The organism is Streptomyces sp. NPDC057010 (genome assembly GCF_042673805.1).
GTDB lineage: Bacteria > Actinomycetota > Actinomycetes > Streptomycetales > Streptomycetaceae > Streptomyces.
Genome location: NZ_JBHUSC010000003.1, coordinates 44,428 through 102,098, shown reverse-complemented (window position 1 = coordinate 102,098; position 57,671 = coordinate 44,428). Strand labels below are relative to the sequence as shown.

The following is a 57,671-nucleotide window of genomic DNA, read 5'->3' as shown; positions in this document are numbered from 1 at the left end:
GCCTCGGGGGCGTACGCGGGCGTGAAGGTGGCCGGGGTCGCCCCCGGCAACCCGGCGCGCGGCCTGCCCCGGATCACCGGCAGCTACCTCCTCCTCGACGGCCCCACCCTGCGGCCGCTGGCCCTCCTGGACGGCGCGGCCCTCACCGCGCTGCGCACCCCGGCGGTCTCGGCCCTCGCCCTGCGCCACCTCGCCCCGGCGGGGCGGCCGCTGCGGCTGGTGCTCTTCGGGTCGGGCCCGCAGGCGTACGGCCACCTCGAAGCGGTGCTCTCCGTACGCGAGTTGTCCGAGGCGGTGGTGGTCGCCCGGCAGCCGGCCGGGGCCCGGAAGCTGGCCGCGTACGCCGAGACCCTCGGGGTGCCCGCCCGCACCGGGACCGCCGGGGACGTGGCCGGCGCCGACCTGGTGGTCTGCTGCACCACGGCCCGCGAACCCCTCTTCGACGGACGGCTGGTCGGGCCGGGGGCGGTGGTCGTCGCGGTCGGCTCCCACGAGCCGGACGCCCGCGAGACCGACACCGCCCTCATCCGGCGCTCCGCCGTCTACGTGGAGTCGCGTGCGGCGGCCCTGCGCGAGGCCGGGGACCTGCTGGTGCCGGAGGCGGAGGGGGCCATCGGGCCCGGCCACATCACCGGCACCCTCGCCGACCTGGTCGCCGGCCGGATGCCGGCGGGCGGGCCGCCGGGTTGTCCACAGGTCTTCAAGAGTGTGGGCATGGCCTGGGAGGATCTTGCCGTGGCGGTCGCGTTGTACGAGGCCGCCGGGGCGAACAGCGAAACGTGACATTGTACGCTGTTCCCTCCGCCCATCGGTGGGGCAAGGGGTCTCGGAGGAAAAGCAATGGGTGACCTGAAGCAGCACAGTCTCATCAAGGCCCAGGAGCGGCTCCGCGACCAGGTCGGCCACGCCCTCCGAGCGGCCCTGATAGCGGGCGAGCTGCGCCCCGGGAGCGTCTATTCCGCACCGGGCCTCGCGGCCGAACTCGGCGTCTCGGCCACGCCGGTGCGCGAGGCGATGCTCGACCTCGCCCGCGAGGGCCTGGTCGAGCCGGTCCGCAACAAGGGCTTCCGGATCACCGAGGTCAGCGAGCGCGACCTCGACCAGTACACCGAACTGCGCACGATGATCGAGGTGCCGACCATCGGCAAGATCACCAAGATCGCCACGGCCGAACAGCTGGAGGCCCTGCGCCCCATCGCGCAGGAGATCGTCACCAGCGCCCGCGAGCACAACCTGATCGGCTACCTGGAGGCGGACCGCCGCTTCCACCTCACGCTGCTCGGCCTCTCGGGCAACGACCGCCTCGTCGAGACCGTCGGCGACCTGCGCAAGCGCTCCCGGCTGTACGGGCTCACCGGCCTGGACGAGGCGGGCAAGCTCGTCTCCTCCGCCGAGGAACACCTCGAGCTGCTCGACCTGATGCTCACCGGCGACGCCGAGGCGGCCGAGGCCTGCATGGTGCGCCACCTCGGCCACGTCCGTTCCCTCTGGGCGCAGGGCCGCGACGAGCCGGTCGGCCGCACCCCGGGCGGCCTCGGCTCGGGGGTGTGACCGCGGGGGTCTCGGTGGACGGGCAGGAGACTGCGTAAGCTTCCGCAGGGGCGGGGGGGGCGGCGCGGGGCCGCCCCCGGGCCGGGTCCGGGGGGCCACAACCGGGGCGGAGAGTGTTTAGTTGGGGTTGGGGGGCCGGGGGGGCGGGCCAGCCCCGGGGGGGCCCGGGGGTGGGGGGTGGCCCCGGGGGGTAGTGGGGGGCGGGGACGTACAGTCATTACCGTCCCGCGGGGGCGGGGCCCCCTGGGGCCCCCCGCCCCTTCACTCTTCCCTTCTGCCAACACGGGGACCGAACTTGATATCGAAGCTGATGCGCCGCGGGCGCGCCGCACTCGCCGTCACCATCGCCACCGGAGCCCTGCTCGCGGTGTCCGCGCCGGCCCAGGCCGCCGCCGCGCCGCCCGTCACCGCCGCGGGCGCGGTGCTGCTGGACGGCACCACCGGGACGGAGCTCTTCGCCAAGGACGCCGACACCAAGCGCCAGATGGCGAGCACCACCAAGATCATGACCTTCATCACGGTCACGACCTCCCCCGGGATCGACCTCAACCGGACGGTCCCCATCCAGCAGGAGTACCTGGACTACGTCGTCCGCGAGGGCGCGAGCACGGCCCACCTGAAGGCGGGCGCCACGCCGACCGTCCGCCAGCTGCTGTACGGGCTGATGCTCCCGTCGGGCTGCGACGCCGCCTACGCCCTCGCCGACACCTTCGGCTCGGGCGCCACCACCCAGGCCCGTACGGCCGACTTCATCGCGAAGATGAACGCCAAGGCGAAGTCGCTGGGCATGACCAACACGGTCTACGACTCCTTCGACGGCATCTCGCCGACCGGCAACAACCTCACGACCCCGCGCGACCTCGCGAAGCTCACCAAGTACGCGATGACGGGCACCACCTTCAAGAGCGTCGTGAAGACCACCTCCTACAGCAGCGGCGGCACCTCCACCGTCGCCACCTGGACGAACAGCAACCTGCTCCTCCAGCCCAGCCCCACCGGCTACGCGTACCCCGGCGCGATCGGCGTCAAGACCGGCACCGGCACCGCGGCCGGCAAGTGCCTCGTCTTCTCCGTGACCCGAAACGGCAAGACCGTCATCGGTGTCCTGCTGAACGACGAGGAGCGCTACGCGGACTCGATGGCGCTCTCGGACTGGGCCCTGGGCTCGGCCACCGGCTCCAAGGCCGCGGTCCAGCGCAGCAACACCGACCCGATTCCGGACGTCCTGGACTGACGGTGAGGACCGCCCGCCTCCCGGGACCGGCGCTGCCGCGCCGCCCGGGACGGCGGGCGGTCCGCTGCGCGGGCCCCAACGCCTGCTGAACCAAGGGGATTTGGACACGGCTGGATAACGGCGGTGCAAACCCCTTGTCAGTACAATTTCACATTACTATGTTACCGGTCACACCCTAGAGCGCGGCCCTTCACTGGAGTGACCATGACCAAGCGCACCCAACTCGCCCTCGCCACCACCCTGGTGGCGGCACTCGCACTCGGCGCCTCGGGCTGCTCCGACACCAAGAAGGGCTCCGCCGGGGCGGGGGCCTCCAACCCCGCCGCCGCCAACGACGGCAAGACCCTCGGCGGCACCCCGGTCAAGGGCGGCACCCTCACCGTCCTGTCGAACCAGGACTTCGCCCACCTCGACCCCGCCCGCAACTGGGTGATGCCGACCATGGACTTCGGGACCCGGCTGCTCTACCGCACGCTCGTCACCTTCAAGGCCGAGCCCGGCAAGGGCGGCAGCGAGCTGGTCCCCGACCTCGCCACCGACCTGGGCACCCCCTCCAACGGCGGCCGCACCTGGACCTTCACCCTGAAGGAGGGCGTGAAGTACGAGGACGGCTCGACCGTCAAGGCCCAGGACATCAAGTACAACGTCGAGCGCTCCTTCGCCCCCGACCTCACCGGCGGCCCCGACTACGCGGCCCAGTACCTGGCCGGCACCGAGGGCTACAAGGGCCCGCTCCAGGGGCAGCACCTCGACTCGGTCAAGACCCCCGACGACCGCACGATCGTCTTCGAACTCAAGCGTCCCGTCGCCGAGTTCTCCGCGACCACCACCCTGCCCACCTTCGCCCCGGTGCCCCAGGCGCAGGAGAAGGGCACCCAGTACGACGCCCGCCCGTTCTCCTCCGGCCCGTACAAGATCGAGTCGTACGACCGCGACAAGAAGCTGGTCCTGGTCCGCAACGAGCACTGGGACGCGAAGACCGACACCGTCCGCAAGGCCTACCCCGACAGGTTCGTGGTCGTCATGGGCCTCAAGGGCGGCCAGATCGACGACCGGATCATCGCCGGGGAGGGCGCCGACGCCTCCGCCGTCGAGTACGCCGACATGCGGCCCGAGAGCGCGCCGAAGGTGCTGCCCAAGCCGGACGTCAAGGCGCGCCTGCTGGCCGAGTCCCAGGGCTGTACCGAGATGCTCTACCTCAACAACTCCCGGGCGCCCTTCAACGATCCCAAGGTCCGCGAGGCCATGCAGTACGCCGTCGACAAGGAAGCGGTCGTCACCGCGGGCGGCGGCCCCGCCCTCAATGAGGTCGCCACCGCCTACCTGCCCCCGGCCCTGTCCGGCGGCAAGCAGGCCGACACCCTGAAGATCGCCCCGGCGGGAGACCCGGCCAAGGCCAAGGAGCTCCTCAAGGCCGCCGGCAAGGAGTCCCTCAAGGTCTCCCTCGCGGTCTCCACCGGCGACAAGGCCAAGGCCGAGGCCATCCAGCAGGGCCTGTCCCGCGCCGGCATCGAGGTCGTCGTCGACACCATCGACCCGGGCGCCTACTACGACGTCATCGGGGACCTCTCCACCACCCCCGACATGACGCTCTCCGGCTGGTGCCCCGACTACCCCTCCGGTTCCACCTGGATCCCCTTCGTCTTCGACGGACGCACCATCAAGGAGAAGGGCAACCAGGGCAACAACAGCCAGTTCCGCGACGACGCGACCATGAAGCGGATCGACGAGATCAACGCCATGGCCGACGCCAAGCAGGCCAACCAGGCCTGGATCGACCTCGACGCGGAGATCATGAAGAAGTCCCCGGCGGTTCCCGTCCTGCTGGAGCGCAAGCCGCTGCTCGTCGGCCCCAACATCGCGGGCGCGTACGGCCACCCGGTGTGGACCGGCACCATCGACTACGGCACGGTCGGCCTCAAGGACCCGTCGAAGAGCCAGGGCTGAGGAATCCGGAACCCCGACCCATGACCTCCACCACCCCGGCCCCCGACGGCCGAGCCACCCCCGGCCCGACCGCGGCCCCGGCACCTGGCCCCGCCCCGGCCCCTGGCGCCGCGCGGTCCTCCGGCGCCGCCGCGGCCCCTGATGCCGCTTCGGCCCCCGGCGCGGCCGGGGCCCCGGATGCCTCGACCGCCCAGCCCGCGGCAGCGCAGGCAGCGCACGGCAGCAGCCCCTGGCAGCTCGCCCGGCGGGAGCTCGGCCGCCGCCTGGCCGTCCGGGTCAGCCTCTGCCTCGTCCTCCTCTTCGTCCTGATGGCCGTCACCGCGCCCTGGCTGGGCGCGCTCGGCGGCTGGTCCCCCGAGGAGTTCGACAAGACCGCCATCGACCCCTACCTCGGCGGCCAGCCGCTCGGCTCCCTCGGCGGGATCAGCCCCGAGCACTGGCTCGGCGTCGAACCCGTCACCGGCCGCGACCTGTTCGCCCGTGTGGTCCACGGCGCCCAGGTCTCCCTGCTCATCGCCTTCGCCGCGACCGCCATCGTGGTCCTCGCGGGCACCTCCGCCGGGATCGCCGCCGGCTACTTCGGCGGCCGCACCGACGCGGTCCTGTCCCGGCTGATGGACCTGACCATGTCCTTCCCCAGCCTCATCTTCATGATCGCCATGCTGTCCGTCGCCAAGGACGTCAACCGCATCGTCCTGATGACCGCCGTCATCGGACTCTTCGGCTGGCCCGGCGTCGCCCGCGTCGTCCGCGGCCAGACCCTCTCCCTCAAACACCGCGAGTACGTCGACGCCGCCCGCGTCGGCGGATCGAGCTCCTGGCGGATCCTGACCCGCGACATCCTCCCGGGCGTCTCCGGCCCGGTCATCGCCTACACCACCCTGCTCATCCCCGGAATGATCAGCACCGAGGCGGCGCTGAGCTACCTCGGCGTCGGCGTACGCCCGCCCACCCCCTCCTGGGGCCAGATGATCGCCGAGTCCGTCGCCTTCTACGAGACCGACCCCATGTACTTCGTCATCCCGAGCGTCTTCCTCTTCCTCGCCGTGCTCGCCTTCACCCTGCTCGGTGACGCCCTGCGCGACATCCTCGACCCGAGGGGCGGCCGTACGTGATCCTCTACCTCGCCCGCCGGCTGCTCGCCCTCGCCGGGGTGCTCCTCGCCATCGCCGCCGTCACCTTCCTCATCTTCTACGTCCTGCCCTCCGACCCGGCCGCCGCCGCCTGCGGCAAGACCTGCAGCGCCGAGCGACTGGCCGACGTACGCGCCTACCTCGGCCTCGACCAGCCCCTGTGGCGGCAGTTCGCCGACTTCCTCACCGGCATCTTCACCGGCCGCACCCTCGGCACCGGCCAGTACGCCGTCGCCTGCGACTTCCCCTGCCTGGGCTACTCGTACGAGAACTCCCTGCCCGTGTGGGACCTTCTGATGGACCGGCTCCCGGTCTCCGCCTCCCTCGCCCTCGGCGCCGCCGTGCTGTGGCTGGTCCTCGGCCTCGGCGCCGGCGTCACCGCCGCCCTGCGCAAGGACACCGCCACCGACAAGGCCCTGATGGTGGGCGCCGTCGCCGCCGCCTCCCTGCCGGTCTACTTCACCTCCGTCATGCTCATCTACGGGGTCATCCGCATCGCCGGCCTCCTGCCCTACCCCAGCTACCAGCCCTTCACCGACGACCCGCTCGCCTGGGGCGCCAACCTGCTGCTGCCCTGGACCGCGCTCGCGCTGCTCTACGCCGCCATGTACGCACGCCAGAGCCGCGGTTCGATGATCGAGGCGATGGCGGAGCCCTACATCCGCACCGCCCGCGCCAAGGGCATGCCCGAACGGACCGTCGTCGTCAAACACGGCCTGCGCTCCGGGATGACCCCGATCCTGACCATCTTCGGCATGGACCTCGGTGGACTGCTCGCCGGAGCGGTCATCACCGAGTCCATCTTCGGACTCCCCGGCATCGGGCGGCTGTTCTACGGAGCCCTGGTCAGCTCCGACCAGCCCGTGGTCCTCGGCGTGACCCTGCTCGCCGCCTTCTTCATCGTCGTCGCCAACCTCGTCGTCGACCTCCTGTACGCCGTCATCGACCCGAGGGTGAGGTACTGATGGCCGCCGCTCTGCTCGAAGTGCGCGACCTGCGCGTCACGTTCACCACCCCGCGCGGAACCGTACGGGCTGTCGACTCGCTCGGCTTCACCGTCGAGGCCGGCCGCACCCTCGGCATCGTCGGCGAGTCCGGCTCGGGCAAGTCGGTCACCTCGCTGGCCGTCATGGGCCTGCACCGGGGCGCCGAGGTCGCCGGCTCCGTACGCCTCTCCGGACGGGAACTGACCGCACTGCCCGAACGGGAACTCGCCAAGGTGCGCGGCCGCAGGATGGCCATGATCTTCCAGGACCCGCTCTCCAGCCTGCACCCCTACTACACGGTCGGCGAACAGATCGCCGAGCACTACCGGGTGCACTTCAAGGCCGGCCGGGCCGTCGCGCGCAGACGGGCGGTCGACATGCTCGGCGAGGTCGGCATCCCCGAACCGGCCCGCCGCGCGGGGGAGTACCCGCACCAGTTCTCCGGCGGCATGCGCCAGCGCGCCATGATCGCCATGGCCCTGGCCTGCGAACCCGACCTGCTCATCGCCGACGAACCCACCACCGCCCTCGACGTCACCGTGCAGGCCCAGATCCTGGAGCTGATCGCCCGTCTCCAGCAGGAGCGCGGCCTCGGCGTCGTGATGATCACCCATGACCTGGGCGTGGTCGCCCGCGTCGCCCACGAGGTACTGGTCATGTACGGCGGCCGGGCCGCCGAACAGGCCCCGGTCGACGCCCTGTTCGCCGATCCCGCCCACCCCTACACCCGGGGCCTGCTCGACTCGCTGCCCCGCCTGGACACCACCGACGACGCACCGCTGCCCTCCATCCCCGGCTCCCCGCCCTCCCTGCTCACCCCGGCCCCGGGCTGCGCCTTCGCCCCGCGCTGCCCGCGCGCCGCCGAGCCCTGCGAAGACGTACGGCCCGAGCTGCTGGCGTACGGGGAGCCGCAGGCGGAGCGGATGGTGGCCTGCCACTTCGCCGGCGCCGGTACCGCCGAGGAGGCGGCCCGATGACCACGACGAGCTCCGAACCGCTGCTGTCCGTACGGGACCTCACCATGGCCTTCCCCGGGAAACGGTCCGCGACCGGGCGCCGGGGGGCGCCCGTGCGCGCCGTGGACGGGGTCTCCTTCGACCTGGCCGCCGGGCAGACCCTCGGCCTGGTCGGGGAGTCGGGCTGCGGGAAGTCCACCACCGGCCGCATGATCGTGCGGCTGCTGGAACCCACCTCGGGCCGCGTCGCCTTCGAGGGGAAGGAGATCGGCCGGCTCTCCCAGAGCGCCATGCGGCCGCTGCGCAAGAACATCCAGATGGTCTTCCAGGACCCGCACTCCTCCCTCAACCCCCGCCAGACCGTGGCCCGGATCATCTCCGACCCGCTGCTGGTCCAGGGCTGGAGCGCCGGCGACGCCCGCCGCCGCGCCGCCGAGCTGATGGAACTGGTCGGCCTGATCCCCGAGCACATCGACCGCTACCCGCACGAGTTCTCCGGCGGCCAGGCCCAGCGCATCGGCATCGCCCGCTCGCTGTCCACCAGCCCCCGGCTGATCGTCGCCGACGAGCCCGTGTCCGCCCTCGACGTCTCCGTCCAGGCCCAGATCGTCAACCTCATGGAGCGGCTGCGCGCCGAACTGGGCCTCGCCTACGTGTTCATCGCGCACGACCTGTCCGTGGTCAAACGGGTCAGCGACCGCGTCGCCGTCATGTACCTCGGCCGGATCGTCGAGATCGGGGACAAGAAGTCCCTCTACGAGAACCCCCAGCACCCGTACACCAGGGCGCTGTTGTCCGCCGTACCGCTGCCCGACCCGGCGGCGGAGCGGCGGCGGGAGCGGATCGTGCTGCTCGGCGACCCGCCGAGCCCGGCCGCTCCACCCCCGGGCTGCACCTTCCACCCGCGCTGCCCCAAGGCGCAGGAGGTCTGCCGCACCGAGCGGCCACTGCTGCAGCTCGCCGCCTCCCGAGAGGTGGCCTGTCACTTCCCGGGTGACTGACGGGGATCACGGGAAGAAGGGAGGGCCCCGGAGCCAATGGCGTCTCCGGGGCCCTTCGGGTGGCCGCCAAGCTGCTCAGGTCGGTTCGATGTTGTCGACGGCCGTCGAGATCTCTCGGCCGGACGGGCCACGGATGTAGGCGAGTTCCACCCAGTGCTCGATACCGGTGGCAGACACGTTCTCGTTGATGACGGCCATCAGCTCGCCCTCGATTCCGGACGCCACATCGCGAACACGACGGCGCAGCAGTCGATGTGGCACATACTCGTACCGCTCAGCCATCGGACGGCTCTTCTACGCTGCCGATGAAATGCTCCCAGCCGACCAGCGCGCGGTCGAGGAGCTCAGCGCTTGGCTCGGACACCACGGTCGGGCCAGCCCAAGGGTCGTCCGGGGTGTCGATGCAGAGCACGCCGCGAGCGAGGCTGCCAATCGTGCGGTTGGCCACCGAGATCACTCCTTACCGTCGACATCAGGTGTTGGAGACACCATGGCGCGATAGAAGTCCCATTACGAGGACTTTCTTAGGACTTCTGATGTCCTGTAAGGGGGCTTCTCTGTATCCGGACAAATGAATCGTGGCCCTCAAGGGGACTTCCTGGGACAGTGGCCATCTACCCATTGCACTACGGAGGTTGGAATGACACGACCGATGGGCAACACCCGACTGCGGGCCGCTCGCATGGCTGCCGGCTATCGCTCTCAGCAGGACCTCGTGGACGCCCTTGCCGCCCGCGGCGTCACCGTTGGAATCCGGCAGGTTCGTCGCTGGGAGTCCGACAACCCTCCCCTGCCCCACCCCGACGTCCGGAAGGCTCTTGCCGAACTCCTCGGCCAGGACCTGGCACAGCTCGGATTCACGCTGCCGACCGGCGAGGCGGTTCCTGCACGTCGTGCGGCAGGAAGTGCGCTACGGCCACCGAACCGGGGACCCATCCGGACCCCGAATGCGCTCCAGCCGGCCAGCTGCTCCGCGGACTTCCTGTCCGTCACGCGTGCTCACCGGCGCTTGTACTGGACCGTTGCTCCCGGCACGCTGCATCCTGCTGTCAGTGCTCACGCAGCGCTCGGCGTAGCCCTGTTGGAAGCCACCACTGGGCGTACGCGACTGACCCTGGGCGCCGCCCTCGCGGAGTCCTGGCTTCTGGCCGGCCGGATCGAGTTCTTCGACCTCCGCGAGCCCGGTCTCGCGGGGGACACGTGGGTGCGCGCCCTTCAGGCTGCCGGGGAGGCAGACGACACACTGCTCGGGGCCGCCACCCTTGCCCATATGGCATTCATCCCCGGATGGGCCGGGAACCAGCAGGGCGCGGCCGAGCGAATGGTGGCGGCGCGAACGTACGCCCGGCGCGGCCCGGCCTCCGCCGAGTTCCTGGCATGGCTCGATGCGGTCGAGGCCGAGTGCGAGACCCGATGCGGCGACACCAGGACCGCACTGAACCTCATTGCGCACGGCGAGGATCTTCTCGACGCCGGAAGTGAGCACCCGAATCCCGAATGGATGGACTGGTTCAGCCCGGTCAGGCTCCAGGCGTTCAAGGGGAACACGCAGTTGCGCGCCGGGCATCTGCCGCAGGCCCGTGAGACTCTGCTCCACGTCCTGGAGGAGCTCCCGGCGGACGCCGACAAGCAGCGCACTGTTGTTCTCGGTGACCTGGCCGCAGTCGAGGCCGCAGCCGGCGCCCCGCATGCAGCTGCCGAGTACGCGGTGCGCGCCCTGGAACTCCTGGAAGCGCACTGGTACGCCACCGGACTTGAGCGGGTCCGGGAGGTGCGGCGCGCGCTCGTGCCGTGGCAGCACGAGCAGTGCATCCGCGACCTCGACGACCGGCTGTACGGATGGGGCGCGGTGGTCAGCGCTCTCGCGAATTGAACTCCGAAATCAGGCCCGGCAGCTCCGCCAGGTTCTCGACGCGGAACGTGGGCAGGGTGCGGGCCTCCTCGGAGCTCCACTGAATCGTGGCCCACGGGCCGCGGTGGATGAGCGCGGTGTGCATCCCGGCCTGCTTCCCGGGACGGAGGTCGTTGTCGACGCGGTCTCCCACGTAGAGGATCTCCTTCGGCGGGAACGGCACCACGGCGGCCACGCGGACGAAGAACTCGGGGTCGGGCTTGCTGGCGCCCCAGTCGTCCGACGTGCCGATCAGGTCCACGTCGCCGGAGAAGAGGCCCCGCAGAATTCCGCCCGCGCGCACGGTCTGATTCCCGGCAATGCCGAGCCACAGCCCGTCGGCCCGCAGCTTGGCGAGCGACGGCCGGACGTCGGCGTAGAGGTCCGACTCGTCGAAGTGCTCCGGCTGGCCGGCCGCCGCGCGTGCTTCCCGCTGCTCGTACAGGTCGAAGCCGGGCCGGAACTCCTGGAACACGTCGCGGTAGTCGCGGCCTTGGGCGATAACGGCACCGAACATCGCGGCAAAGGTGTGACGCGGAACCCCGAGCCAGTCGGCCCAGGTTCCGTACTCCCGGGTTTCGTCCACGAGGCATTCGCCGACGTCGAAAACCACAGCGCGAATCGTCATGGGGCCAGCCTAGTGCTGTACAGGTCCTCACCCAGCTGGTGGCAGGCGATGAGGACACGGCGCGCGAGGTCGTCTACCGCTTCCAGCAGCTCGGGCCCGAGGTCTGCCGCGCCGAGCGGCCGCTGCTGCAGCTCGCCGCCTCCCGGGAGGTGGCCTGTCACTCGGTGAAAAGAATGGGGCCCGGGTGACTGACGGGGATCCACGGGAAGAAGGGAGGGCCCCGGAGCCAATGGCGTCTCCGGGGCCCTTCCGGCCCTTCCGGCCGTTCTGGCTACAGGCCCAGTTCGCGGCGGAAGAACTCCAGCTCCAGCGCCATGATCTTCTCCCGCGTCCCGCCGGGGGTCATGTGGGTGACGCCGGGCAGCGCCAGCAGCCGGTGCGGGCGGCCCGCGTCCGTCAGGGCCTGCGAGAGGCGCAGGGTGTGGGAGGGGTGGACGTTGTCGTCGGCCAGGCCCGTGACCAGCAGCAGCGGGCGGTCGAGGTGCGGGGCGTCCGCGATGAGCGAGTCCCGCTCGTACACCTCCGGGTGGTCCTGGGGGAGGCCCAGGTACCGCTCGGTGTACGCCGTGTCGTAGTACCGGAAGTCGGTCGGCGCGGCCCCGGCCGCCGCGGCGTGGAAGACGTCGGGGCGGCGCAGCACCGCCATCGCCGACAGGTAGCCGCCGTAGGACCAGCCGCGGATGCCGACCCGGCCGAGGTCGAGGTCGGGGTGGCGGGCGGCGAGCGCGTGCAGGGCCGCGACCTGGTCCTCCAGGGTGACCTCGGAGAACCCGCGGTACATGGCGTGGGTGAAGGCGGGCGAGACGTACGGGGTGCCGCGGTTGTCCACGGTCACCACCGCGAACCCCTGGTCGGCCCACCACTGGCGGGCCTGCCAGCGGCGCGGCTCGGCGGACACGTCCTGGAAGCCGGGGCCGCCGTAGCCGTCCATCAGGACGGGCAGCCGCGTGCCGGGGACGTGGTCGCGGGGCAGGACGAGGGCGGTGGGGACGCCGTGCTCGGTGACCCGCTCCAGGATCGGGACCACCCGGTAGGGCAGCGGCTCGGACAGGTCGCCGGGGGTGAACTCGCGGCCGTCGGGAGTGCGTACGGTGCGCCGGATCCCGTCGGCGTCGGCGGAGGTCAGCAGCAGCACCCCCGCCGAGGCCAGGGCGCCGTGCACCCCGGGCCCGTCGGCGAGCGGGGCCGTCTCGCCGGTGGCGGGGTCCAGCAGCAGCACCTGCTGCTCGGCGGGGTCGCGCTGCCCGGCCGTGACCAGCAGCCGGCCCTGGTGGACGCCGGCGACCCCGCGGACCTGGATCCCGTCGCCGGTGATCGGCGCGCCGTCGACCGCGAGGCCGCGGGCGGCGCCGCCGGCGGTGTTGGCGGCGGTGAGCATCCGCCCGTCGGGGAGGCGGGCCGGGGTGCCGGGGACCAGGGGGTCCACCCACTGGGGGTGCGTGGTGCGGGACAGCTCCCGGGTCCGGCCGGTGACCGGATCGGCGGACAGCAGCAGCACGGTGCGCTGGAGCCGGTCCTGGACGGTCAGCAGGATCTCAGTGTCGGACTCCCAGCCCGCGTCGGAGACGTACGGGTAGGCTTCCGCGTCCCAGTGCAGGCGTATCCGGGGGCCGTCGGGGCCGAGCACCCACAGCTGGACCTCGGCGTTGGGCCCGCCCGCCTCGGGATACGCGAAGTCCTCGGCGGGCAGCTCGGGGCGCGCGGGGTCGGCGAACCAGCGCCGCTGGAGGGCGGATTCGTCGACGCGGGCGGCGAGCAGGGTGACCCCGTCGGGGGACCACCAGTGCCCTCGGGCGCGGCCCAGTTCCTCGGCGGCGGCGAACTCGGCGAGCCCCCAGCGGGCCCCGTCGGCGGGGCTGACCCGGCCGCCCGGGGAGACGTGAAGGGCGTCGTCGGTGACGTACGCGGTGCGGGAGCCGTCGGAGTTCGGGCGGGGGTCGACGGCGGGGCCGGCCGCCGGGATCTCCTCGGGCGGCCGGGGCTTCCCGTCGCCGACGCCGTCGACGGTGACCCCGAAGAGCCGCCCGTAGAGCGCGAAGACGGCGCGCCGGCCGTCGCCGGAGAGCGCGTACGAGCCGATCCCGGCCGCGACCAGCCGTATCCGCTCGCGCAGCCGGCGTTCGGCGACGGGCAGGCCGCCGGGCTCGGGGCACAGCTCGCGCGGGTCGGCAAGCCGGGTCTCGGTGCCGGTGGCGGTGTCGAGGAGCCAGAGGCTGTCGAAGGGGTCGGTGGGACCGGTGGAGCGGAGGAACCACAGGAGCCGTCCCTCGTCCCCGAAGGCGAAGGCGCGCGGGGCGCCGTGGGTGAATCGGGCCGTGCTCGCGGAGAGCCTGAGGAAGTCATCCATGATCGTAGTTTGACATGTGAAATGTCACATAGACTAGGCCGTTCGAGTGGTGACCCCAGGGGTGCGGGCTTAGCGTCGAGAGGGTGGACGGGAACGCATCGCCGACCAGGAACGGGACCGACGGCAAGGTCCGAGGAAGCGGAAACGGGCTCGCGCTGTTCGTCATCGCCTCGTGCCAGCTGATGGTCGTCCTCGACATCACCATCGTGAACATCGCGCTGCCGCACATCCAGAGCGCCCTCCACTTCTCCACCGAGAGCCTCTCCTGGGTCGTCAACGCCTACACCCTGGCCTTCGGAGGCCTGCTGCTCCTCGGCGGCCGCGCCGGCGACATCCTCGGCCGCAAACGCGTCTTCATCTTCGGCGTCCTGCTCTTCGGGGTGGCCTCCCTCCTCGGCGGACTCGCCCAGAACGCCGGCCAGTTGATGGGAGCCCGGGCCCTCCAGGGCGTCGGCGGAGCCATCGCCTCCCCCACCTCCCTCGCCCTGATCACCACGACCTTCCGCGAAGGGCCCGCCCGCAACCGGGCCTTCGGGGTGTTCGCCGGCGTCTCGGCCGGCGGCGGCGCGATCGGGCTGCTCGCGGGCGGCATCCTCGTCGAATGGCTCAACTGGCGCTGGGTGCTCTTCGTCAACGTCCCCATCGCGCTGCTGATCGCCGTGCTGGCCCGGAAGGTGATCCGCGAGTCCGAACGCCACCCCGGACACTTCGACCTCGCCGGCGCGCTGCTGTGCACCACCGGCATGGTCGCGCTCGTCTACGGCTTCATCCGCGCCTCCCAGGACGGCTGGCGCGACGGCTGGACGCTCTTCTCGTTCGGCGCCGCCGTCGTCCTGCTGACCCTGTTCATCCTCAACGAGAAGCGCTCGCCGCAGCCGATCACCCCGCTCCACATGTTCGCCGACCGCAACCGGGCCGGGACGTACGGGATCATGCTCATGCTCGCCTGCGCGATCTTCGGCATGTTCTTCTTCCTCACCCTCTTCGTGCAGATCGTGCTGGGCTTCAGCCCGCTGCGCGCCGGCCTCGCCTTCCTCCCGGTGAGCGCCGTGGTCGCGGTGGGCGCCGGCATCACCTCCCAACTCCTGCCGAAGTTCGGGCCCAAACCCTTCATGGTCACCGGCGCGCTCTGCTCGGCGGCGGGCCTCGTCTGGCTGACGCGGACCGACATCCACTCGACGTACCTCGGCAGCATCCTCGGCCCGCTCCTGATCTTCGGCCTCGGCATGGGCCTGCAGTTCGTCTCGCTGACGCTGATGGCGCTGTCCAACGTCCCGGACCGGGAGTCGGGCGCGGCGTCCGGGCTGCTCAACTCGATGCAGCAGGTGGGTGGTTCGCTCGGTCTGTCGATCCTGGTGACCGTCTTCGGCACGGCCAGCCGCAACGAGGCCAAGGACCAGGTGGCCGGCTTCCTGCGCACGTCCACCCCCGAACAGAAGGCGTTCTTCGCGCGCACCAAGCAGTTCCCCAAGCCGTGGAGCGACCAGGTGCTCACCTCGGGCATCAGCGCGGCCTTCGTGGTGGCGGCCGCGTTCACCCTGGTCGGAGCGTTGATCGCGCTGTTCGTCATCCAGGTCAGGCCCTCCGACCTCGAACGACTCCAGGGCAACCACACGCCGACGAAGGTCGAGGGGCGCCCGGGCGGACCGGGAGCCTAGGGACCGGCGAGCGCGGCGCGCAGCCGGGCCGCGTCCGCCCGGGTGTTCATCCGCAGCGCCAGCCACGAGCCGTCCGCGAAGGCCAGGTCGACGCGGGTCGGGCGGCGCCGGAGCCGCGGCACGCGGCGCAGGGTGCAGGCGGCGGTGTGGCTCTCGCGGCCGGGGTCGCCGCGCCCCCAGGGCGGCCGGGCGGTGACCTTGCCCGTGCTCGCGGTGAAGGTGCCGTGGGGGCCGCGGGTCTCGGCGCGCCAGTGCGTCCAGTGGAAGCCGTGCAGGGCCAGCGCGAGCCGGCCCGCCTCGCCGGTCCAGCCGCCGCGCAGGGCCGGGCCGTGGAGGAGCCGCCCGACCAGGCGGGCGGCCCGCTCGAAGGGGTCCACGAGCGCGGAGACCGCATCGGCGAGGTCGTCGGGCAGCGCGCTCAGGAAGCGGATGAGGAAGAAGCCGCCGATCCGGCGGAGCAGCCGCTCCGGGGCGGGCGAGCCGGGCAGCATCGCACGCGCCGGCCGGCGTACGTAAGGGGACAAACGCCCCGGAATCTCCTCGTCCATCGGCCCATGATGGCCGTACGGCCGCTACCCGTCCAACCTCCGGACCCGGCAGCGCGCCGGGCCGTCCGTCCGCAGGGTGATGCCGGCGCTGACCGGGATGTCGGTGTCCACGGCCTCGAACTCGTACGCCCGCAGGGTCATCGCCAGGGCGATCACGGACTCCAGCATCGAGAAGTGCTGTCCGATGCAGGCGCGCGGGCCGCCGCCGAAGGGGAACCAGGCGTAGCGCGGCCGGCCCGCCTCCGCCTCCGGGGTGAAGCGCTCCGGGTCGAAGCGGTCCGGGTCGGGCCAGTAGCTGGGGTGCCGGTGCGTCACCCACGGGGCCAGTATCACGTCCGCGCCGGCGGGGACGGTGTGCCCGCCGATCTCGGTGGCGGCGACGGCCTTGCGGCCGATGACCGGGGCGGCCGGGTAGAGCCGCATGGCCTCCTTGAGCACCTGGGTGAGGTACGGGAGCCGGTCCAGGTCGGCGGCCCCGGGCGTACGGTCGCCCAGGACCCGGGAGACCTCCTCGCGGGCCCGCTCCTGGGCCTCGGGGTGGCGGGCGAGCAGGTGCAGGGCGAAGGCGAGGGAGGTCGCGGTCGTCTCGTGCCCGGCGAGCAGGAAGATCAGCACCTGGTCGCGCAGCTCGGCGGCGTCGAACTCCCCGTCGTCCGAACTCTTCGCGGCGGCGAGCAGGGTCAACAGGTCCTCGCCGGGGCCGTCGGCGCCGGTGGCGGCGCGCCGCTCGCCGATGATCCTGTCGCACACCGCGTAGAGCTCGTCCATCGCGGCGGCCGCCCGCTTGTTGGCCGGGGTCGGCCAGCTGCGGGGGAGGTTGGCGGGGGAGTAGCCGCGGCGCAGGCAGTACTCGGTGATGACCGGAAAACACCGGTCGACGACGTCGACGGTGGCCTCGACGTCCGTGCCGAACAGGATCCGGGCCACGGCGCGCAGCGCCAGCCGCATCATCTGCTCGGACACGTCGACGACGCCGCCCTGCCCCTGGGGCCACCCGGCGAGGACGGAGGCGGTCTCGGCGGCGACGGCCTCGGCGTACCCGTCCACCCGGCGCCGGGTGAACAGCGGCTGGACCAGCCGGCGCTGGCGCAGGTAGTCCTCGTCCTGACTGGTCAGCAGCCCGTTGCCGAAGGAGTCGCGGACCTCCTGGTAGAAGGGGTTGTCCTTGCGGAAGTTGGCCGACTCCGAGGCGAGCACCTGCTGCGCGCCCTCGGCGGAGAACACGCAGTACAGCTCGGCGCGCAGCCCGGGCGGCCCGGCCGTGATCCGCACGACGTCCCCGTGCCGCTGCCGGGCCCGCAGGTAGGTGCCGAGCGAGTCCGACTTCAACTCGAAGAGCGACCCCACCACCGGCACCCCCGCCAGCACGGGCACCTCCGCACGCGCTCCGACTGTCATGCCGCCGCCCCTCCATTTGTACCGAAGACCCGATTCTGCCGGGTCTCCGCCACTCCTGACGAGGTGCCATCGCCCATCAGGCCGAAACCCGTCGGTTCCGGCGCAGGGGGCTACTTGTCGCAGGCGATGCCGTCACCGTCCCTGTCGAGGGCCGACCGGTAGCCGGGCTGCCCGCGCCGGATGGGAGCCGCGCCGGCGGCCTTGGCGGCGTCGCAGTTCTTGTAGTAGGCGCTGCCGCCGCCTCCCGTGGTGGAGGAGCCGCCGTCCGACGAGCCGTTGCTCTCCTGGGTGGGCGTCGGAGTCGGCGTCGTCTTCGGCGTCTCGGCGTGGAGGCGGGAGTCGGCCGTGGCGGGGCACTTCGTGCCGGGGGCGACCAGGTGCACGGTCGCGGCGGCCGACTTCGCGAGGGGCTTGCCGGCGTCGGGGCTCTGGAAGCAGACGACCCAGGTGGCGTGGGCCGAGGGCAGGGGCACGTCGGTGTAGGCGCTGAGGGCGGTCAACTCACCGTCGATGAGGTCCTCGACGGCCTTCTCGGCCTGGCTGAAGGGCTGGCCGACCACGGTCGGCGCCGCCGCGTCCGTGACCGGGGCCTGGCTCGGGGCGGGCGCCGCGGCCGACGGGGGCGTGGCGGACGCGGTGGCTCCCGCCTGGGCCTTGCCGTCGTCCGTCTTCCTCTCCCCGCCGTCGGAGAAGACGAGCACCAGGAACCAGACGCCCGCGATCACGGTCGCGACGATCTTCTTCCCCTGGGCCCACGGGCTCATCCAGGCCAGGGCGATGCCGACCGGAGGCAGGAGCACGAGTGCGGCGATGATCAGCGCCGGATGCTGCCACCACCGCTGTCTGGGCGGCGGGGCGTAGGGCTGGTGCGGGGCAGGCTGTGTGTACACAGGTTCTCCTGAATGGCACGGAATATGACTGATGATCAGTTTAGGTAAAATGCCGAAACGTGCCATCGATTCCCGAAATTTGGACACAGCCCTTTGCCAGCCGGGGAGTTGGGGTGGTCGTGAACGCCGATGGGAACACGGAGGCCCCGTCACCCTCCTTGAAGAGTGACGGGGCCTCACGAAGATGCCGCAGATGCCCGAGGGCTCAGATGTCGCGGAAGATTTCGATCTGGGCGCCCACCGAGTTGAGGCGTTCGGCCAGTTCCTCGTAGCCGCGGTTGATGACGTAGACGTTGCGCAGGACCGAGGTGCCCTCGGCCGCCATCATCGCCAGGAGGACGACCACCGCCGGGCGCAGGGCCGGGGGGCACATCATTTCCGCCGCGCGCCAGCGCGTGGGGCCCTCGACCAGGACGCGGTGGGGGTCCAGAAGCTGGAGGCGGCCGCCCAGGCGGTTCAGGTCGGTCAGGTAGATGGCGCGGTTGTCGTAGACCCAGTCGTGGATCAGGGTCTGGCCCTGGGCGGCCGCCGCGATGGCCGCGAAGAACGGGACGTTGTCGATGTTCAGCCCGGGGAACGGCATCGGGTGGATCTTGTCGATCGGGGCTTCGAGTTTGGAGGGGCGGACCGTGAGGTCGACCAGGCGGGTGCGGCCGTTGTCGGCGGTGTACTCCGCCGAGCGGTCGTGGTCCAGGCCCATCTCCTCCAGGACCGCGAGCTCGATCTCCATGAACTCGATCGGGACCCGCCGGATGGTCAGCTCCGACTCGGTGACGACCGCGGCGGCGAGGAGGCTCATCGCCTCGACCGGGTCCTCGGAGGGGGAGTAGTCCACGTCCACGTCGATGTTCGGGATGCCGTGGACGGTGAGCGTGGTCGTGCCGACGCCCTCGACCTTGACGCCCAGCGCCTCCAGGAAGAAGCACAGGTCCTGGACCATGTAGTTGGAGGAGGCGTTGCGGATGACCGTGACGCCGTCGTGCCGGGCGGCGGCCAGGAGCGCGTTCTCGGTGACGGTGTCCCCGCGCTCGGTCAGCACGATCGGGCGGTCGGGGGAGACCCCGGCCTCGACCTGTGCGTGGTAGATGCCCTCGGTCGCGGTGATGTCCAGGCCGAAGCGGCGCAGGGCGATCATGTGCGGCTCGATGGTGCGGGTGCCGAGGTCGCAGCCTCCGGCGTACGGCAGGCGGAACTGGTCCATCCGGTGCAGCAGGGGGCCCAGGAACATGATGATGCTGCGGGTGCGGCGGGCGGCGTCCGCGTCGATGGCGTCCATGTCGAGGCGGGCCGGCGGGACCAGCTCCAGGTCCACGCCGTCGTTGATCCAGCGGCTGCGGACACCGATGGAGTTCAGGACCTCCAGGAGGCGGTAGACCTCCTCGATGCGGGCGACGCGACGAAGGACCGTACGGCCCTTGTTGAGGAGCGAGGCGCACAGCAGGGCGACGCAGGCGTTCTTGCTCGTCTTGACGTCGATGGCGCCGGAGAGCCGGCGGCCGCCGACGACCCGCAGGTGCATCGGGCCGGCGTAGCCGAGGGAGACGATCTCGCTGTCGAGTGCTTCACCGATTCGGGCGATCATCTCAAGGCTGATGTTCTGATTGCCGCGCTCGATCCGGTTCACGGCGCTCTGGCTGGTGCCGAGCGCGTCGGCGAGCTGACTCTGCGTCCAGCCCCGGTGCTGCCGGGCGTCACGGATGAGCTTGCCGATGCGTACGAGGTAGTCGTCTGCCATGGCTGCACCGTATCTCAGATATGAGATGTCGATCGCGCGGGGCGTGGCAGACGGGTGTTACCGACCGTCAGTTCCCGTACCGGAGCCCGGGGTACGCGCCCGCGATCTTCGGTCGCCGGGGTCTGTTCGGGCGAGGTGGCATAGCGTTATATACGGGCATCTGCCCGACTTGTTTCCGGTCGCGGCGGGCCGGTGTCGCGCCGCCCGTCCGACCCGCCCGTCCGACCCGCCCGGGAACCGCCACCCGGCGCATGTGACGGACGCCGGGCAGCGCGCCTCGTTCCGATCCCCCGACATGTACTAGAGTTATCTCGACATCGAGATATCTGCCGAAGGCGTACCGCAGCCGCCCCCGCTGGTAAGGGTTACCTAACTTAGCCTTACCTTAGCGGATTGGCCAAGGGGCGTGGCGGCAGGATGCGGTACTAACGCGCGAATTCATGCATGAAGGAGACTGTCGTGTCGGCGAACAGCTTCGACGCCCGCAGCACGCTGCAGGTGGGCGACGAGTCGTACGAGATCTTCCGGCTGGACAAGGTTGAGGGCTCGGCCCGCCTTCCCTACAGCCTGAAGGTGCTGCTGGAGAACCTGCTCCGTACCGAGGACGGCGCGAACATCACCGCCGACCACATCCGGTCGCTCGGCAACTGGGATTCCCAGGCCCAGCCCAGCGAGGAGATCCAGTTCACGCCGGCCCGCGTGATCATGCAGGACTTCACCGGTGTTCCCTGCGTCGTGGACCTCGCCACCATGCGTGAGGCCGTGAAGGCCCTCGGTGGCGACGCGTCCAAGATCAACCCGCTGGCCCCGGCCGAGCTGGTCATCGACCACTCGGTCATCGCCGACAAGTTCGGCACCAACGACGCGTTCGCCCAGAACGTGGAGCTGGAGTACGGCCGCAACAAGGAGCGCTACCAGTTCCTGCGCTGGGGCCAGACCGCCTTCGACGAGTTCAAGGTCGTCCCCCCGGGCACCGGCATCGTCCACCAGGTCAACATCGAGCACCTGGCCCGTACGGTCATGGTCCGGGGCGGCCAGGCCTACCCCGACACCCTCGTCGGCACCGACTCGCACACCACCATGGTCAACGGCCTCGGCGTGCTGGGCTGGGGCGTCGGCGGCATCGAGGCCGAGGCCGCGATGCTCGGCCAGCCGGTCTCCATGCTGATCCCGCGCGTCGTCGGCTTCAAGCTGACCGGCGAGCTGCCGACCGGCACCACCGCCACCGACCTGGTGCTGACGATCACCGAGATGCTGCGCAAGCACGGCGTCGTCGGCAAGTTCGTCGAGTTCTACGGTGAGGGCGTCGCCGCCACCTCCCTCGCGAACCGCGCCACCATCGGCAACATGTCGCCGGAGTTCGGCTCCACCGCCGCGATCTTCCCGATCGACGACGAGACCCTGAAGTACCTGCGCCTGACCGGCCGCGACGCCCAGCAGGTCGCGCTCGTCGAGGCGTACGCCAAGGAGCAGGGCCTCTGGCTGGACCCGGCCGCCGAGCCCGACTTCTCCGAGAAGCTGGAGCTCGACCTCTCCACGGTCGTCCCCTCCATCGCCGGCCCGAAGCGCCCGCAGGACCGCATCGTCCTCGCGAACGCCGCGCAGCAGTTCGCGGTGGACGTCCTGAACTACGTGGACGACGCCGACGAGGCGGGCAAGGAGTCCTTCCCGGCCTCCGACGCCCCGGCCGCCACCAACGGCGTGCCGAGCCGCCCGACCCAGGTCACCCTGGCCGACGGCACCTCCTTCGAGATCGACCACGGCGCCGTCACCGTCGCCGCGATCACCTCCTGCACCAACACCTCGAACCCCTACGTCATGGTCGCCGCGGCGCTCGTGGCCAAGAAGGCGGTCGAGAAGGGCCTGACCCGCAAGCCCTGGGTCAAGACCACCCTGGCCCCGGGCTCGAAGGTCGTCACCGACTACTTCGACAAGGCCGGCCTGACCCCGTACCTCGACAAGATGGGCTTCAACCTCGTCGGGTACGGCTGCACCACCTGCATCGGCAACTCCGGTCCGCTGGACGAGGAGATCTCGAAGGCGATCAACGAGCACGACCTCGCGGTCACCTCGGTGCTCTCCGGCAACCGCAACTTCGAGGGCCGGATCAACCCCGACGTCAAGATGAACTACCTGGCCTCCCCGCCGCTGGTCGTCGCGTACGCCATCGCGGGCTCGATGAAGGTGGACATCACCGCCGAGGCCATCGGCATCGACACCGAGGGCAACCCGGTCTTCCTCAAGGACATCTGGCCCTCCGAGGCCGAGGTCAACGACGTCGTGGCCAACGCCATCGGCGAGGACATGTTCTCGAAGTCCTACGAGGACGTCTTCGCGGGCGACGCCCAGTGGCAGGCGCTGCCGATCCCGACCGGCAACACCTTCGAGTGGGACCCGCAGTCCACCTACGTCCGCAAGCCCCCTTACTTCGAGGGCATGACGATGGAGACCACCCCGGTCTCCGACATCGCCGGCGCGCGCGTGCTGGCGAAGCTGGGCGACTCGGTCACCACCGACCACATCTCCCCGGCGGGTGCGATCAAGGCCGACACCCCGGCCGGCAAGTACCTCACGGAGCACGGCGTCGAGCGCCGCGACTTCAACTCGTACGGTTCCCGCCGCGGCAACCACGAGGTCATGATCCGCGGTACCTTCGCCAACATCCGCCTGCGCAACCAGATCGCGCCGGGCACCGAGGGCGGCTTCACCCGCGACTTCACCGTCGAGGGCGCGCCGGTCTCCTTCATCTACGACGCCTCGCAGAACTACCAGGCCGCCGGCATCCCGCTGGTCATCCTGGCCGGCAAGGAGTACGGCTCCGGCTCGTCCCGCGACTGGGCGGCCAAGGGCACCGCGCTGCTCGGCGTCAAGGCCGTCATCGCCGAGTCCTACGAGCGCATCCACCGCTCCAACCTGATCGGCATGGGCGTCCTGCCCCTGCAGTTCCCCGAGGGCGCCACCGCGGCCTCCCTGGCCCTCACCGGCGAGGAGACCTTCTCCTTCACCGGTGTGGAGGAGCTGAACAACGGCACCACCCCGCGCACGGTCAAGGTCACCACCGACACCGGTGTCTCCTTCGACGCGGTCGTCCGCATCGACACGCCGGGTGAGGCGGACTACTACCGCAACGGCGGAATCATGCAGTTCGTGCTCCGCAACCTCATCCGCGGCTAAGGGCGCGCCAAGCGGAGCCATTCTCCGCTTATCGGCACCATAGGGCCGTATCCCCGTTAAGGGGATACGGCCCTTCCGCTTTTCCGGGGTGTTCCCGGCGGTCGGGGCAGGTGACGGAGAGGTCTCAACTCGGAAAAGCTGAGGACCATAGTTGTGCACGATCTTGCTCAGGCGAGCGGAAGTGGACTATACCTGTGCCCGTCCGGACCAGCGCGAGACGAGTGGCCCGGACCGGGGGATGGGCGGGGACCTGCGGTGATGTCCGCATGCGCGGCAACCGCCGTGATTTCCGGCCTCCTTCACACTTCTGACGAAGGCGAGGACATGAGCATGGGATCCACTGGTGAGGGCCTCGGCCGCCGTGATCTGATCAAGCGCTCCGCAGCACTCGGGCTGATCACGGTACCGACGATGAGCTTCCTGTCCGCGTGCGCCTCCGGCGGAGAGGACACCACGAAGGGGCCCGACAAGGGTGCGGTGACCAAGGAGAACCCCTTCGGCCTGGCCAAGGGCGGCAAGCTGGACGTCGTCGTCTTCAAGGGCGGGTTCGGCGACGACTACGCCAAGGCCTGGGAGGCCGCCTTCGACAAGAAGTGGGGCACCACCAGCTCCCACCTGGGCACCCAGGAGATCGCGGCCAAGCTCCAGCCCCGCTTCAACGGCGGAAACCCGCCGGACGTCGTCGACGACTCCGGTGCCCAGATGATCAAGCTCGACGTCCTCGCCAAGGGCGGCCAGCTCGCCGACCTCACCGCCGTCCTCGACGCGCCCTCGCTCGACGACCCGAGCAAGAAGGTCCGCGACACCCTGATCGCGGGCACCGTCGAACAGGGCACCCAGGGCGGAAAGTTCGTCGCGCTGAACTACGTCTACACCGTCTTCGGCCTCTGGTACTCCGGCAAGCTCTTCAAGGAGAAGGGCTGGAGCGAGCCGAAGACCTGGGACGAGTTCCTGGCCATCTGCGCCAAGGCCAAGGAGGCCGGCATCGGCGGCCTCGCCCACCAGGGCAAGTACCCGTACTACATCAACGTCGTCATCATGGACCTGATCGCCAAGAAGGGCGGTCTGGAGGCCATGAAGGCCATCGACAACCTGGAGCCCAACGCCTTCGAGGGCAACCCCGCCGCCCTGGCCGCCGTCGAGGCCGTCTACGAGGTGGTCGAGAAGGGCTACCTGATGCCGGGCACCAACGGCCTGACCCACACGGAGTCCCAGACCGCCTGGAACCAGTACAAGGCCGCCTTCATCCCCTCCGGCTCCTGGCTGGAGAACGAGCAGCTCAAGCAGACCCCCGAGGACTTCGACATGAAGTTCCTGCCGGTGCCGCTGCTCGCCGACAGCAAGCTCCCCTTTGCCGCCATCCGCGCGGGCGCCAACGAGCCGTTCATCGTCCCGGAGAAGGCCGCCAACAAGGCGGGCGGCCTGGAGTTCCTGCGCTCCATGCTCTCCCGCGAGTGGTCGACGATCTTCGCCCAGCAGGCCAACTCCCTGACCGTCGTCAAGGACGGCGTGGACGCCGGCGTCAAGCTCCGCCCCGGCACCCAGTCGGCGGTCACCGCCCTCAAGGCGGCGGGCGAGAACACCTTCAACTACCTTTACCCCGACTGGTACAGCGAAATGGACACCGAGATCCAGAACGCGTCCAATGAGCTGATGGCCCAGCGGATCCAGCCAAAGGAGTGGATCAAGCGGGCCCAGGCTGCGGTAGACAAGGCTGCCAAGGACCCCAACGCCAAGAACAACCACCGCAGCTGACACCGCGTCCACCGGCAGCGTCATCAGGGACGGACACCATGAGCCAAGTAGCACGCGGCAAGGGACGGGCCGGCTTCATCGCCGGCTTCCTCGTCCTGCCGCTCGCGCTGTATCTGACTTTCGTCATCTGGCCGTACATTCAGACGTTCGGCTATTCCTTCACCAACTGGTCGGGCCAGTCACCGACGTTCGACTTCGTCGGCCTGGACAACTACTCGGCCCTGATGAAGGACGAGGTCTTCCGCGGCGCCCTGTGGCACAACCTGCTGCTCCTGGTGTTCGTCCCGACCATCACCATCCTGCTCGCCCTCTTCTTCGCCTTCATGGTGAACGCGGGCGGGCGCAGCGGGGCGGGCGGTGTGCGGGGCGTCCGCGGATCGGGCTTCTACAAGATCGTCTACTTCTTCCCGCAGGTGCTCTCCCTGGCCATCCTCGCGGTGCTCTTCGGCGCGGTGTACCGCAGCGACGAGGGCGGTCTGCTGAACGGATTCCTCAGCACGATCGGCCTCGTCGACCCGGCCCACCCCGTCGAGTGGCTCAACCAGCCCAACCTGGTGCTCTGGTGCCTGCTCCTGGTCGTCGTCTGGCACGGGGTCGGCTTCTACCTCGTCCTCTTCTCGGCCGCCATGCAGTCCGTCCCCAAGGACATCTACGAGGCCGCCCTGCTGGACGGCGCGGGGCGCGCCCAGACCTTCCTCAAGGTCACGCTCCCCCTGCTGTGGGACTCCGTACAGACCTCCGCGGTCTACCTCGGCATCGCCGCGATGGACATGTTCGTCCTGGTGTCGACCATGACCTCCGGCCAGTTCGGCGGCGGCCCCGACCACCACAGCGAGGTCATGGCCACGGTGCTGATGCGCAACTTCCTGTACTTCGGCAAGAGCGGATACGCCTGCGCCATGGGCGTGGTCATGCTGGTCCTGACCATGATCCTCTCCGTTATCACGCTGCGCGCCACCCGCCGCGAGCGCATCGAGTTCTGAGCGGGAGACCACGATGACCACAGTGATCAAGGCACCGGGCGAGTCCTCGGCCGAGCGGTCCGGCGGCAGCGGCCGCGGCCGCGCCAACGGGGGCGGGAACGGCCGCTCCGACGGCATGGTGCTCAACGTCTTCTCGCACGGGTTCCTCGCCGTCTGGGCGATACTGATCGTCCTGCCCCTGATCTGGCTGGCGCTCGGCTCGTTCAAGACCGACTCCCAGATCGGCGGTTCGGCCCTCAGCTGGCCGTCCAACTGGCACTTCGACGCCTTCTCCCGGGCCTGGGACAAGGGCATCGGCGACTACTTCGCCCACACGCTGATCGTGATGGCGTTCTCGGTCCCGCTGACCATGCTGCTGGGCTCCATGGCCGCGTACGTCCTGGCCCGCTACCCCTTCCCGGGGAACCGGATCATCTACTACTTCTTCGTCAGCGGGGCGATGTTCCCCGTCTTCCTGGCGCTCGTACCGCTGTTCTTCATGGTCAAGCGCCTGGACATGCTCAACACGTACCAGGGTCTGATCCTGGTCTACGTCGCCTACTCGATGCCCTTCACCGTCTTCTTCATGCACTCCTTCTTCCGCACCCTGCCGACGGCGGTGCACGAGGCGGCGGTGATCGACGGGGCCTCCGACACCCGGATCTTCTTCCAGGTGATGCTGCCGATGGCCAAGCCCGGCCTGATCAGCGTCGGGATCTTCAACGTCCTGGGCCAGTGGAACCAGTACATCCTGCCCTCCGTGCTGATGCAGCCCCAGAGCGGATCGGATCCGGAGCGCTACATGCTCACCCAGGGCCTGATCCAGCTCCAGTACCAGATGGGCTACGAGACGGACCTGCCCGTGCTGTTCGCCGGCGTCACCATCGCGATGATCCCGATGCTGGTGGTCTACCTGTCCTTCCAGCGTCAGATCCAGGCGGGCCTGACCTCGGCCACCCTGAAGTGAGCGCCCCCCGCATCAGAAGCTGACCACCCCGCCTCCGGCGGCGTCCAGCGGGGGGCGGCCCAGGCTGCCCGGGCCGGTGGCGGGGTTGGCGCCCCGGTCGGCGGCGCTGCCCGGGGGATCGCACGGGGCGGCGAAGCACTGCCACTGCCGGCCGTGCTTCCACCACTGGCCGGGGGCCCACAAGGGCTTCGGCTTCGGCTGCTGCTGTGCGGACGGGCCCCCGCCGAACACGCTGTCGGCGGCGCTGCCGTCCGCCGCCAGCGCCGCATGTGTCGCGGGGGCCGCGGCGAAAGCGCCGACCGGGGACAGGACGGCCCCCGCGGCCGCCGCGGTCGAGGCGGCCAGCAGGGCGAAACGGGTCGTTTTCAGGGTACGGGGCATGAAGGTCCTCCTGGGGTGAGGGGCACGGAAACCACCCCTCCAGTGGGCCCCGCCCCGTGCCCCGGGGCACGCCCCGGAAACCCGTGGCTTGACGGCCCGCGGCACCCCTGTCACCCCGGCCCCGCCTACGCCGGCCCCGCCTACCCCGGTACCGCCGACCAGCCGACCGCCGAGACCGCAGGGTCGAGGGAGAGGTTGCTCACCGCCTCCTCCAGCACCCGGTCGTCGCGCCGCCCCTCGGCGGTCAGCAGGGCGGAGACCGTCACCTTCCCCGCCTCCGGGCCGTCCTGGCTGCGGATCTCCCGCAGGGTGCAGCCGGGCCGGCCGAGGGCGTCCACCAGGCGGTGGCGGATGTGCGCCTCCTCTTCCTCCCGGCACACCGCCTCGAAGTGGTAGTCGGTGGTCACCTCGGCCCCGCCGCGCGGTTCGCGGTCCAGTCGGCGGCCCAGCGGGCGCAGCAGGAGGTTCGCTCCCACCACGCCCACCGTGCCGAAGGCGGCCAGCACGAACATCCCGGCCCCCGCCAGGCAGCCCACGGCCGCGGAACACCACAGGGTGGCGGCCGTGTTCAGGCCCCGTACGCTCAGCCCGTCGCGCATGATCACGCCGGCGCCGAGGAAGCCGATCCCGGACACGATCTGGGCGGCGACCCGCGAACCGTCGTACCGGACCTCGGAGACCTCGCCGATGAACCCGTACTGCGAGAGCAGGACGAACAGCGCGGCGCCCCCTGCCACCAGGGCGTTGGTCCGCAGGCCCGCCAGCCGGGCCCGCCACTGCCGCTCCAGCCCGATCGCGGACCCGAACCCGAGCCCCGCGGCCAGATGGCCGGCCATGATCCACTCGCTCGTCATCGGCTGGGCCTCCTCTCACAGCCAGGTGTTGAACCTGCGGATGTACCGGGTCTTCACGAACTGGGTGAGCGTGCAGTAGGCGAGCAATACGCCGATCAGCCACGGGAAGTAGCTCGCCGGCAGGGCGACGAAGCCCAGCGACGGGGCCAGCGGGGAGAACGGCAGCCACAGGCCGGTCAGCACCGCGAGGACCGTCATCGCCATCACCGGCCAGGAGGCGCGGGACTGGATGAAGGGGATCTTCCGGGTACGGATCATGTGGACGATCAGGGTCTGCGAGAGCAGGCCCTCGATGAACCAGCCGGACTGGAAGAGCGACTGGCTCGCCTCGCTGTTGGCGGCGAAGACGTTCCACATGATCACGAACATCGCGATGTCGAAGATCGAGCTGATGGGCCCGATGGTGACCATGAAGCGGAAGATGCCCTTGGCGTCCCAGTTGCGGGGCCTGCGCAGGTACTCCTCGTCCATCCGGTCCCACGGGGTCGCCAGCTGCGAGATGTCGTAGACCAGGTTCTGGACGAGCAGCATGATCGCGAGCATCGGCTGGAAGGGGATGAACGCGCTCGCCACCAGGACGGAGAAGACGTTGCCGAAGTTCGACGACGCCGTCATCTTGATGTACTTCATCGTGTTGCCGAAGGTGGTCCGGCCCTGGATCACGCCCTGCTCCAGGACGGTCAGGTCCTTCTCCAGCAGGATGATGTCGGCCGACTCCTTGGCGATGTCCACCGCGGTGTCGACCGAGATGCCCACATCGGCGTCGTGCAGCGCGGCCGCGTCGTTGATGCCGTCCCCGAGGAACCCGACGGTGTGTCCTTCGGCCTGCAGGGCCCGTACGATCCGGGCCTTCTGGACCGGGTTGACCTTGGCGAAGACGGTCGTACGGGCGGCCAGCGCGCGCAGCGCCGCCTCGTCGAGGGCGTCGACTTCGGAGCCGAGCACCACGTGCCCGACGTCGATGCCGACGTCCGCGCAGACCCGGGCGGCCACGAGGTCGTTGTCGCCGGTGACCACCTTGACCGCGATGCCCTTGTCGGCCAGTCCCCGCAGGGCGCGGGCGGCGTCGGCCTTCGGCGGGTCGAGGAAGGCGAGGAAGCCGATCAGGGTGAGCCGGTCCTCGTCGGCGACGGTGTAGGTGTCGCGCGGGGTGGCGATCGTACGGGTGGCGACGGCCAGGACCCGAAGGCCCCTGCGGTTGTTGTCCTCGGCGATGCGGGTGGCGTGCCGGCGCAACTGCTCGGTCAGTTCGACCTTCTGGCCGCGGTCCGTCATGTGGGTGCAGAGGTCCAGGACCTCCTCGACCGCACCCTTGGTGATCATGACGTGCTCGGAGCGGCCGAGGCCGCCGACGATCGCATTGCGGTTGAGGACCACGGACATGCGGCGCCGTGCGAAGTCGAAGGGGATCTCGTCGACCATCGAGAACCGTGCGTCGACGACAACCTCCTCGGCCTCGTTGACGCGGTCGATGACCGCCTGGTCCATCAGGTTCTTCAGCCCGGTCTGGAAGTGCGAGTTGAGGTAGCCGTACTCCAGGACCTCGTCGTCCTCGTTGCCGTGCACGTCCAGGTAGCGGTCCAGGACGATCCGGTCCTCGGTGAGGGTGCCGGTCTTGTCCGTGCAGAGCACGTCCATCGCGCCCAGGTTCTGGATGGCGTTCAGCCGCTTGACGACCACCTTGCGCCGGGACATGGCGACCGCGCCGCGCGCCAGGTTGGCGGAGACCACCATCGGGAGCATCTCGGGGGTCAGGCCGACCGCGACGGCGACACCGAAGAGGAAGGCCTCGTTCCAGTCGCCCTTGGTGAGCCCGTTGACCATGAAGACGACCGGGACCATCACCAGCATGAAGCGGATCAGCAGGAAGCTGACCTTGCGCACACCGTTGTCGAAGTTGGTCTGCGGACGCTCACCGGCCAGCGAGCCGGCCATCGAGCCGAAGTAGGTGTCGGCGCCCGTGGCGACGACGATCCCGGTGGCGGTGCCGGAGGTGACCGACGTCCCCATCAGGACCAGGTTGTCGGCCTCGACCGGGTCGCGGGTCTGCGCCTGCCCGAGGTCCTCGCTGCGCGTGTCGGCCTTGGCGACCGGCAGGGACTCGCCCGAGAGCGCGGCCTGGCCGACCATCAGGTCCTTGGAGGTGATCAGCCGCAGGTCGGCCGGGATCAGGTCGCCGGCGGCCAGCTTGACCACGTCGCCCGGGACCACCCGGTCCATCGGGATCTCGAAGGTGGTGGGCGCGGATCCGCTGCCGGCCCGGCGCTGCACCGCGCAGGTGGTGGTGACGAGCTTCTTCAGCGCGTCGGCGGCGCGGCCGGAGCGGAACTCCTGCCAGAAGCGCAGCAGACCGCTGATCCCCACCATCACGGAGAGGATGACGACGCCCGGATCCGCCGGGTCCTGCCAGTACATGACGGCGGCCAGGAAGACGAGGACGCCGATGAAGGGGTTCCAGTACGCCTTGCCCAGCTGGACGAACCACAGCGGGGCGCGCTCCTGGGCGATGGCGTTGGGGCCGTGCCGCTCCAGGCGCAGCGCGGCCTCGGCATGGGTGAGGCCGTCTCGTGAGGAGTCGACGTCCTGGAGGACGAGGACGCCCGGACGGGCGCTGACCTCGGCGAGGCGCTCGCCGACGAGGCGGGTGCGGGCCTCCAGCTCGGCGGCCTTGCGCTCGCGGCGTGCCCGGCCCGGCGGCGCGAGCTTGGCGGGGGTACGAGGGGTGAGCATGGTCATGGCAATTACCTCCCTCCGCGGTGTCCGGGCAGCACGGAGCCGAGCGGTCACGCGGAGTGATCACGGGTCGGCGCGGAGCGGCCTCGCGGGGCCGCAGGGCACGCCGATGGGCATGGATGACACACGCGTGACAGGACGGTCAGGGCGTGCGGAAGGGATACTGGGAACGCAACGGGACGACGGTCTGCCGCGGCCGTGGGTACTCAGGGAAAGGTCGGCTGACCGACAGGTCAGCGGACGCGGGCGCTGCAAGGACTTCGATCGGGACTCATCCCGAACACCTCCTCGCGTAGCGCCGTCATCACAGGGCGCCCGGTCCGGCCGGAAAGGCCGCAGAGGATCGGCGCCTCAGCGACCGTAACACGATCTCGGTGGCCACTCCTCACCCTTTCGGCCGATAGTGTCCGTTTCGTGCTGCCTCAGCCTCTTGACGTGTGGATACCGAAAGGCTCGACTTAAGGTTCACAAGTTGGAGAGACGCCGGGGTCTCGCGAGCGCGAAGCCGCGACGTCCCGGCCGGGGGGCGACGGCTGGCCGTCGCTTATGGGCAGGAGTGGATGAGTCGTGCAGACTCCCGGATCGCAGTCCTCGCTGCATCGCGCGAATCTCGAACGGGTCGTGCGGGCGGTGCGCCTCGCGGGTTCGCTGACCCAGGCGGAGATCGCCCGCACCACCGGACTGTCGGCGGCCACGGTCTCCAACATCGTCCGCGAGCTCAAGGAGAGCGGCACGGTCGAGGTCACCGACACCTCTGCGGGTGGCCGGCGGGCGCGCAGCGTCTCGCTCAGCGGCGACGCCGGCATCGTGATCGGCGTCGACTTCGGCCACACCCACCTGCGGGTGGCGGTCGGCAACCTCGCCCACCAGGTACTGGCCGAGGAGTCCGAGCCGCTGGACGTGGACGCCTCCTGGGCCGACGGCTTCAACCGTGCGGAAGCCCTGGTCGGCCGGCTGATCGCGGGCATAGGGGTGGGGCTGGAGAAGGTCATCGGCGTCGGACTCGGCGTCCCCGGCCCGATCGACGTGGAGTCCGGGACCCTGGGCTCGACCGCGATCCTGCCGGGGTGGGCGGGCATCAACCCCCGTCAGGAGCTCTCGCAGCGCCTCGGGGTGCCGGTCTACGTCGACAACGACGCGAACCTCGGAGCCCTCGGTGAACTCGTTTGGGGGAGCGGGCGGGGAGTAAAGGACCTCGCCTACATCAAGGTGGCCAGCGGCGTCGGTGCCGGACTGGTGATCAACGGCCGGATCTACCGCGGTCCGGGGGGCACCGCGGGCGAGATCGGGCACATCACGCTGGACGAATCCGGCCCGGTCTGCCGCTGCGGCAACCGCGGCTGCCTGGAGACCTTCGCCGCGGCCCGGTACGTCCTGCCGCTGCTCCAGGGCACGCACGGACCGGAGTTGACGATGGAGCGGGTGGTCGAACTGGCCCGCGGCGGGGACCCGGGCTGCCGCCGGGTGATCACGGACGTGGGCCGCCACATCGGCAGCGGCGTCGCCAGCCTCTGCAACCTCCTGAACCCGAGCCGGGTGGTCCTGGGCGGCTCCCTGGCGGACGCGGGTGAACTCGTCCTGGCCCCCATCCGTGAATCAGTGGGGAGGTACGCGATCCCGAGCGCGGCCCGCCAGTTGTCGGTGCTCACGGGCTCGCTGGGCGGTCGGGCGGAGGTACTGGGCGCGCTGGCCCTCGTACTCAGCGAGATGGGCGATTCGACGCTTTTGTCGGACCATGGAAGTGGAGTGCGAACTCCCGCCGTCTTGCCTTCAGGTAGATAACAGATGGCACCGTTGTCATCTCGTTAAGGATTCACTCCTTGACGGCAAAACGCGGCCGGGGTTGACTCACATCCACCTCGGCCGCAGCGTTGCGGCCTCGTCAGGGAGGTTCAAGAAATGAACACTCGTATGCGTAGAGCCGCCGTAGCCGTTGCGGCCGGCGCCATGGCCGTTTCGCTGGCCGCGTGTGGCAGCGCCAAGGAGGCCGGCGAGAAGCCCAAGGCCTCCGGGGCCGCCACGGGTGAGGCGATCAAGATCGGCCTGCTCCTTCCGGAGAACCAGACCGCGCGTTACGAGAAGTTCGACAAGCCGCTCATCGAGAAGAAGGTCGCCGAACTCACCGGCGGCAAGGGCCAGGTCGTCTACGCCAACGCCAAGCAGGACGCGACCACGCAGAACTCGCAGGTCGACACGATGATCACCAACAAGGTGAACGTCCTGATCGTCGACGCCGTGGACTCCAAGGCCATCGCCGGCTCGGTCAAGAAGGCCAAGGACGCCGGCATCCCGGTCGTCGCCTACGACCGCCTCGCCGAGGGCCCGATCGACGCCTACACCTCCTTCGACAACGAAGAGGTCGGCAAGGTGCAGGGCAAGGCGCTGCTGGAGGCGCTGGGCGACAAGGCCAAGGACGGCCAGATCGTCATGATGAACGGTTCGGTCACCGACCCGAACGCCAAGCTCTTCAAGTCCGGCGCGCACTCCGTCCTCGACGGCAAGGTGAACATCGGCAAGGAGTACGACACCGTCGAGTGGAAGCCGGAGAACGCCAACACCAACATGGCGGCCGCGCTCTCCGCGCTCGGCAAGGACAAGGTCATCGGCGTCTACTCCGCCAACGACGGCATGGCCGGCGGCATCATCACCGCCCTCAAGGCGGCCGGCGTCTCCCCCCTGCCCCCCGTCACCGGTCAGGACGCCGAACTCGCCGGTGTGCAGCGGATCGTCGCGGGCGAGCAGTTCATGAGCGTCTACAAGCCGTACGCCCCCGAGGCCGAGGCCGCCGCGAAGATGGCCGTCGCCCTCGCCAAGGGCGAGAAGGTCACCGGCGTCACCACCTCGACGGTCGACAGCCCGACCGCCAAGGGCGTTCCGGCCGTGCTGATCCCGGTCGTCTCGCTCACCAAGAACAACATCAAGGACAGTGTGATCAAGGACGGCGTCTACACGGCCGACGAGATCTGCACCGACAAGTACGCGGCCGCCTGCGCCACCCTCGGCCTGAAGTAGCGGCCCCCGCCGCCTCCCCGCGAGGCGGCCCCCCCGTGCCTGACCGGCGCCCCGCCCCCTCTTTCCCCGCCATCCGCGGGGCGCCGGGCAGAAACGTTTCCCCCATTCACCCCCGCTCCTGCTCTTTTGCACGACATCCCCGCCGGTCAGGCGGCGAAGGAGATGGTTCATGTGTCCGCTGCGCCCGTGCTGGCGTTGCGAGGGGTCTCGAAGCGGTTCGGCGCCGTTCAGGCCCTGACCGACGTAGAACTCGAGATCCACTCCGGTGAAGTGGTCGCCCTCGTGGGCGACAACGGCGCCGGCAAGTCCACGCTGGTCAAGACGATCGCCGGCGTGCACCCCATCGATGACGGCGTCATCGAGTGGGAGGGGCGTCCGGTCTCCATCGGGAAGCCCCACGACGCCCAGAACCTGGGCATCGCGACGGTCTACCAGGACCTGGCGCTGTGCGACAACATCGACGTCGTCGGCAACCTCTTCCTCGGCCGCGAGCTCAAGCGCCGCGGCGTCCTGGACGAGGTGGAGATGGAGCGCCGCGCCCGCGAGCTCCTGACCACCCTGTCCATCCGGATACCCAGCGTCCGGATCCCCATCGCCTCGCTCTCCGGCGGCCAGCGCCAGACCGTGGCGATCGCCCGCTCCATGCTGGGCGAGCCCCAGCTCGTCATCCTCGACGAGCCCACCGCCGCCCTCGGCGTCGAGCAGACCGCGCAGGTCCTCGACCTGGTGGAGCGGCTGCGCGAGCGCGGCCACGCCGTCATCCTCATCAGCCACAACATGGCCGATGTGAAGGCCGTCGCCGACAAGGTGGCGGTCCTGCGGCTGGGCCGCAACAACGGTGTCTTCAACGTCGCCGACACCTCGCAGGAAGAGATCATCTCCGCCATCACGGGAGCCACGGACAACGCCGTGACCCGCCGGGCGGCCCGCACCGGGGAGGCTCGCAAGTGAGCACCGAGAACCCAGCCGCCGACCCGCTGCACAAGCCGGACGGGACCACCGAGCACGCCGACGTGGTCAACCCGGCCGCCGCGCACGACGCCATCCCGGCCGTCGACCCCCGCCTGCTCGTCCGCGAGGAGGGCCTCGCCGGATACCTGAGCGAGTTCGGGCGCAGGATGAAGGCGGGCGACCTGGGATCCATCCCGGTCGTCATCGGCCTGATCATCATCTGGAGCATCTTCCAGGGCCTGAACTCGAACTTCCTCTCCCCGGAGAACCTCAGCAACATCGCGATCACGATGACCGCCACCGGCATGATGGCCGTCGGCATCATCTTCGTGCTGCTGCTGGGCGAGATCGACCTCTCGGTCGGCTCCGTCAGCGGTGTCTCGGGCGCGATCGTCGCCGTCCTCGCCGTCACGCACGGCGTGAACGAATGGCTCGCGATCCTCGCGGCCATCGCCGGCGGCGCCCTGATCGGCTCCATCCACGGCTTCTTCTTCGCCCGGATCGGCGCCCCCGCCTTCGCCGTCACCCTGTCGGGCCTGCTCTTCTGGTCCGGCGCGATGCTGCAGATCCTGGGCAGCAACGGCACGATCAACCTCGACTCCGACGGCGTGGTCGGCAAGCTGACCACGTACTTCTTCTCGGACGTGGCCGTCGGCTACGGGCTGGCCGCGGTCGCGGTGGCCGGGTACTTCCTCGCCACCTTCTTCGACGCCCGCCGCCGCGAGGCCGCCGGGGTCCCCTCCCGGCCGATCGCCGAGGTCCTGCTGCGCACCGGCCTGCTCGCGCTGTTCACCTTCGGTCCCGCGGTCGTGTTCAACCAGTACAAGGGCCTGCCGCTCGCGGTGGTGCTCTTCCTGCTGGCCCTGGTCGGCACGGACTTCGTCCTGCGCCGCACCTCCTTCGGCCGCCAGGTCTTCGCGCTCGGCGGCAGCGTCGAGGCCTCCCGCCGCGCCGGCATCAACGTCAACCGGGTCCGCATCACGGTCTTCGCGATCGCGGGCACCTTCGCCGCCATCGGCGGGCTGTTCTGGGCCTCGAAGATCGCGGCGGCCAACCAGAGCGCCGGCGCCGGCGACCTGCTGATGAACGTCATCGCGGCGGCCGTCATCGGCGGCACCAGCCTCTTCGGCGGCCGGGGCCGGACCTGGAACGCCCTCCTCGGCGTCATGGTCATCACCTCGATCCAGTACGGTCTGGCCCTGGAGGGAATCGCGACGCCGATCCAGTACATGATCACGGGAGCCGTGCTGCTGGCCACTGTGGTGATCGACTCGATCACGCGCAAGACCCAGAAGACGGCCGGACGCGCCTGACCGCGCGCCCGGAGGACTTCCGGCGGTAAGACCGGTCACAGTGCCCGGTGCCACTTCGTGTGGCGCCGGGCACCCGTGCGTACATATGTGCGTACAGCTGTGCGGGTATACGCCCGTATGTGATGTGTGACGTCCCGGTGGTGTGTTCATGTATGACAAAGGTGTGGCGCACCCGGGACGGCCCGATGACCGCGCCCGCGAGCGGAACATTAGACTCGACAGACCAGCAAGCAACTGCAAGGAGGCACGGGTGCTGCTGACCCGCATCAAGGGACCGCGCGATCTCGACCGGCTCAGCCAGGAGGAGCTCAACCAGCTCGCCGCGGAGATCAGGTCGTTCCTCGTCGACGCCGTCTCCAAGACCGGCGGGCACCTCGGCCCCAACCTCGGTGTGGTCGAGCTGACGATCGCCCTGCACCGGGTCTTCGACTCGCCCAAGGACAAGGTCCTCTTCGACACCGGCCACCAGGCCTACGTGCACAAGCTGCTCACGGGCCGCCAGGACTTCGGCAACCTGCGCTCCAAGGGGGGCCTGTCCGGCTACCCCTCGCGCGCCGAGTCCGAACACGACGTGATCGAGAACTCGCACGCCTCCACCGTGCTCGGCTGGGCCGACGGCATCGCCAAGGCCAACGAGGTGCTCGGCCGCGAGGACCACCACGTCGCCGCCGTCATCGGCGACGGCGCGCTGACCGGCGGCATGGCCTGGGAGGCGCTGAACAACATCGCCGCCGCCAAGGACCGCCCCCTGGTCATCGTCGTCAACGACAACGAGCGCTCGTACGGCCCCACCATCGGCGGCCTCGCGAACCACCTGGCCACCCTGCGCACCACGGACGGCTACGAGCGCTTCCTGGCCCGCGGCAAGGACCTCCTGGAGCGCACCCCGGTCGTCGGGAAGCCGCTGTACGAGACCCTGCACGGCGCCAAGAAGGGCCTCAAGGACTTCATCGCCCCGCAGGGCATGTTCGAGGACCTGGGCCTGAAGTACATCGGCCCCATCGACGGCCACGACATCGAGGCCCTGGAGTCGGCGCTCCAGCGCGCCAAGCGCTTCAGCGGCCCCGTCATCGTGCACTGCCTCACCCAGAAGGGCCGGGGCTACACCCACGCGGAGCAGGACGAGGCGGACCGTTTCCACGGCATCGGCCCGATCCACCCGGACACCGGCCTGCCGGTCTCCACCGACGCCGCCAGCTGGACCTCCGTCTTCGCCGACGAGATGGTCAGGCTCGGCCGCGAGCGCAAGGACATCGTCGCGATCACCGCGGCCATGCTCCAGCCCGTCGGCCTGAAGAAGTTCGCGGACGCCTTCCCGGACCGGATCTTCGACGTGGGCATCGCCGAGCAGCACGGCGCCACCTCGGCGGCGGGCCTGGCGACCGGCGGCGCCCACCCGGTCTTCGCGGTCTACGCCACCTTCCTCAACCGCGCCTTCGACCAGGTCCTGATGGACGTAGCCCTGCACAAGTGCGGGGTCACCTTCGTCCTGGACCGGGCCGGTGTCACCGGTACGGATGGCGCCTCCCACAACGGCATGTGGGACATGTCGATCCTCCAGGTGGTCCCCGGCCTGCGCCTCGCAGCGCCGCGCGACGCCGAGCAGCTGCGCGCCCAGCTGGGCGAGGCGGTCCTGGTCAAGGACGCGCCGACCGTCGTGCGCTTCTCCAAGGGCGTCGTCGGCCCGGCCGTCCCGGCCGTCGGCCGCATCGGCGGCATGGACGTGCTGCGCGCCCCGGCCCCCGAGGTGGCCCGGCCCGACGTGCTGCTCGTCTCGGTCGGCGCGCTCGCCCCGATGTGCCTGGAGATCGCCGATCTGCTGGACAAGCAGGGCATCTCCTGCACCGTCGTCGACCCCCGCTGGGTCAAGCCGGTGGACGAGGCGCTGGCCCCGCTCGCCGAGCAGCACCGGGTCGTCGTCACCGTCGAGGACAACGGCCGCGCCGGCGGTGTCGGCTCGGCCGTCGCGCAGGCCCTGCGCGACGCGGGCGTGGACGTGCCGCTGCGCGACTTCGGCATCCCGCAGCGCTTCCTCGACCACGCCACCCGCAAGGAGGTCATGGCCGAGATCGGGCTGACCGCCCCGGACATCGCCCGGCAGGTCACCGGCCTGGTGGCCAAGCTGGACGGGCGCTACGACAGCGAGGCGGCCGCCACCGTCGACTAGGACGGGAACCGGTCACTAGATCGCCGCGCGGTTGCACGTCACGGGCCGGGAGATCACCCTGGAAGGGGTGGGCCTCCCGGCCCGTTCGCGTGCGTCACCTTGTTCGGAGGTGCGTTGGTGAGTACGGATCTGAACAGCCCCTTCCGCACCAAGTCGGTCGAACAGTCCATCCGGGACACCGAGGAGCCGGAACACCAGCTCCGCAAGTCGCTCTCCGCCTGGGACCTGACCGTCTTCGGCGTCGGCGTGATCATCGGCACCGGCATCTTCGTCCTGACCGGCAAGGTGGCCAAGGAGACCGCGGGCCCCGCCACCGCGCTGGCGTTCGTGGCCGCCGGCATCGTGTGCGCCCTCGCCGCGCTGTGCTACGCCGAGTTCGCCTCGACCGTCCCGGTCGCCGGGTCGGCGTACACCTTCTCCTACGCCTCGATCGGCGAGCTGCCGGCCTGGATCATCGGCTGGGACCTCGTCCTGGAATTCGCCCTCGGCACCGCGGTGGTCGCCGTCGGCTGGTCCGGGTACGTCCGCTCCCTCATGGACAACGCCGGCATCCATCTGCCCGCCTCCCTCCAGGGGCCGGACACGCCGGGCGGCACCTTCGACCTGCTGGCCTTCCTCCTCGTCCTGGTGCTGACCGCGATCCTGGTCGTCGGCGTGAAGCTGTCCGCGCGGATCACCGCCCTCGTCGTCGCGATCAAGGTCACGGTGGTGCTCATCGTGATCATCGCCGGCCTGTTCTTCATCAAGGGCAGCAACTACAAGCCGTTCGTCCCGGAGGCGGTGCCCCAGAAGGGCGGCTCGGGCCTCGACGCACCGCTGGTCCAGCTGATCTTCGGCTACCAGCCGACGAACTTCGGCGTCATGGGCATCTTCACCGCGGCCTCCGTCGTCTTCTTCGCCTTCATCGGCTTCGACGTCGTGGCCACGGCCGCGGAGGAGACCAAGCTGCCGCAGAGGGACATGCCGCGCGGCATCCTCGGCTCGCTGCTCATCTGCACCGTGCTGTACGTGGCGGTCTCGCTCGTCGTCACCGGCATGCAGCACTACACCGAGCTGTCGGTGAGCGCCCCGCTGGCGGACGCCTTCAAGTCACAGGGGCATCCGGTGTACGGCGGCATCATCAGCTTCGGCGCGGCGGTGGGCCTGACCACGGTGTGCATGATCCTGCTGCTGGGCCAGACCCGCGTGTTCTTCGCGATGAGCCGCGACGGCCTGCTGCCGCGCTTCTTCTCGCGGACCCACCCGAAGTTCCGCACCCCGTACCGTCCGACGATCCTGCTCGGCGTGATCATCGCGATCGTGGCCGGGTTCACCAGCATCAACGAGCTCGCGACCCTGGTGAACATCGGCACGCTCTTCGCCTTCGTGGTCGTGGCGCTCGGCGTGATCATCCTGCGCCGGACCCGCCCCGACCTGCACCGGTCCTTCCGCACCCCGTGGGTGCCCGTGGTCCCGATCCTGTCGATCGCGGCCTCGGTCTGGCTGATGCTGAACCTGCCGGCCGAGACCTGGCTGCGGTTCGCGATCTGGATGGTGATCGGCTTCTTCGTCTACTTCCTGTACGGACGCAGCCACAGCCGGCTGGGCCGCGTGGGACGCGACGCGAAGTTCTAGCGGGCGGCGGGCATCAGCCCTTGGCGGGGGAGTCCTTCGCGGAGGCCGGGATCTTCTGGTCGTTGCGGAGGGCTTCCCACAGCTGGGTCGCCTGCGGCTCGGCCACGATCACGCGGTTCGGGTCCACCTTGTCGTAGGCGACCGGCAGCATGATCGTCTCCATGGTCTCCGGGTCCACGCCCTTCATGCTCTGCGCGAAGTCGGACAGCGCGGTGAGCGAGGCCAGGTCGGAGTCGGTGGTGAGGGACTTCGTGCCGGCGTCCGCGAGCTTGTAGAGGCGCGCCGGGTTGCCGAGGGCGTCCTGCTTCTTGATCTCGGACAGCATCGCCATCATGAACTGCTGCTGGAGGCCGATGCGGCCGAGGTCGCTGCCGTCGCCGTAGCCGTAGCGGGTGCGCACGAACTTGAGCGAGTCGGTGCCGTTCAGCCGGTGCTCGCCGGCGTCCAGCTTCAGGCCGCCCTTGGCGCCGCTCATCGGCTTGTCCAGCTTGACGGTGACCCCGCCGAGCGCGTCCACCAGTCCCTTGAAGCCGGCGAAGTCCACCTCGACGAAGTGGTCCACGCGGACGCCGGACATCCCCTCCACGGTCTTGACCACACAGGCCGGACCGCCGAGCGAGTAGACGGAGTTGAACATGACCCGCTTCGCGGAGGGGACGGTCTTGCCGTCCTCGCCCTTGCACTCGGGCCGGGTGATCAGGGTGTCGCGGGGGATGCTCACCGCGGTGGCCTTGGACCGGCCGTCGGGTATGTGCACCAGCATCGCGGTGTCCGAGCGGGCGCCGCTGACGTCGCCGTGGTCGAGGTCGCCGTTGGCCCCCGCACGGGAGTCGGAGCCGAGCACGAGGACGTTCTGCGCTCCGGCGACGACCTTCTGCGGGCGGTTGTCGCCGATCGCCTTGTCCAGGTCGACGCTGTCGATGTTCCCGTTGAGGTGGCTGTACGCCCACCAGCCGGCGCCGGCGGTGCCCAGGATCAGCACGGCGACCACGAGGAGGACGATCCTCAGCACGCGCCGCTTGCGCGGGCGTGCCCCGCGGCCTCCGGTCCGGCGGCGGCTACGGGCGGCGGTGTCTTGGGTCATACTGCTCGAATCCTCGGGGGGCCCTGGGGCGGACGTCAGTGGGTGTGGCCGTCCGGATGCCGCTGCACTATAAGCAGATTTCCGAGTCGAATGGGAGAGCGCTTATCGTCCTCCTGGTCGGTCGTGAAGCGGAAATCCCGGAGTCCGGCGAGGCGCCAGGGAGGAGGAGAGGAAGCCATGGCCCGAGCAACGAGGCGTCGTGCGCGACGCGGCGAGACGTCCCGTGAACCGCTGCCGGGCAGCGGCCCGCAGTCCGGCCGGACGGCCCCCGTGGCGATCGTCGTGGCCGGCCCCGCCGACGCCGTGCCCCTCATCCTCTCCGAACCGGCCGGCTCCGTGATCGAGGTCGTCTGTCTCGACGCCGGCGGCGACGCCGAGTACCGCGCGATGGAGGCGGCCGTCGCGCAGGCGCGGCGGCGAGGGTGCACCTTCCCCGGAGAACCGTTCTTCCTCGACGCGGAGGAGGGCGGCCTCACGGGCCAGATCCTGGACGCCCTCCACGAGATCGGGCCGCTGCGCGTACGGACCCTCGACCCGGATCCCGTCCATGACGACATGGACCGCGAACGCAAGCTCCCGATCGTCAGCGAACCGGCGGCGCGCGGGCAGGTGGCCCGCAGCGCGCTCAGGGCCGCCCGCCGCTACCAGCTGGAGGCCGGCACCCCGGTCTTCGTCGACTGCCGCAGGGCCGGCGCCGACCCCGCGCTGCCTCCCGAGGCGTGCACCCGCTACCCCCTCCCCACCCGCTGGCTGGTGGCCGGCAAGGACGGCCGGCTGTCCGCCTACCTGCCCACGGCCGCCGGCGTCGTCCGCTGGACCGAGGGACCGACGGAGGCCGACGGCTGGCGGGGGCCCGAGCTGCTCGAAGGCCCGGAGCTGATGCCCGGGCTGACCGTGCTGCGGGGCCCCGAGGGCTACGCGCACCTGATCGGGCTGAGCCGCACCAAGCGCCGGGAGGGCGGAGCCACCGTCGAGGTGGTCTGCGCCACCCAGTACCAGACGGGCCGCCCGGTCGGACCCTGGGTCTCGATCGGCAACCCCAACGCGGCGAGCTGGCAGAAGGCCCGTGAAGTCGGATTTCCGGCGGCCACCTTCGACGCCGGCGGCGTTCTGCACCTTTTCGTCCGCAATTTCGGACACAGTGTCAGCGTGCGGCGGCAGTCGCCCAAGGGCAGCCTGAGCGGCTGGGAGACGCTGGGCGGCATGCGTACGGCCGACGAAGTGGCGGCCTTCCCGGCCGCCGACGGCGGGGTGCACATGGTGGCGCGGGCGCGCGACGCCCAGGCCGCGGTCCACTGGTACCGGCGGGACGCGTCCTCGGAGTGGGCGGAGAACCGCCGGATCCCCGTGAGCCCGTACCCGGGAAGCCTCTCCGCCGCCCCCGAGGCCGGCCTGGTGCGCTTCCGCTACGCGGGCAGCAACGAGGTCTGCGTCTGGTGGCCGGGCGCGCAGGCGCCGATCGGCCTCGGCGGGCCGGACGGGGTCGGTCCGGTCGGCGGGGTGTCGGGCGCCGACATCCAGGGCTGGGGCTGCACGGTGCTCGTGCGCGGCGGCGCCGGGGGAGTGACGGCCATCGGCGCGCACCCGGACGGGCGGCCGGACACGGGTGTGTGGTGGGCGGAATCCGGGGAGCCCTCGGTGGTTCCGCCCGCGGCCGCGTTCGACGGCCGGGGCCGTGTGGTGATCGCCACAGTGGGCAGGGACGGGAAACTCCGTGTGGCGCGCCAGCAACTGGGATCCAATGGCCTGGAGTTCACTCCTTGGATTGTCCAATAAGGAGCATTTGGTCGCCGTAGTTGATGATTTGAGTACTGGCTCAGGTCATAAGTGGCTTGTTATGGTCATGGTGCGCCCTTTACCTGAATCTTAGGTGAACGTTTGGCGCCACGATGGCGGCGAGCGTCGTCGCCCGGTCCGCCGTTGACGACTGAGGGGTTATGTCCAAGCTGTCACTGAAGGCCGTCCAGAAGCTGACCTGCAAAAAAAGGGATGCCTGGTGGACGGTCCTTCTGGTCGACCCGATTGCGACCCGCCTCGTCTGTCTCCTGGCCCGCTGGAACTTCGTGACGCCCAACCGCGTGACGTGGGCCGCGCTCTACGTGGGCCTCGGCTCCGCGTACTTCTTCTTCCAGGGCGACTGGATCTCCCTGTGCATCGGCGCCGGCCTTTACCACGTCAGCTTCATCCTCGACTGCATCGACGGCAAGCTCGCCCGCCTCAAGGGCAACGGCACCATCTTCGGCGGCTGGCTCGACTACGTCTTCGACCGCATCCGCGTGCTCGTCTGCGCGCTGGCCCTCATGGGCGGCCAGTTCGTGCGCGCCGACCAGGAGATCTTCCTGCTCGCCGCCCTCGTCGTGATCTTCCTCGACATGCTCCGCTACGTCGACGCCCTCCAGATCTACAAGATGCGCATGTCCATGCGTAACAAGATCGAAGCCGTCACCCTCGCCCGGCAGGCGGAGCAGGGCCTCGAAGAGGAGGAGCGCAAGGTCGTCTTCATCGAGGACCTGCTGCGCGAGGACCCCCTGGGCCAGGCCGACGAGCTCAAGCGCCGGAGCGTGCAGACCGACCAGGCCGAGGTCATCGACCTGCACCAGCAGTTCCGCGAGCGCTTCCCCTGGTACGCACGGGTCCGCCACGCCCTGGTGCAGAGCCGCATCCGGCCGCACCTCATCAGCGGCATCGAGTTCCAGATGTTCATCTTCATCGTCGGCCCCGTCATCGGCCACGTGCTGTGGACCACGGCGGTGTCGGCCGTGCTGATGGGCGCCTTCGAGCTCGTCATCATGTTCAAGTTCTGGCTCTCCACCCGGGACTTCACGCGCACGATGGAACGCCTCGACCCCGGCAGCACCCCCTCGCGCGCCGGCTCCATAGCCCCGCACCTGCACGCGGGCCGCCACCGCCGCCGCGACGAGGGCGACTACCCGGCGGTGGCCGAGGCCGACCGCCGGTTCCCCGCCCCCGAACCGTACGAGGACCCCGGCTTCCAGCCGTACCCGCGCCCCTACACGGACGAGTACACCGGCGGCGTCACCGACACCATGCAGTTGGCCAAGATCCCGTCGCAGGCGCTGCCGCGCCCCGACTACGCCGGACCGGAGCGCCACCCCAGATGAGCTTCCCGGTCGACATATCGCAGTACCGCGCCACCATCGTCATCCCGGCCTTCAACGCGAGCGCCACCCTGGCCCGCGCCCTCCAGTCGGCACTGGCCCAGACCCACCGGGGCGTCGAGGTCCTCGTCGTCGACGACAGGTCCACCGACGGCACCCTCGCCGTGGCCCACCAGTACGCCGCCCAGGACGGCCGGGTCCGCGTCATCGAGCGGCAGCACAACAGCGGCGGCTGCGGCGCACCCCGCAACAACGGCATCGAAGCCGCCTCCGGCCAGTTCGTGATGTTCCTCGACGCGGACGACGAGCTGCCGCTCAAGGCCGTCGAGACCCTGCTCTCCTCCGCCCTCACCACGGGCTCCGAGGTCACCGCCGGCCGCGTGGTCCGCATCAACCAGGCCACGGACGAGATCACCGTCTGGCAGCCCCAGCTGTACCCGGCCGACCAGACCGTCGCCGGCCTCGGCGGCATGCCCGAGCTGATCGACGACCCGATAGCCACCGGAAAGCTGTACCGCCGGGACTTCCTCGACAACTACGGCATCCGCTTCCCCGAGGGCGTCTACTTCGAGGACACCTACTTCTCCACCGTCGCGAACTTCCACGCGCGCTCGCTCACCATCCTCGCCACCCCCGTCTACCGGTGGATGTGGGAGCGGGAGTCCGACCAGCCCTCGATCACCAACCGCCGCCACGAGCTGCGCAGCATCCGCGACCGCGTCCTGGTGCACCAGTACACCGACAGCTTCCTGTACAGCGTCGGCCGCCCGGACCTGCTCGCCCGCAAGGGCGCCAAGTTCCTCTCGCACGACCTGCGGCTCTACACCCCGGAGCTGCGCACCGGCGACCACGCCTACCACGACGCGTTCGTCGCCGCCGTCGCCCCGTACCTGCGCAGCCTCGACCCCGGCACCTTCGAGCTGTGCGGCCCCATGGAGCGGATCCGCGCCTTCGGCCTGATGCACGGCCGCGTCGACATCGCCGTGTCGGCCTCCGACTACATGAAGCGCCGCAGCGTCATCAGCTCCGACATCGTGGAGCGCGACGGCCGGGTGTTCTGGTCGGGATCGCTGCTCGGCCACCCCGACGCCGAGAAGTTCCTCGAGGTCACCGAGCTGGAGCTGACCGGCCACAAGCTGGCCGACGCCCGCATGTACAACCAGGCCGTCTCGATCGAGGTGGTCGACGGCGAGCTGCACATCGCGGGAGCGATACGCAACCAGTTCGGCCGGTTCGACGCCGAGGACAAGGTCGAACTCATCGCGGTGCTGCGCCGCCGCAGCACCAAGACGGACCACCGCTTCCCCGTCTCCGGCGTGGAGATCGACGCGGACTGGATCCGCTACCACACCACCGTCGACCTCAAGACCACCCTGGACAAGGCCGACCGCGCGGGTCACTGGAACTTCTTCGTCCAGCTCAGACACGGCGGCGAACGCGCCTCCACCGCCCTGAACATCAGCGGCCTCGACGTCTCCCGCATGCGGCACTCCTGCGCGGCCGGCGTCTTCGAGCTCTACGAGACCGTCAGCGGCAACCTCGGTCTGCGCCCGGAGACCGGCGAAATCCAGCTGGGGACCTCGGACCGGGGCACCCCCTGGCTGTGGTGGCAGGACACCGCCCCGGCCGGCCCCGCCGCCCCGCCCGACCAGTACGCCGCCGCGCTCGTGGTCCACTGCCACAACGACGAGTACCACCTGCGCGAGTTCCTCTCCTCACTGGTCGCACAGGACAGCTTCGCCCGCACCCAGGTGCTCTTCGTCGACGACGGTTCCAGCGACAGCACCGCGCAGCAGCTGTCGGCCTTCGCCGCCTACTACCCCAACGCCGGCGTCGTCACCCAGCACAGCCTCGGCCTGCGCACCGCCTTCGACCACGGGCTGCGGTACGTCGCAGCCCCGTACGTGATGTTCGCGCGCGCCCGCGACATCCTCGGCGAGGACGCCGTCGGCCGGCTGCTGACGGCGGCCCGCCGGGTCAAGGGCGCCGACGTCGTCGTCGGACAGGCGGACAACTTCCCCGGCCCCTGGCGGAGCGGGGACGAGCCGTGGCAGCGGTACTTCACCGCCAAGGACCCCGTCCGCAGGCTGGCGGACGCGCCGTACCTCGTCTTCTCCACGCAGCTCGGTGCCAAGCTCTTCAAGACCTCCTTCATCCGGGAGCACGGCTTCCGCTGCGGCCCCGGTCCCGGTCCCGAGGACGACTGGTTCACCGTCCCGGCCGTGCTGTACGCGCGGGCGGTGGCCATCGCACCCGGAGCCCGCTTCTACGCGCGCGACGAGCAGAACCAGAACTCGCTCTTCGACCGCCCCTGGAACGACCCCGCCAAGGCGGTGGAGCGGGTCCGCCTGGCCTCGTACGTACTGGCCTCGGTCAAGGGCGCCCCGCCCCGGATCGTCCTGCTCGCCCAGCGCTTCGTCGTCCGTACGCTCCAGCCCTACGTGCGCAACATGCACCGCATCATGAGCAGGCCGGAGCTCGCCGCGATCCTGCCCATGCTGGGACAGGTCTACGGCCAGGTCGCCGACGAGCTGATCCTCCAGTACGCGTCCCACCCGCAGTCCAAGATCCAGCACCACGCGATCGTCACGGGCAACCTCGACCTCTTCGCGGACCCGCTGAGCACACCGGAGTACCTGCCCACCCTGTTCCTGGACGAGGAAGGCATCTACCGCAGGCTCGCGAGCGACCCGGTGCAGACCGCGCTGCTGCGCGTCCCGCGGGCCAGCGCCGTCCTGGAGACCTTCGACTGGGCCGAAGACGAGCTCCGCTTCGAGGGACTCCTCGTCTTCTCCGGAGTGGACATCAACGCCCGGTTCACGAACCGGATCCAGCTGGTCCTCTCCGACGGGGAGCGTGAGGTCGCGCTCCCCGTCGAGCAGGTCTACCGCCGCGACCGCTGGCGCACCCGCAAGAACCAGGACTGGTTCTCCGGCTGGCGCGCCACCGCCCGCCCCTCCGCGCTCGACCCGCTGCGCAACGCCGAGCTGACCCTGGTCATGCGGGTGCACGACCAGGAACGCCACCACGACCTCCCGCTGGCGGCCCGGCAGATGCTGCACCGCTTCAAGGGCGTGCACACCGAGGGCCGGCAGCGCCTCGTCCTGTCGATCGACGACGAGGAGCAGGTCTCCATCCGCTGGGTGCGCGGCTTCACGGCCCGCCGCAAGGACAAGCTGCGGCGCTTCCGCTGGGAGCTGCGCAACTCACTGCCCGGCCGCCCCGGCTGGCGCACCCGCCTGATGTACTGGCTCACCTACCCCCGCCTGCACAACCGGGGCATCTGGATCATCGGTGAGCGCGAGGACACCGCGCAGGACAACAGCTACCACCTGTTCAAGTGGATCCGGCAGAACCGGCCCAAGACCAAGGTCTACTACTCCATCAACGGCGACTCCCCGGACTGGGACAAGGTCGCCCGCTACGGGCAGGTCATCGACCGCCTGTCGTGGAAGCACCGGGCCTACCTGCTCCACGCGGAGCGGCTGATCAACGCCTACGACCTGGAGGCCTACCTCGGCTTCCCCGGTCTGCTCAAGAGGGCCTTCCTGCGCGGCTACGGCGACCTGCTGCGCTACAAGCGGGTGTTCCTCCAGCACGGCGTCGTCTACAACGACGTCGTCGCCTCGATCCACGGCCAGGCCACCAACGTCGACATGGTCCTCACCACGGGACGCAGCGAGCGGTCCTACTACGCCGAGCACTGCGGCTACGGCTACGAGCGCGTCGCGGCGACCGGCCTGCCCCGCTTCGACGCCCTGGAGCCGGTCCACGGCCCGCGGCGGATCCTGGTCATGCCGACCTGGCGCCGCGACATCGTCGCCCCCTCGTACAACAGGGCGGCCAAGCCGGAGATCCCGTTCCCCGCCTCCGAGTACTACCGGTTCTTCTCCGCGCTGCTGCGCAACGAGCGGCTGCTGGGCGCGCTGCAGTTCCACGGCGTCGAGCTGGAGTTCATGCCGCACTACGAGATCCGCCCCTACCTCAGCCACTTCAAGATCGACCACCCGTCGATCACGGTTTCCACGACGGGCCGCGACGTACAGCTCGCCATGCGCGAGTGCTCGATGCTGGTGACCGACTACTCCTCGGTGTTCTTCGACGTGGCCTACATGGGCAAGCCGATCGTCTACACGAACTTCGACGACGAGTCCTTCTACAGCAAGCACTACAAGCGGGGCTACTTCGACCTGGCCCGGGACGGCTTCGGGCCCGCCTGCCGCACCGTCGACCACGCCGTCGACGAGATCATCGCGACGATGGAGCGAGGCTTCCGGGTCGAACCCGAGTACACGCGCCGTGCCGAGGCGTTCTTCGTCCTGCGCGACACCTCCAACTGCGAACGCGCCTTCGATGTCATCGACACCATGGACGCCAACGTCGTCGGCGACCAGCGGGCACAACTGCACCTCGGGGCACGGGGCTTCGGGGAGTTCTGAGAACCACATGAAGGACGCACCATGACGGCAGTCTTCCTGTCCGGCGGATCGAGCCTATGCGACCGCCCGCGCAGCATGGCCCCCATGACCGGCTGGGGACAGGCGATGCCGCTCTTCCTGCAGGGCGCCGACCTGATCAACTGCGCCCGCGCGGGCGCCAGCAGCAAGAGCTTCATGGAACGCGGCAGGCTCGCCTGGGTCCTGGACCACCTGCGCCCCGGCGACCTGCACCTGATCTCCTTCGGTCCCAACGACGCGAAGCCGGGCGCCGGCCTGCACACCGAGCCCTTCCGCGACTACCAGGGGAACCTGCGGCGGTACGTCGACGAGACCCGGCTGCGCGGCGCCCACCCCGTGCTCGTCACCAGCCACGAACGCTCGGTCTTCGACAAGTTCGGCAACTTCCGCCGCCCGCTGGGCCTCTACCCGGCCGCCATGCGGGAGCTGGCCGGGCAGATGTCCGTGCCGCTGATCGACCTCAACGAGTGGAGCGTCGCCTGGTGGCGGCAGCTCGGCCCGCAGGACTGCCGGCAGGTCTTCCTCTACCTCGAACCGGGCGAGCACCCCAACTACCCCGACGGGGTGGGCGACAACTCGCACCTGCGGCCGTACGGCGCCGTGGAGGTCGCCCGGTCCGTCGCCGGCGAGATGCGGTCGCGCGGGCTGCTGCCCGGCCAGTACTTCCGCAACCTGGAGAACCAGTTCGACGCGAACCAGGCGGTGGAGTTCCTCGACGACGCGGTGTCCGAGCGGGTCACCAAGGAGCGGGTCGGCAGGTCGATGGCGGGAGCGGCGAAGTGAGCGACTGGTTCCCCGTGGTCCGCGCCTGGATCGTCAACGGCCCCTACGGCGGCGTGCTCGACCTGGTGTCCTCGGCCGACCCCGGCCGGCCCCTGGTCCCCGGCCAGGAGTTCACCCTGGCCATGACCCTCACCCCCAGCGGTGGCGCGCACCGCACGTACGGGTACATCCTCGACGACATGCTGGGCGACGCGGTGGTCCTGGGCGACCTCCAGGGCTTCCGGCTGCTGAAGAACGGCCGGTACGCGGCGTTCGCCACCGGGACCGAGCCGTTCACCGCCACCTGCACCGTCAAGGTCACGGCGGACGCCCCGGACGGCGCCGTGATGCTCCCGCGCGTGGTCGTCGGCCTGATGCCGTTCCAGGGCGACAAGCTGATCCCCTGCTCGGGCATCGAGGACCAGGGCTTCTGGGTCCGCCGCCACAGCATCCCCGGCCGCGCCCTGAACCTGCACCCCGGCGCCCGGGTCATCCTGCCCGCGGACGCCGAGCCCGGGCTGCGCCGTTCCGGCGTCGGCATCCCCCGGCGGGGCACGCTGCACTGCGCGCCCGACGGCACGGTCACCTACCAGGCCCCCGCCTCGTACCACGGCTACGACTTCTTCACCTGCACCTACGAGGACGCGGACGGCCACTGCGTCCGGTCGGACGTGGTCGTCCACATCGGCGACCTGGCGCTGTCGCCGGGGGCCATGGGTGCCGTCCATGGCTAGGCCCCACCGCCTCGCGGCGGCCCTTGCGACGGTCCTGGTCCTGGCGGGATGCTCGGGCGGGACGGGACTCCCGGACGGCGGGGCCTCCTCCCGGCCCGCGGTCCCCGACACCGTGCTGCCCGAGGGCGTCTCCTACGAGGAGCTCGTCCGGAAGCTCGACGGGCGCGCGAACTCGCACGTGCAGGTCCTGACCGTCCGCCCCGACGCCCGCGTCAAGGTGGGCTCCGTGCACGGGAGCGCCCTCGCCCACGCCGAGACGGTACGGGACATGGCCGGGGCCTCCGGGGCGCTGGCCGCCGTCAACGCCTCCTACTTCGACATCAGCACCGGCAAGAACTACGGCGGCTACGACGGCGACCCGCTGGGCCTGTACACCGAACGCGGCAAGATGCTCAGCGAGGCGACCAACGGCCGCACCGCGCTGCTGATCGGTGACAAGGACGGCCGCATCAACGCCCGTATCGACGAGGTCACCACCGAAGGCCAGGTGATCTCGGACGACGGGGCACGCCGGGAACTGGACGGCATCAACCGGGTCCCGGGCCGCGTCCTGGGCTGCGGCGGCGTGGGCGGCGACCGCCTGGCCGTCACCGAGGTGCCGATGGAGGAGCCGTACGGCGGGCTGTGCACGGACGACGCCGAACTCGTGGCGTTCACCGAGGAGTGGGGCGACAGCACTCCCGCCGGCTCCCCGGACAGCATGGAGGCGCTGCTCGACCGCAGCGGCCGGGTGGTGGACGTCCGCCAGCCCGCCGGCGGACCCGTCCCCGAGGGCGGCAGCACGCTCTACGCGACGGGGACCGGCGTCGACTGGCTGCGCTCCCACGCCCGCACGGGCGGCAAGATCACGCGCTCCATCCTGATGAACGACATGACGGGGCTGCCGGTGGCCGGCCGCGTCGACACGGCGGTCGGCGGCCGCTACCGCCTGCTCAAGGACGGGGCGTCCGCGCTCGGCGACGCGGCCGCCTCCACCAAGCGGGCCCCGCGCACGGTGGTCGGTGTCACCGCCGACGGCGCGCTGCTGCTGGTGACGATCGACGGCCGGAAGGCCGGGGTGGACGCCGGAGCCACGCTCGCCGAGGCCGCCGAGCTGCTGGCCTCGCTCGGCGCCAAGGACGGCATAGGCCTCGACGGCGGCGGGTCCACGAGCATGGTCGTGGGCGGGCGGCTGCGCAACCACCCGCGGGAGGCCGACGGCAAGTCCACCGAACGGCCGGTGGCCAACGCGCTGGCCCTCTTCGCGCGCTGAGCACGACCGGCCGCGCGAAACGGCCGATGCCGCACCACCCCTGGAGGGCGGTGCGGCATCGGCTTCGTCGTGCGCGGTCCGGATCAGACCGGACGGGACCGGATCAGACCGGGACGCTCGCCAGACCGGGGGCGAGGAACTTCTTGCCGTTCACCCGCTCCGAGACGCCCTCGCGGTCCAGGTACGGCGTCACGCCGCCCAGGTGGAAGGGCCAGCCGGCGCCCGTGATGAGGCAGAGGTCGATGTCCTGGGCCTCGGCCACGACACCCTCCTCCAGCATCAGGCCGATCTCCTGCGCCACCGCGTCCAGGACGCGGTCGCGGACCTGCTCCTCGGTCAGGACGACGTCGCCCTGCACCAGGAGGGCGGCGACCTCGGGGTCCAGTTCCGGCTTGCCGGAATCGTAGACGTAGAAGCCGCGCTTGCCGGCCTTGACGACCGCAGCCAGGTTCGGGGAGACGGTGAACCGCTCCGGGAAGGCGCGGTTCAGGGTCTCGGAGACGTGCAGACCGATCGCCGGGCCGACGAGCTCCAGCAGCACCAGCGGGGACATCGGCAGGCCGAGCGGCTCGATGGCCTTCTCGGCGGTGACGACCGGGGTGCCCTCGTCGATGACGTTCTGGATCTCGCCCATGAAGCGGGTCAGGATGCGGTTCACGACGAACGCCGGGGCGTCCTTCGTCAGGACCGCGGTCTTCTTCAGCTTCTTGGCGACACCGAAGGCCGTGGCCAGCGAGGCGTCGTCGGTCTGCTCACCGCGGACGATCTCCAGCAGCGGGAGGATCGCGACCGGGTTGAAGAAGTGGAAGCCGACCACGCGCTCCGGGTGCTGGAGCTTGGAGGCCATCTCCGACACCGACAGCGAGGAGGTGTTGGTGGCGAGGATCGCGTGCGCCGGGGCGACCGCCTCGACCTCCGCGAACACCTTCTGCTTGACGGACATCTCCTCGAACACGGCCTCGATGATGAAGTCCGCGTCCGCGAAGCCCTCGGCCTTGTCCAGGACGCCGGTCACCAGGGCGGTCAGGCGGTTGGCCTTGTCCTGGTTGATGCGGCCCTTGCCGAGCAGCTTCTGGATCTCGGCGTGGACGTAGCCCACACCCTTGTCCACGCGCTCCTGGTCGATGTCGGTGAGGACCACCGGCACCTCCAGGCGGCGCAGGAAGAGCAGCGCCAGCTGCGAGGCCATCAGGCCCGCGCCGACGACGCCGACCTTGGTGACCGGACGGGCCAGGGACTTGTCCGGGGCGCCGGCCGGGCGCTTGGCGCGCTTCTGGACCAGGTTGAAGGCGTAGATGCCCGAGCGCAGTTCGCCGCCCATGATGAGGTCGGCCAGGGCCGTGTCCTCGGCGTCGAAGCCGGCCTGGAGGTCGCCCGACTTGGCCGCGGCGATGATGTCCAGCGCGCGGTAGGCGGCCGGAGCGGCGCCGTGCACCTTGGAGTCCGCGATGAAACGGCCCTTGGCGACGGCCGCGTCCCAGGCCTCGCCGCGGTCGATCTCGGCGCGGACGACCTCGGTGGTGCCGTTCAGCACGTTCGCGGTCCACAGGAGCGACTGCTCCAGGAAGTCCGCGCCCTCGAAGATCGCGTCGGCGATGCCGAGGTCGAAGACCTGCTTGCCGCGCAGCTGCTTGTTCTGGTTGAGCGAGTTCTCGATGATCACCGAGACCGCGCGCTCGGCGCCGATCAGGTTCGGCAGGATGGCGCAGCCGCCCCAGCCCGGAACCAGGCCGAGGAAGACCTCGGGCAGCGAGAAGGCCGGGATGGCCTTCGAGACGGTGCGGTAGGTGCAGTGCAGACCGACCTCGACACCGCCGCCCATCGCCGCACCGTTGTAGTACGCGAAGGTGGGGACCGCCAGCGCGGACAGGCGCTTGAAGACGTCGTGGCCGCCCTTGCCGATGGCGAGCGCCTCGTCGTGCTGCTTCAGCAGCTCGACACCCTTGAGGTCGGCACCGACCGCGAAGATGAACGGCTTGCCGGTGATGCCCGCGCCGACGATGGAGCCCGCGAGGGCCTCCTGCTCGACCTGGTCGATCGCCGCGTTCAGGTTGGCCAGCGACTGCGGGCCGAAGGTGGTCGGCTTGGTGTGGTCGAAGCCGTTGTCCAGCGTGATGAGCGCGAAGCGCCCGGCGCCGAACGGCAGGTCCAGGTGGCGGACGTGCGCGGACGTGACGACCTCGTCCGGGAACAGCTCGGCCGCGCCCTTCAGGAGCTCAGCGGTGGTGCTCACTTGGAGTCTCCCTCGGCGTTGAAGTTCGGGTTCTCCCAGATGACCGTGGCGCCCATGCCGAAGCCGACGCACATGGTCGTCAGGCCGTAACGGACGTGCGGCTGCTCCTCGAACTGGCGGGCCAGCTGCGTCATCAGACGCACGCCCGAGGAGGCGAGCGGGTGGCCGAAGGCGATGGCGCCGCCGTACTGGTTCACGCGGGCGTCGTCATCGGCGATGCCGTAGTGCTCCAGGAAGGCCAGGACCTGGACCGCGAAGGCCTCGTTGATCTCGAACAGGCCTATGTCCTCAATGGACAGGCCGGCCTGGGCGAGGGCCTTCTCGGTGGCCGGGATCGGGCCGTAGCCCATGACCTCGGGCTCGACACCCGCGAAGGAGTACGAGACCAGGCGCATCTTGACCGGGAGGTTGTTCTCGCGGGCGAAGTCCTCGGACGCGATGATCGCGGCGGTGGCACCGTCGTTGAGACCGGCGGCGTTGCCCGCGGTGACCCGGCCGTGCGTACGGAACGGGGTCTTCAGGTTCGCCAGGTTCTCCAGCGTGGTGCCCGGGCGCATCGGCTCGTCGGTGGTGACCAAGCCCCAGCCCGTCTCGCCCGCGGCCTCGTTGGTGTTGCGCACCGAGATCGGGACCAGGTCCTGCTGGATCTTGCCGTCGGCGTACGCCTTGGCGGCCTTCTCCTGCGAGCGCACGGCGTACTCGTCGGCGCGGAGCTTGGTGATCGTCGGGTACCGGTCGTGCAGGTTCTCGGCGGTCATGCCCATGAACAGGGCGGACTCGTCGACCAGCTTCTCGGAGACGAAGCGCGGGTTCGGGTCGACGCCCTCGCCCATGGGGTGGCGGCCCATGTGCTCGACACCGCCGGCGAGGGCGACGTCGTACGCACCGAAGGCCACACCGCCCGCGACGGCGGTCACGGCGGTCAGCGCGCCGGCGCACATGCGGTCGATGGAGTAGCCCGGGACGGACTGCGGGAGGCCCGCGAGGATGCCGGCCGTGCGGCCCAGCGTCAGGCCCTGGTCGCCGATCTGCGTGGTCGCGGCGATGGCGACCTCGTCGATCTTCTTGGGGTCCAGGTCCGGGTTGCGGCGCAGCAGCTCCCGGATCGCCTTCACGACGAGGTCGTCGGCGCGGGTCTCGTGGTAGATGCCCTTCGGGCCCGCCTTGCCGAACGGGGTGCGGACGCCGTCGACGAAGACGACGTCCCTGACGGTACGAGGCACGTTGGCTCTCCTCCAGGTACGGGATGGCGCTGCTGCGCGGGGGCGGCCCGGCCGGTATGGCTGAGCGCCCGCTCACCCGGCCATGCTACTTGCCGGTAACCGGCGTGCACACCCCCTCCCCGAACAGCGGCGAAGGTCACACTGGCCCGCACCATGTGAGCCCCCTCGCGCCCCCACCGCGCGCCCGGCCGATCGGCATGCCGGGGACACTCGTACGGGTCGCCGGCCGGGCCCGCGCGGTCGCGTCGGTGGCATCGGGCCCCGGCCCGGGCGAAGGCTGGGTCGGCCCGGGCGCCCGCCCGGGACCCACCGACGAAAGACGGAGCCATCGATGGCGGTCCAGACACAGTCCAATGACCATTACGTCGACCACAAGTCGAGCATCCCGGCCAACGAAGGGAAGATGGTCAAGCTCTTCGTACGGGAGCGCAGGCCCACGACCGGCCCGCGCAAGCCCGTCCTGATGCTGCACGGCCGGAGCGTCCCGGCCCTGGCGGGCTTCGACCCCCCGAACAAGGACTACAGCTGGGCCGAGCAGCTGGCCAAGGCGGGCTACGACGTCTTCGTGATGGAGCTCCAGGGGTCCGGGCTGTCGACCCATCCCAAGGTGATGGACGACCCGTTCAACGTCAGCCCCGTGCAGCGCCCGCTGCTCTCCCCCAACCCGATCCCCAAGGCCGACCTGCCGGCCCCGGACGCCCCCGCGAAGTACCGCTTCCAGCTGAACAACTCCCAGAGCGACTGGCAGGAGGTCGACACGGTCGTCGAGTTCATCCGCAAGGAGATCGGCCAGCCCATGGCCAAGATCGACCTGATCGGCTGGTCCGCGGCCGCGCAGCAGCTCGGGCCGTACGCGATCCAGCACTCCGACAAGGTCAACAGCCTGTTCCTGGCAGCGCCGCTCTTCCCGCCCAACGGAAGGGAGAGCAAGGAGGGTACCGACTTCGGCGCGCCGGAGGACCTTCCGGTGGGTACCCCGGCGGCGGCCTTCGGCTACCCGATGTCCGTCCTCTCGAAGAACGGGCTCACAGCGTCGTGGGCCAGGGACCTGAAATGTCCGGACCAGCGCGAGAACGGCATTCTCGACGAGGTGTGGAAGGCGATCCAGGACGTCGACGCGCTCGGTGCCACGTGGGGCGGTCCGACGTACGGAGCACCGACGGGGTTCAGCCGGGTGCGGAACTCGTTCTGGTGGGGGTGGAACTCCACGACCGTGCGGCTGCACGACATCCTCGGCAAGAAGGTGCCCGTGTGCCTCGTGTACGGGGAGCACGACTCCATCGTGAACACGGCGCCGGACCTGGGGCTGCTGTACTTCTCGGTGCCCGAGCTCTACCGGCTGATCCCAGGGAAGAAGAAGCTGATGTTCCGGCTCGCCTGCGCGGGTCACCAGATCGTCTGGGAGCGGGCGGCCACTCACCTCCACGCCATGTCCGAGCAATGGCTCAAGAACAACAAGGTGTACGGCGAGAACGGCGGGAGCTTCCACCGGGACGAGGACGGGATCCTCACTCCGCTTGAGTGAGGACCCCGTGCCCGTTCCCGGCAGGCCTGCCGGTCAGGCGGTCACCGCGAGCGCCGTCACCAGGGCCGGGGTGACCTGTTCGACCTGCCACGGGCGGGCGCCGTAGCCCGCCAGGGCCTGCGCCACCGTGTCGGGCTCCAGCCGCTGCGGCGGCTCCCAGCACAGCCGGCGCACCGTGTCCGGGGCGATCAGGTTCTCCTGGGGCAGGTTCAGCCCCTCCGCCAGGGCCGAGACCGCGGCGCGGGCCGCCGCCAGCCGGGCCGCGGCGGCCGGGTCCTTGTCGGCCCAGGAGCGCGGCGGCGGCGGACCGGCCGGGGTCGCCCCGGGCTGCGGCAGCTCGCTCTCGGGCAGGGCCCGGGCCCGGTCCACGGCGGCCATCCACTGGTCCAGCTGGCGCCGGCCCATCCGCTGCCCGTAGCCGGGCAGGGCGGACAGGGTGTGCACGTTCGCCGGGAGGGCCAGGGCGGCCTCGACGATCGCCGCGTCGCCCAGCACCTTGCCGGGCGAGACGTCACGCCGCTGGGCGATCCGGTCCCGCGACTCCCACAGCTCCCGTACGACCGCCATCTGCCGGCGGCGGCGCACCTTGTGCATGCCCGAGGTCCGGCGCCACGGGTCCTTGCGCGGCGGCGCGGGCGGGGCGGAGGCGATGGCGTCGAACTCCTGGTGGGCCCATTCCAGCTTGCCCTGCCGGTCCAGCTCCTTCTCCAGGGCGTCCCGCAGGTCCACCAGCAGTTCCACGTCCAGCGCGGCGTAGCGCAGCCACGGCTCCGGAAGCGGGCGGGTGGACCAGTCGACGGCGGAGTGGCCCTTCTCCAGCGCGTAGCCGAGCACGCTCTCCACCATCGCGCCCAGTCCGACCCGCGGGAAGCCGGCGAGCCGGCCGGCCAGCTCGGTGTCGAACAGGGAGGTGGGCACCATGCCTATTTCGCGCAGGCAGGGCAGGTCCTGGGTGGCGGCGTGCAGGATCCACTCGGTGCCGGACAGGGCCTCGCCCAGTGCGGACAGGTCGGGACAGCCCACCGGGTCGATCAGCGCGGAGCCCGCGCCCTCGCGGCGCAGCTGCACCAGGTAGGCGCGCTGGCCGTAGCGGTATCCGGAGGCGCGTTCGGCGTCGACGGCTACGGGCCCGGTGCCCGCGGCGAAGGCCGCGACCACCCGGGCGAGCGCGTCCGCGTCGGCGACCACCGGAGGGATGCCCTCACGGGGCTCCAGCAACGGAATCGGCGGCCCATCGGACGAACTGACGACGTCGTCCGGGGGGCCGCCCCCGGTGGTGGTGCGCAGGTCTGCTGCGGTCTCTTGGGCGTCGGTCACCGGTCAAGGGTATCCGTGGATGCGAGGCGCGCGGCGCCGGCGCCGGGCGGGGCCCGGCGGGGTGGGGGTGGGGGGGGGGTGGCGGGGGGGGTGGCGGGGCGGGTGGGCTGGGGGCGGGGGCTGGGGCTGTGCGTGGCGCGCGCGGGGCTCGGGCCGGGGGCGGCGCGGCGGCGCGCGGC

The 57,671-nt window shown here is 70.5% G+C and carries 43 protein-coding genes (1 of these 43 running past the window's edge); 28 read left to right on the top strand and 15 right to left on the bottom strand.

The genetic code is table 11. The annotated features are described in order from the left end of the window. From ACFTXQ_RS04930 to ACFTXQ_RS04895, 8 genes are all read left to right on the top strand, one after another. Nucleotides 1–783, top strand: the 3' portion of a protein-coding gene (locus tag ACFTXQ_RS04930; protein ID WP_382636256.1) for an ornithine cyclodeaminase family protein. Its footprint begins 135 nt before the window's first position; the window shows 783 of its 918 coding nt (coding positions 136–918); its start codon lies beyond the left edge, outside the window; it ends in the stop codon at nt 781–783. Nucleotides 784–840: 57 nt separating this feature from the next. Further along, the gene (locus tag ACFTXQ_RS04925) at nt 841–1,551 is read left to right on the top strand and encodes a GntR family transcriptional regulator (RefSeq protein ID WP_382635923.1); all 711 of its coding nucleotides are present in this window, start codon (nt 841–843) and stop codon (nt 1,549–1,551) included. A gap of 310 nt (nt 1,552–1,861) precedes the next feature. Next, on the top strand, nt 1,862–2,785 hold the full coding sequence (locus tag ACFTXQ_RS04920; protein ID WP_382636254.1) for a D-alanyl-D-alanine carboxypeptidase family protein: 924 nt from the start codon (nt 1,862–1,864) through the stop codon (nt 2,783–2,785). A 204-nt stretch (nt 2,786–2,989) separates the two neighbouring features. Continuing rightward, complete coding sequence (locus ACFTXQ_RS04915; protein ID WP_382635921.1) at nt 2,990–4,732, top strand: ABC transporter substrate-binding protein; 1,743 nt, start codon at nt 2,990–2,992, stop codon at nt 4,730–4,732. A 20-nt stretch (nt 4,733–4,752) separates the two neighbouring features. Continuing rightward, nucleotides 4,753–5,847 (top strand): ABC transporter permease, encoded by a 1,095-nt coding sequence (locus tag ACFTXQ_RS04910; protein WP_382635920.1) that lies wholly within the window; start codon nt 4,753–4,755, stop codon nt 5,845–5,847. Next, nucleotides 5,844–6,830 carry an ABC transporter permease gene (locus ACFTXQ_RS04905; protein WP_382635919.1) on the top strand — a complete coding sequence of 329 codons (987 nt, stop codon included), beginning with the start codon at nt 5,844–5,846 and terminating at the stop codon, nt 6,828–6,830. Before ACFTXQ_RS04910 ends, ACFTXQ_RS04905 begins: the two co-directional genes overlap by 4 nt. Then, nucleotides 6,830–7,828 carry an ABC transporter ATP-binding protein gene (locus tag ACFTXQ_RS04900; RefSeq protein WP_382635917.1) on the top strand — a complete coding sequence of 333 codons (999 nt, stop codon included), beginning with the start codon at nt 6,830–6,832 and terminating at the stop codon, nt 7,826–7,828. The genes ACFTXQ_RS04905 and ACFTXQ_RS04900 overlap by 1 nt, the downstream gene beginning before the upstream one ends. Next, complete coding sequence (locus tag ACFTXQ_RS04895; protein ID WP_382635915.1) at nt 7,825–8,808, top strand: ABC transporter ATP-binding protein; 984 nt, start codon at nt 7,825–7,827, stop codon at nt 8,806–8,808. Before ACFTXQ_RS04900 ends, ACFTXQ_RS04895 begins: the two co-directional genes overlap by 4 nt. Before the next feature lie 75 nt (nt 8,809–8,883). Here ACFTXQ_RS04895 and ACFTXQ_RS04890 read toward each other — a convergent pair whose 3' ends face one another. Together ACFTXQ_RS04890 and ACFTXQ_RS04885 are read right to left on the bottom strand one after the other, a co-directional pair. Beyond that, nucleotides 8,884–9,090 (bottom strand): hypothetical protein, encoded by a 207-nt coding sequence (locus ACFTXQ_RS04890; RefSeq protein WP_382635913.1) that lies wholly within the window; start codon nt 9,088–9,090, stop codon nt 8,884–8,886. Then, nucleotides 9,083–9,256, bottom strand: a complete 174-nt coding sequence (locus ACFTXQ_RS04885) for a hypothetical protein (protein WP_382635911.1) — start codon at nt 9,254–9,256, stop codon at nt 9,083–9,085. The genes ACFTXQ_RS04890 and ACFTXQ_RS04885 overlap by 8 nt, the downstream gene beginning before the upstream one ends. 192 nt (nt 9,257–9,448) lie before the next feature. Between ACFTXQ_RS04885 and ACFTXQ_RS04880 the strand changes: the two genes are divergently transcribed. Beyond that, a complete protein-coding gene (locus ACFTXQ_RS04880) occupies nt 9,449–10,681 on the top strand; it encodes a multiprotein-bridging factor 1 family protein (protein ID WP_382635910.1) in 1,233 nt (410 codons plus the stop codon). On the opposite strand, the gene ACFTXQ_RS04875 is transcribed toward ACFTXQ_RS04880, so the two are convergent. Then, nucleotides 10,662–11,327, bottom strand: a complete 666-nt coding sequence (locus tag ACFTXQ_RS04875) for an HAD family hydrolase (RefSeq protein WP_382635909.1) — start codon at nt 11,325–11,327, stop codon at nt 10,662–10,664. The genes ACFTXQ_RS04880 and ACFTXQ_RS04875 overlap by 20 nt on opposite strands. Nucleotides 11,328–11,365: 38 nt before the next feature. Here ACFTXQ_RS04875 and ACFTXQ_RS04870 point away from each other — a divergent pair, with 38 nt between their 5' ends. Continuing rightward, nucleotides 11,366–11,515 carry a hypothetical protein gene (locus tag ACFTXQ_RS04870; protein ID WP_382635907.1) on the top strand — a complete coding sequence of 50 codons (150 nt, stop codon included), beginning with the start codon at nt 11,366–11,368 and terminating at the stop codon, nt 11,513–11,515. Nucleotides 11,516–11,598: 83 nt separating this feature from the next. On the opposite strand, the gene ACFTXQ_RS04865 is transcribed toward ACFTXQ_RS04870, so the two are convergent. Continuing rightward, a complete protein-coding gene (locus ACFTXQ_RS04865; protein ID WP_382635906.1) occupies nt 11,599–13,674 on the bottom strand; it encodes a prolyl oligopeptidase family serine peptidase in 2,076 nt (691 codons plus the stop codon). 182 nt (nt 13,675–13,856) lie between these two features. Here ACFTXQ_RS04865 and ACFTXQ_RS04860 point away from each other — a divergent pair, with 182 nt between their 5' ends. Continuing rightward, nucleotides 13,857–15,332 (top strand): MFS transporter, encoded by a 1,476-nt coding sequence (locus ACFTXQ_RS04860; RefSeq protein ID WP_382636252.1) that lies wholly within the window; start codon nt 13,857–13,859, stop codon nt 15,330–15,332. Here ACFTXQ_RS04860 and ACFTXQ_RS04855 read toward each other — a convergent pair. The 4 genes from ACFTXQ_RS04855 to ACFTXQ_RS04840 form a co-directional block, all read right to left on the bottom strand. Continuing rightward, nucleotides 15,329–15,880 (bottom strand): hypothetical protein, encoded by a 552-nt coding sequence (locus tag ACFTXQ_RS04855; RefSeq protein WP_382635904.1) that lies wholly within the window; start codon nt 15,878–15,880, stop codon nt 15,329–15,331. The genes ACFTXQ_RS04860 and ACFTXQ_RS04855 overlap by 4 nt on opposite strands. A 24-nt stretch (nt 15,881–15,904) precedes the next feature. Beyond that, nucleotides 15,905–17,278 carry a cytochrome P450 gene (locus tag ACFTXQ_RS04850; protein ID WP_382635902.1) on the bottom strand — a complete coding sequence of 458 codons (1,374 nt, stop codon included), beginning with the start codon at nt 17,276–17,278 and terminating at the stop codon, nt 15,905–15,907. 110 nt (nt 17,279–17,388) lie between these two features. Next, nucleotides 17,389–18,168 (bottom strand): excalibur calcium-binding domain-containing protein, encoded by a 780-nt coding sequence (locus tag ACFTXQ_RS04845; RefSeq protein ID WP_382635900.1) that lies wholly within the window; start codon nt 18,166–18,168, stop codon nt 17,389–17,391. 205 nt (nt 18,169–18,373) lie between these two features. Beyond that, nucleotides 18,374–19,903, bottom strand: a complete 1,530-nt coding sequence (locus ACFTXQ_RS04840; RefSeq protein WP_382635898.1) for a helix-turn-helix domain-containing protein — start codon at nt 19,901–19,903, stop codon at nt 18,374–18,376. 459 nt (nt 19,904–20,362) lie between these two features. Here ACFTXQ_RS04840 and acnA point away from each other — a divergent pair, with 459 nt between their 5' ends. The 4 genes from acnA (at nt 20,363) to ACFTXQ_RS04820 (ending at nt 26,761) form a co-directional block, all read left to right on the top strand. Then, the gene (gene acnA / locus ACFTXQ_RS04835) at nt 20,363–23,077 is read left to right on the top strand and encodes an aconitate hydratase AcnA (protein ID WP_382635896.1); all 2,715 of its coding nucleotides are present in this window, start codon (nt 20,363–20,365) and stop codon (nt 23,075–23,077) included. Between the two features lie 330 nt (nt 23,078–23,407). Next, nucleotides 23,408–24,832: an N-acetylglucosamine/diacetylchitobiose ABC transporter substrate-binding protein gene (gene ngcE / locus ACFTXQ_RS04830; protein WP_382635894.1), complete on the top strand. Its 1,425-nt coding sequence runs from the start codon at nt 23,408–23,410 to the stop codon at nt 24,830–24,832. A 38-nt stretch (nt 24,833–24,870) separates the two neighbouring features. Further along, nucleotides 24,871–25,815 carry a carbohydrate ABC transporter permease gene (locus tag ACFTXQ_RS04825; protein WP_382635892.1) on the top strand — a complete coding sequence of 315 codons (945 nt, stop codon included), beginning with the start codon at nt 24,871–24,873 and terminating at the stop codon, nt 25,813–25,815. Nucleotides 25,816–25,828: 13 nt separating this feature from the next. Beyond that, nucleotides 25,829–26,761, top strand: a complete 933-nt coding sequence (locus ACFTXQ_RS04820) for a carbohydrate ABC transporter permease (RefSeq protein WP_382635890.1) — start codon at nt 25,829–25,831, stop codon at nt 26,759–26,761. Nucleotides 26,762–26,773: 12 nt separating this feature from the next. On the opposite strand, the gene ACFTXQ_RS04815 is transcribed toward ACFTXQ_RS04820, so the two are convergent. The 3 genes from ACFTXQ_RS04815 to mgtA form a co-directional block, all read right to left on the bottom strand. After that, the gene (locus ACFTXQ_RS04815; protein ID WP_382635888.1) at nt 26,774–27,142 is read right to left on the bottom strand and encodes a hypothetical protein; all 369 of its coding nucleotides are present in this window, start codon (nt 27,140–27,142) and stop codon (nt 26,774–26,776) included. 140 nt (nt 27,143–27,282) lie between these two features. Further along, nucleotides 27,283–27,996, bottom strand: a complete 714-nt coding sequence (locus tag ACFTXQ_RS04810) for an MgtC/SapB family protein (protein ID WP_382635887.1) — start codon at nt 27,994–27,996, stop codon at nt 27,283–27,285. A gap of 15 nt (nt 27,997–28,011) precedes the next feature. Further along, the gene (mgtA, locus tag ACFTXQ_RS04805) at nt 28,012–30,732 is read right to left on the bottom strand and encodes a magnesium-translocating P-type ATPase (RefSeq protein WP_382635885.1); all 2,721 of its coding nucleotides are present in this window, start codon (nt 30,730–30,732) and stop codon (nt 28,012–28,014) included. Nucleotides 30,733–31,296: 564 nt separating this feature from the next. Between mgtA and ACFTXQ_RS04800 the strand changes: the two genes are divergently transcribed. The 6 genes from ACFTXQ_RS04800 to ACFTXQ_RS04775 all read left to right on the top strand — a co-directional run bounded on the left by ACFTXQ_RS04800 (nt 31,297) and on the right by ACFTXQ_RS04775 (nt 39,786). Further along, a complete protein-coding gene (locus tag ACFTXQ_RS04800) occupies nt 31,297–32,511 on the top strand; it encodes an ROK family protein (protein WP_382635884.1) in 1,215 nt (404 codons plus the stop codon). Nucleotides 32,512–32,640: 129 nt separating this feature from the next. Next, complete coding sequence (locus ACFTXQ_RS04795; RefSeq protein ID WP_382635883.1) at nt 32,641–33,741, top strand: sugar ABC transporter substrate-binding protein; 1,101 nt, start codon at nt 32,641–32,643, stop codon at nt 33,739–33,741. 162 nt (nt 33,742–33,903) lie between these two features. Further along, nucleotides 33,904–34,692, top strand: coding sequence for an ATP-binding cassette domain-containing protein (locus ACFTXQ_RS04790; RefSeq protein WP_215011998.1), 789 nt, complete (start codon nt 33,904–33,906; stop codon nt 34,690–34,692). 26 nt (nt 34,693–34,718) lie between these two features. Then, the gene (locus ACFTXQ_RS04785) at nt 34,719–36,005 is read left to right on the top strand and encodes a sugar ABC transporter permease (protein WP_382636250.1); all 1,287 of its coding nucleotides are present in this window, start codon (nt 34,719–34,721) and stop codon (nt 36,003–36,005) included. Between the two features lie 250 nt (nt 36,006–36,255). Continuing rightward, entirely contained in the window at nt 36,256–38,172 is a 1,917-nt protein-coding gene (dxs, locus tag ACFTXQ_RS04780) for a 1-deoxy-D-xylulose-5-phosphate synthase (protein WP_382635880.1), read from the top strand. A gap of 117 nt (nt 38,173–38,289) precedes the next feature. Then, entirely contained in the window at nt 38,290–39,786 is a 1,497-nt protein-coding gene (locus tag ACFTXQ_RS04775; protein ID WP_382635879.1) for an amino acid permease, read from the top strand. Between the two features lie 13 nt (nt 39,787–39,799). Here ACFTXQ_RS04775 and ACFTXQ_RS04770 read toward each other — a convergent pair whose 3' ends face one another. Then, nucleotides 39,800–40,870 carry an LCP family protein gene (locus ACFTXQ_RS04770; RefSeq protein WP_382635878.1) on the bottom strand — a complete coding sequence of 357 codons (1,071 nt, stop codon included), beginning with the start codon at nt 40,868–40,870 and terminating at the stop codon, nt 39,800–39,802. A 177-nt stretch (nt 40,871–41,047) separates the two neighbouring features. On the opposite strand from ACFTXQ_RS04770, the gene ACFTXQ_RS04765 reads away from it, so the two are divergent. The 6 genes from ACFTXQ_RS04765 to ACFTXQ_RS04740 all read left to right on the top strand — a co-directional run bounded on the left by ACFTXQ_RS04765 (nt 41,048) and on the right by ACFTXQ_RS04740 (nt 51,194). Next, complete coding sequence (locus ACFTXQ_RS04765) at nt 41,048–42,646, top strand: hypothetical protein (protein ID WP_382635876.1); 1,599 nt, start codon at nt 41,048–41,050, stop codon at nt 42,644–42,646. A gap of 161 nt (nt 42,647–42,807) precedes the next feature. Next, entirely contained in the window at nt 42,808–43,992 is a 1,185-nt protein-coding gene (locus ACFTXQ_RS04760) for a CDP-alcohol phosphatidyltransferase family protein (RefSeq protein WP_382635874.1), read from the top strand. Continuing rightward, nucleotides 43,989–48,428 (top strand): glycosyltransferase, encoded by a 4,440-nt coding sequence (locus ACFTXQ_RS04755; RefSeq protein WP_382635872.1) that lies wholly within the window; start codon nt 43,989–43,991, stop codon nt 48,426–48,428. Before ACFTXQ_RS04760 ends, ACFTXQ_RS04755 begins: the two co-directional genes overlap by 4 nt. An 84-nt stretch (nt 48,429–48,512) precedes the next feature. Beyond that, a complete protein-coding gene (locus ACFTXQ_RS04750; RefSeq protein ID WP_382635870.1) occupies nt 48,513–49,229 on the top strand; it encodes a rhamnogalacturonan acetylesterase in 717 nt (238 codons plus the stop codon). Next, complete coding sequence (locus ACFTXQ_RS04745) at nt 49,226–49,942, top strand: Ig-like domain-containing protein (RefSeq protein ID WP_382635868.1); 717 nt, start codon at nt 49,226–49,228, stop codon at nt 49,940–49,942. The genes ACFTXQ_RS04750 and ACFTXQ_RS04745 overlap by 4 nt, the downstream gene beginning before the upstream one ends. Next, nucleotides 49,935–51,194 (top strand): phosphodiester glycosidase family protein, encoded by a 1,260-nt coding sequence (locus ACFTXQ_RS04740; protein ID WP_382635866.1) that lies wholly within the window; start codon nt 49,935–49,937, stop codon nt 51,192–51,194. Before ACFTXQ_RS04745 ends, ACFTXQ_RS04740 begins: the two co-directional genes overlap by 8 nt. A gap of 103 nt (nt 51,195–51,297) precedes the next feature. Here ACFTXQ_RS04740 and ACFTXQ_RS04735 read toward each other — a convergent pair whose 3' ends face one another. Together ACFTXQ_RS04735 and ACFTXQ_RS04730 are read right to left on the bottom strand one after the other, a co-directional pair. Next, entirely contained in the window at nt 51,298–53,427 is a 2,130-nt protein-coding gene (locus tag ACFTXQ_RS04735) for a 3-hydroxyacyl-CoA dehydrogenase NAD-binding domain-containing protein (RefSeq protein ID WP_382635864.1), read from the bottom strand. Beyond that, nucleotides 53,424–54,650 (bottom strand): thiolase family protein, encoded by a 1,227-nt coding sequence (locus ACFTXQ_RS04730; RefSeq protein WP_382635862.1) that lies wholly within the window; start codon nt 54,648–54,650, stop codon nt 53,424–53,426. Before ACFTXQ_RS04730 ends, ACFTXQ_RS04735 begins: the two co-directional genes overlap by 4 nt. Before the next feature lie 331 nt (nt 54,651–54,981). Between ACFTXQ_RS04730 and ACFTXQ_RS04725 the strand changes: the two genes are divergently transcribed. After that, a complete protein-coding gene (locus tag ACFTXQ_RS04725) occupies nt 54,982–56,175 on the top strand; it encodes an alpha/beta hydrolase (protein WP_382635861.1) in 1,194 nt (397 codons plus the stop codon). 33 nt (nt 56,176–56,208) lie between these two features. On the opposite strand, the gene ACFTXQ_RS04720 is transcribed toward ACFTXQ_RS04725, so the two are convergent. Next, entirely contained in the window at nt 56,209–57,492 is a 1,284-nt protein-coding gene (locus ACFTXQ_RS04720; RefSeq protein ID WP_382635860.1) for an HRDC domain-containing protein, read from the bottom strand. Between the last annotated feature and the right edge of the window lie 179 nt (nt 57,493–57,671).

What these genes read in the sequence shown, in the direction of transcription:
- ACFTXQ_RS04925 (WP_382635923.1), top strand. Translation starts at nt 841, where the DNA reads ATGGGTGACCTGAAGCAGCACAGTCTCATCAAGGCCCAGGAGCGGCTC.
- ACFTXQ_RS04920 (WP_382636254.1), top strand. Translation starts at nt 1,862, where the DNA reads ATGCGCCGCGGGCGCGCCGCACTCGCCGTCACCATCGCCACCGGAGCC.
- ACFTXQ_RS04915 (WP_382635921.1), top strand. Translation starts at nt 2,990, where the DNA reads ATGACCAAGCGCACCCAACTCGCCCTCGCCACCACCCTGGTGGCGGCA.
- ACFTXQ_RS04910 (WP_382635920.1), top strand. Translation starts at nt 4,753, where the DNA reads ATGACCTCCACCACCCCGGCCCCCGACGGCCGAGCCACCCCCGGCCCG.
- ACFTXQ_RS04900 (WP_382635917.1), top strand. Translation starts at nt 6,830, where the DNA reads ATGGCCGCCGCTCTGCTCGAAGTGCGCGACCTGCGCGTCACGTTCACC.
- ACFTXQ_RS04895 (WP_382635915.1), top strand. Translation starts at nt 7,825, where the DNA reads ATGACCACGACGAGCTCCGAACCGCTGCTGTCCGTACGGGACCTCACC.
- ACFTXQ_RS04890 (WP_382635913.1), bottom strand. Translation starts at nt 9,090, where the DNA reads ATGGCTGAGCGGTACGAGTATGTGCCACATCGACTGCTGCGCCGTCGT.
- ACFTXQ_RS04880 (WP_382635910.1), top strand. Translation starts at nt 9,449, where the DNA reads ATGACACGACCGATGGGCAACACCCGACTGCGGGCCGCTCGCATGGCT.
- ACFTXQ_RS04875 (WP_382635909.1), bottom strand. Translation starts at nt 11,327, where the DNA reads ATGACGATTCGCGCTGTGGTTTTCGACGTCGGCGAATGCCTCGTGGAC.
- ACFTXQ_RS04865 (WP_382635906.1), bottom strand. Translation starts at nt 13,674, where the DNA reads ATGGATGACTTCCTCAGGCTCTCCGCGAGCACGGCCCGATTCACCCAC.
- ACFTXQ_RS04860 (WP_382636252.1), top strand. Translation starts at nt 13,857, where the DNA reads ATGGTCGTCCTCGACATCACCATCGTGAACATCGCGCTGCCGCACATC.
- ACFTXQ_RS04855 (WP_382635904.1), bottom strand. Translation starts at nt 15,880, where the DNA reads ATGGACGAGGAGATTCCGGGGCGTTTGTCCCCTTACGTACGCCGGCCG.
- ACFTXQ_RS04850 (WP_382635902.1), bottom strand. Translation starts at nt 17,278, where the DNA reads ATGACAGTCGGAGCGCGTGCGGAGGTGCCCGTGCTGGCGGGGGTGCCG.
- ACFTXQ_RS04840 (WP_382635898.1), bottom strand. Translation starts at nt 19,903, where the DNA reads ATGGCAGACGACTACCTCGTACGCATCGGCAAGCTCATCCGTGACGCC.
- ngcE (WP_382635894.1), top strand. Translation starts at nt 23,408, where the DNA reads ATGGGATCCACTGGTGAGGGCCTCGGCCGCCGTGATCTGATCAAGCGC.
- ACFTXQ_RS04825 (WP_382635892.1), top strand. Translation starts at nt 24,871, where the DNA reads ATGAGCCAAGTAGCACGCGGCAAGGGACGGGCCGGCTTCATCGCCGGC.
- ACFTXQ_RS04820 (WP_382635890.1), top strand. Translation starts at nt 25,829, where the DNA reads ATGACCACAGTGATCAAGGCACCGGGCGAGTCCTCGGCCGAGCGGTCC.
- ACFTXQ_RS04815 (WP_382635888.1), bottom strand. Translation starts at nt 27,142, where the DNA reads ATGCCCCGTACCCTGAAAACGACCCGTTTCGCCCTGCTGGCCGCCTCG.
- ACFTXQ_RS04810 (WP_382635887.1), bottom strand. Translation starts at nt 27,996, where the DNA reads ATGACGAGCGAGTGGATCATGGCCGGCCATCTGGCCGCGGGGCTCGGG.
- mgtA (WP_382635885.1), bottom strand. Translation starts at nt 30,732, where the DNA reads ATGACCATGCTCACCCCTCGTACCCCCGCCAAGCTCGCGCCGCCGGGC.
- ACFTXQ_RS04795 (WP_382635883.1), top strand. Translation starts at nt 32,641, where the DNA reads ATGCGTAGAGCCGCCGTAGCCGTTGCGGCCGGCGCCATGGCCGTTTCG.
- ACFTXQ_RS04790 (WP_215011998.1), top strand. Translation starts at nt 33,904, where the DNA reads ATGGTTCATGTGTCCGCTGCGCCCGTGCTGGCGTTGCGAGGGGTCTCG.
- ACFTXQ_RS04770 (WP_382635878.1), bottom strand. Translation starts at nt 40,870, where the DNA reads ATGACCCAAGACACCGCCGCCCGTAGCCGCCGCCGGACCGGAGGCCGC.
- ACFTXQ_RS04765 (WP_382635876.1), top strand. Translation starts at nt 41,048, where the DNA reads ATGGCCCGAGCAACGAGGCGTCGTGCGCGACGCGGCGAGACGTCCCGT.
- ACFTXQ_RS04760 (WP_382635874.1), top strand. Translation starts at nt 42,808, where the DNA reads ATGTCCAAGCTGTCACTGAAGGCCGTCCAGAAGCTGACCTGCAAAAAA.
- ACFTXQ_RS04755 (WP_382635872.1), top strand. Translation starts at nt 43,989, where the DNA reads ATGAGCTTCCCGGTCGACATATCGCAGTACCGCGCCACCATCGTCATC.
- ACFTXQ_RS04750 (WP_382635870.1), top strand. Translation starts at nt 48,513, where the DNA reads ATGACCGGCTGGGGACAGGCGATGCCGCTCTTCCTGCAGGGCGCCGAC.
- ACFTXQ_RS04740 (WP_382635866.1), top strand. Translation starts at nt 49,935, where the DNA reads ATGGCTAGGCCCCACCGCCTCGCGGCGGCCCTTGCGACGGTCCTGGTC.
- ACFTXQ_RS04725 (WP_382635861.1), top strand. Translation starts at nt 54,982, where the DNA reads ATGGCGGTCCAGACACAGTCCAATGACCATTACGTCGACCACAAGTCG.